Genomic DNA, 48,449 nt, shown 5'->3' with positions numbered 1-48,449 from the left:
GGCAGGGCTGCCCGCTCTTTCATGCATCACTTTCACAGCCCTCGCTAAGTACTTCATTTAGAACGATTTTCTGCCCGTATTTTTCTCCGGAAACGCTCCTAAGTCCTTGATTTAATTGAAAAAAATGTTGCAGGCGCGCTTGCGCGCCAGGCTTTTCCTGATACAGTGGGAAAAAGTGCAATTAAGTGGTGAAAAGTGTCTTCGGGCCATCGCCGGCAAGCGGTTGGAGGGATCTAGAGCGTGTTTCAAGGGGCTTCATCGCTGAGTCTGGATGCGAAGGGTCGGCTTTCCGTGCCGACCCGGCATCGTGACGCCCTCAGCGAGAGCGCCGGCAGCCAGCTGACCCTGACCAAGCATCCGCACGGCTGCCTGATGCTTTTCCCGCGTCCGGAGTGGGAGAAATTCCGCGAGCGCATCGCCGCGCTGCCGATGTCGGCACAGTGGTGGAAGCGTATTTTTCTGGGCAATGCCATGGACGTGGAAATGGACGGTGCCGGCCGGGTGCTGATCTCCCCCGAGCTGCGCCAGGCTGCGGGCCTGACCAAGGACGCCATCCTGCTGGGCATGGGCAACCACTTCGAGCTCTGGGACAAGGCCAGCTACGAGGCTCAGGAAGCCGAGGCCATGCAGGGCGAGATGCCCGACGTCTTCAAGGACTTCTCCTTCTGAGGCCGGCCGTGGCAAGCGCACTGCAACACACCACCGTCCTGCTGCGAGAGGCGGTCGACGCCCTGCTGGTCGACCCGGACGCCAGCTACATCGATGCGACCTTCGGCCGCGGGGGGCATTCCCGCGAGATCCTCGCGCGCCTGTCGCCGCGCGGGCGGCTGCAGGCCTTCGACAAGGACCCCGAGGCGATCGCCGAGGCGGACACGATCCGCGATGCGCGATTTGCCATCCGGCACCAGGGGTTCCGCCATCTGGCGGACCTGCCCCCGGCGAGTGCCGCCGGGGTGCTGATGGACCTCGGCGTGAGCTCTCCCCAGATCGACAACCCCGCACGGGGTTTTTCTTTTCGTTTCGAGGGCCCGCTCGACATGCGCATGGACACCACGCGCGGCGAGAGCGTGGCCGAATGGCTGGCCAGCGCGGAAGTCCAGCAGATCGCGGAGGTGATACGTGACTACGGCGAAGAACGGTTTGCTCTCCCCATTGCAAAGGCGATTGTTGCTCGCCGAACGGAACGGGGCCCGGTTTCAACCACCGCCGAGTTGGCCGAACTCGTGGCTGGCGCGGTCAAAACCCGCGAGCCGGGCCAGAACCCTGCAACGCGCACATTTCAGGCTCTTCGGATTTTCATCAACGCCGAGCTTGAAGAGCTGCAACAGGCGCTAGAGGCCAGCCTGGACGTGCTGCAAGCCGGGGGGCGGCTGGTGGTGATCAGCTTTCACTCGCTCGAGGACCGCATCGTCAAGCAGTTCATCGCCCGGCATTCGCGCGAGGTGTTCGACCGCCGCGCGCCCTTCGCCGAACCCAAGGCCATGAAGCTGCGCGCCCTGGGCCGCATCAAGCCCTCGGACGCCGAGGTCGCCGCCAACCCGCGCGCGCGCAGCGCCATCATGCGCGTGGCCGAAAGGACAGCGGCATGACCAGGCTCAACATCGTCCTGCTGCTCGCCGTCGTGGCCAGCGCGCTGTACCTGGTCCACATGCAGTACGAATCGCGCCACCTGTTCGTCGAGCTCGAGCGCGCGGTGAACGAGGCGCGCAAGCTCGAAACCGAGCACGACCGCCTGCAGGTGGAAAAGCGCGCCGAGGCCACGCCGCTGCGCGTGGAGCGGCTGGCCCGTAGCCAGCTGCAGATGCGCACCACCACGCCGGCCATCACCTTGTACGTCAACGACCGCGGCGTGGTCGCAGGCGCGCCGGCCCAGGGGGCGCCATGAGCCGCAGCGTGCGCTACACCTCCAGTCCCCTGCTGGCCAGCAAGACCCCGGTCTGGCGCAGCAAGTTCATCGTGGCGATGATCGCGCTGGGTTTTCTGGGGCTGACCGGCCGCGCCGCCTACGTGCAGGTGTTCGGCAACGACTTCTTCCAGCGCCAGGGCGAGGTGCGCTTTGCGCGCACGCTCGAGCTGCCGGCCAACCGCGGACGCATCCTGGACCGAAACGGCCTGATCCTGGCTTCCAGCGTGGTCGCGCCCAGCATCTGGGCGATTCCCGAGGACGTCGAGCGCGAACCGGCCAAGCTGCGCCAGCTGGCCCGCCTGCTCGAGATGCCGCTGGCCGAGCTCGAGAAGAAGCTCGAGGACGAGGACAAGACCTTCGTCTGGATCAAGCGCCTGGTCGACGAGCCCGTGGCCAAGCAGATCGCCGCGCTCGACATCAAGGGCATCTACCAGCGCAAGGAATACAAGCGCAAGTACCCCGAGGGCGAGGCCGCGGCCCATGTGGTGGGCTTCACCAACGTGGAGAACCAGGGCCAGGAGGGCGTGGAGCTCTCGTTCGAGCACGAGCTGGCCGGCCGCGCCGGCTCGCGCCGCGTGATCAAGGACCGCCTGGGCCGCGTGATCGAGGACGTGGGCGAGCAGGTGCCGCCGGTCGACGGGCGCGACCTGCAGCTGTCGATAGACAGCAAGGTGCAGTTCTTCGCCTACCAGAAGCTGCGCGACGCCGTGATCGCCAACAAGGCCCGGGCCGGCAGCGTGGTGGTGCTCGACTCGACGACCGGCGAGCTGCTGGCGCTGGCCAACTACCCCAGCTACGTGCCCGACCGGCGCCAGAACCTGAGCGGTGCCCAGCTGCGCAACATCGCGCTGACCGACGTGTTCGAGCCCGGCTCGACCATGAAGCCCTTCACCGTGGGCCTGGCGCTGGAGACCGGGCGGGTGCAGCCCGGCACGGCGATCCAGACCGCGCCGGGCCGCATCCAGATCACCGGCTCGACGATTTCCGACGCCCATCCGCATGGCGTGCTGACGGTGCAGGAGGTGATACAGAAGTCGAGCAACGTCGGCACCGTGAAGCTGGCCATGCAGATGCAGCCGCGCGAGATGTGGGAGGTGTTCTCGGCCGCCGGTTTCGGCCAGAAGCCCCAGATCCCGTTCCCGGGCGCGGTCACGGGGCGCCTGCGCCCCTACAAGACCTGGAAGCCGATCGAGCAGGCCACCATGTCCTACGGCTACGGCCTGTCGGCCTCGCTGTTCCAGATGGCGCGCTCCTACACGGTGTTCGCGCACGACGGCCAGATCATCCCCGCCACCCTGCTCAAGGCCGAGCAGCCGGCGGTGGGCGTGCAGGTGCTGTCGCCGCGCACCGCGGCCGAGATCCGCAAGATGCTGCAGATGGCGGCCGGCCCCGGCGGCACCGGCCAGAAGGCGCAGACCGTGGGCTATTCGGTCGGCGGCAAGTCGGGCACCGCGCACAAGCAGGTGGGCCGCAGCTACGCGAGCAACAAGTACCGCTCCTGGTTCACCGGCATGGCGCCGATCGAGCGGCCGCGCATCATCGTGGCGGTGATGATCGACGAGCCCAGCGCCGGCCAGTACTACGGCGGCGCCGTGGCGGCCCCGGTGTTCAGCGAGGTGGTGCAGCAGACCCTGCGCATGATGGGCGTGCAGCCCGACATGGCGGTCAAGCCCCAGGTCGTGGCCCAGGCCGTGGAGGAGTCGTTCTGATGGCCACGCTGCATCAGCCCCAGGACGCGGCCCGCTGGCTGCGCGGCCACGTCACGGGCCGGCTGCAGACCGACAGCCGCCTGGTCGGCCCGGGCGATGGCTTCATCGCCTGGCCGGGCGCGGCCACCGACGGTCGCCAGTACGTGGCCACGGCGCTGCGCCAGGGCGCCTCCGCCTGCCTGGTCGAGCAGGCCGGCGTCAAGGACTTCGGCTTCAGCGACCCGCGCATCGCCACCTACCCCGCACTCAAGGCCGCCACCGGCAGCATCGCGGCCGCCTATTACGACAACCCGTCCAGCGCGCTCGAGGTGGTGGCGGTGACCGGCACCAACGGCAAGACCTCGACCGCCTGGTGGCTGTCGCTGGCCCTGTCCGCGCTGAGCGCGCCGGCCTGGCCCTGCGGCTTGGTCGGCACCCTGGGCATAGGCCGCCCGCCCCAGGTGGTGTCGACCGGCCTGACCACGCCCGACCCGGTGCTGCTGCAGAGGCATTTCCGCGAGTTCGCCGACCAGGGGCTCAAGGCCTGCGCCATCGAGGCCTCGTCGATCGGCCTGGTCGAGCAGCGCCTGGCCGGCACGCGCATCCGCGTCGCGGTGTTCACCAACTTCACGCAGGACCATCTGGACTACCACGGCACGATGGCGGCCTACTGGCAGGCCAAGGAGCGGCTGTTCGCCTGGGAAGGGCTGCAGGCGGCGGTGATCAACCTCGACGACCCGCAGGGCGGCCCGCTGGCGGCGCGCCTGGCCGGGGGCGCGCTCGACGTCTGGACCTTCTCCTGCGAAGGGCCGGCGCGCTTGCAGGCGCAGGGTGTGGGCTACGACGCCCAGGGCCTGTTCTTCGCCGTGGTCGAGGACGAGGGCGAGGCCCAGCTGCTGCGCACGCGCCAGATCGGCCGCTACAACGTCTCCAACCTGCTCGGCGTGATAGCCGCCATGCGCGCGCTCGGCGTGCCGCTGGCCGATGCCGTGAACGCCTGCCACGGGCTGCTGCCCGTGCCGGGGCGCATGGAGGTTGTCGCGGTGCCGGGCGCGCGGGATGTGCCGCTGGCGGTGGTGGATTACGCCCACACGCCCGATGCGCTGGACAAGGCGCTGGGTGCGCTGCGGCCGCTGGCGCAGCAGCGCGGCGGGCGGCTGTGGTGCCTGTTCGGCTGCGGCGGCGACCGCGACCCGCACAAGCGGCCGCTGATGGGGGCCGCGGTCGAGCAAGGCGCCGACCAGCTGCTGGTCACCAGCGACAACCCGCGCACGGAAGACCCCCAGGTCATCATCGCCCAGGTCGTTGCCGGCCTGGCGCGCCCCGCTGCGGCGCGGGTCGAGGCCGACCGCGCGCTGGCGATCGCCGAGGCGCTGGCCCAGGCCGCGCCCGAGGACGTGGTGCTGATCGCGGGCAAGGGCCACGAAGACTATCAGGAGACGGCCGGCGTGCGCCATCCGTTCTCCGACCAGGCCCACGCGCAGGCGGCACTGCGTCGGCGAGCGCAAGGAGTGGCGCCATGAATGGCATGAACATGAGCCTGAACCAGGCCCTGGCCTGGCTGCCCGGAGCCCGTTTGGTCGGTGAGGGCAGCCGGCGCGTGCAGCGCGTGCACAGCGACACGCGCAGCCTGGCCGAGGGCGACCTGTTCGTCGCGCTCCGGGGCGAGCGCTTCGACGGTGGCCAGTTCCTGGCCGAGGCTGCGGCCAAGGGCGCCGTGGCCGCCATTTGCGAGGCCTCGGCCGAGGGCCTGCTCGCGCAGGCCGGCCTGCCCGGTCTCGTGGTGGCCGACGCCAAGCAGGCCCTGGGCCAGCTCGCGGCCGGCTGGCGCGGCCAGTTCCGCCTGCCGCTGATCGCCGTGACCGGCAGCAACGGCAAGACCACGGTCACACAGATGGTCGCTTCCATCCTGCGTGCCTGGAAGGGCGAGTCCATGCTGGCCACCCAGGGCAACCTGAACAACGACATCGGCCTGCCGCTGACCCTGCTCAAGCTGCGCGCGCGGCACGAGGTCGCCGTGGTCGAGCTCGGCATGAACCACCCGGGCGAGATCGCCTACCTCGGGCAGATCGCGCGGCCCACCGTGGCCCTGGTCAACAACGCGCAGCGCGAGCACCAGGAGTTCATGGCGACGGTGCAGGCAGTGGCCGAGGAGAACGGCAGCGTGTTCCTCGCGCTGCCGCCGGCCGGTGTGGCGGTGTACCCCGCCGGCGACGAATTCACCATGCTCTGGACGGGGCTCGCCGACGCGCGGCCCTGCATGACTTTCGGCGACGGCAGCGCCAACGCCGACATCGTTCTGGCCGGGTCTGAATGGCAACAGGGGCATTGGCAAGTGCGGGCGGAGACGCCAGCCGGTCCGATGAGGGTCCGACTCCATATCGCCGGCCGCCACAACGTGCGCAACGCGCTGGCAGCCAGCGCCTGCGCGCTGGCTGCGGGCGTGCCTTTGGCCGCGGTGGCCCGCGGGCTCGAGACCTTCGAGCCGGTGAAGGGCCGCTCGCGCGCCCTGGCGCTGCGCCTGGGTCAGCATGGCTTCACCTTGATCGACGACAGCTACAACGCCAACCCCGACTCGGTGCGCGCCGCGATCGACGTGCTGGCCGAGCTGCCCGGCCCGCGCCTGCTGGTGCTGGGCGACATGGGCGAGGTCGGCGACCAGGGGCCGCAGTTCCACGCCGAGGTCGGCGCCTACGCGCGCGAGCGCGGTGTGCAGCAGCTGTTCACGCTGGGGCCGCTGTCGGCGCACGCCGCCGCGGCCTTCGCGGCAGGCCGGCATTTCGAGGACATGGGCGAGCTTCAGGCCGCCGTGCTCCAGGCCCTGCCCGCCGCCGCCAGCCTGGTGGTCAAGGGCTCGCGCTTCATGAAGATGGAGCGCGTGGTCGAGGCCGTGGGCGCCCGGGCACAACCACAAGAAACAGGGAATTCCCATGCTGCTTAGCCTTGCCCAGTGGCTCCAGGCGATCTCGCCCGAGTTCGGGTTCTTCCGGGTCTTCCAGTACCTGACCTTCCGCGCCGTCATGGCGGCGCTCACGGCCCTGATGATCGGGCTGTTCGCCGGCCCCTACGTGATCCGGCGCCTGACCGAGCTCAAGATCGGCCAGCCGGTGCGCGGCTACGGCATGCAGAGCCATCTGTCCAAGAGCGGCACGCCGACCATGGGCGGCGTGCTGATCCTGCTCGCGATCGCGATCTCCACCCTGCTGTGGTTCGACCTGTCCAACCGCTTCGTCTGGATCGTGCTGATCGTGACCCTGGGCTTCGGCGCGATCGGCTGGGTCGACGACTGGCGCAAGGTGGTGCGCAAGGACCCCGAGGGCATGCGCTCGCGCGAGAAGTATTTCTGGCAGTCGCTGATCGGCCTGGTCGCCGCGCTCTACCTGGTGTTCAGCATCTCCGAGAGCTCCAACCTGCGCGTGCTCGAGCTGTTCTTCAACTGGGTGCGCTCGGGCTTCGACGTCAACCTGCCGCCCAAGGCCGGCCTGCTGCTGCCTTTCTTCAAGGAGGTCAGCTACCCGCTGGGCGTGTTCGGCTTCGTGCTCATGACCTACCTCGTGATCGTCGGCGCCAGCAACGCCGTGAACCTGACCGATGGGTTGGACGGGCTGGCCATCATGCCGGTGGTCATGGTGGGCTCGGCCCTGGGCGTGTTCGCCTACGTGACCGGCAGTGCCGTGTACTCCAAGTACCTGTTCTTCCCGCATATTCCCGGTGCCGGCGAGCTGCTGATCTTCTGCTCGGCCATGGCCGGCGCAGGCCTGGCCTTCCTCTGGTTCAACACCCATCCGGCCCAGGTGTTCATGGGCGACGTGGGCGCGCTGGCGCTGGGCGGCGCCTTGGGCACCATCGCGGTGATCGTGCGCCAGGAGATCGTGCTGGCCATCATGGGCGGCATCTTCGTGGTCGAGGCCCTGTCGGTGATGCTGCAGGTGAGCTACTTCAAGTACACCAAGCGCAAGTACGGCGAGGGCCGGCGGATCCTCAAGATGGCGCCGCTGCACCACCATTTCGAGAAGAGCGGCTGGAAGGAGACGCAGGTCGTGGTGCGCTTCTGGATCATCACCATGCTGCTGTGCCTGATCGGCCTGTCCACGCTCAAGCTCCGTTAAGACCATGGACCAGCTTCGCGACCAACATGTGCTGATCCTGGGCCTGGGCGCTTCCGGCCTGGCCATGGCGCGCTGGTGCGCGCGTTGCGGCGCCGCGGTGACGGTGGCCGACACGCGCGAGGCGCCGCCGCAGCTGGCGGCACTGCAGCAGGAGCTGCCGGCCGCGCGCTTCGTCAGCGGCCCCTTCGCCGCCTCGCTGGTCGAAGGCCAGGACATCCGCGCCGTGTTCCGCAGCCCGGGCCTGGCGCCCGCCACCGTGGCGACTGTGGTCGAGGCCGCACGCGCCCAGGGCCTGTGGGAGGGCGGCGAGCTGAGCCTGTTCGCCCAGGCCCTGGCCGACCTCAAGGCCGGGCAGGGCTACGCGCCGCAGCTGCTGGCCATCACCGGCACCAACGGCAAGACCACGGTCACCTCGCTGACGGGCCAGCTGGTGGCGCGCGCCGGCAAGTCGGTGCAGGTGGCGGGCAACATCGGCCCCACGCTGCTCGACACGCTCAGCGCCTGCCTGGACGGCGGCCAGTTGCCCGAGGTCTGGGTGCTCGAGCTGTCGAGCTTCCAGCTCGACAGCGCGGGCGGCTTCGAGCCCAGCGCGGCCACGGTGCTCAACGTCACGCAGGACCACCTGGACTGGCACGGCAGCCTGCAGGCCTATGTGGCGGCCAAGGCCAGGATCTTCGGCCAGCAGGGGCTGATGGTGCTCAACCGCGAGGACCCTGTCGTGATGGCCATGCGGCCTGCGCCACAGCGTGTGAAGCTGCAGCGCCCGATCGAACGGCCCTGCGTCACCTTCGGCGGCGACATGCCGCAGCGCCCCGGCGACTACGGCATCGAGCTGGTCAACGGCATGGCCTGGCTGGTGCGCGCCCTGGAGGCCGACGAAACCCGCAAGAAACGACGCCCCCACGCTCGCGAGCTCGCTGCCCCCCAGGGGGGCCTTCGCGCCTTGGGGCGGCCCGGCGGCGCTCAACCGCAGGACGAGGCGGAGGAATTGCACATCCAGCGCCTGATGCCGGCCGACGCGCTGCGCATACGCGGCCGTCATAACGCGGTCAACGCGCTGGCGGCGCTGGCGCTGGCCAGCAGCGCCGGCTGCAGCCTGGCGCCCATGCTCTACGGCCTGCGCGAGTACCGCGGCGAGCCGCACCGCGTCGAACCCGTCGGCATCGTCGAGGAAGTCGAGTACTTCGACGACAGCAAGGGCACCAACGTCGGCGCCACGGTGGCTGCGCTGCAGGGCCTGGGCGCGGACCGCCGCGTGGTGGTGATCCTGGGTGGCGACGGCAAGGGCCAGGACTTCGCGCCGCTGGCCGCACCGGTGGCGCGCTTCGCGCGCGCCGCGGTGCTGATCGGCCGCGACGCGCCGCAGATCCGCGCCGCGCTCGAATCCAGCGGCGTGCCGCTGATCGACGCCGCCTCGCTGCCCGAGGCCGTCGCGCAGGCGCGCCAGCGCGCCCACGCCGGCGACGTGGTGCTGATGTCGCCGGCCTGCGCCAGCTTCGACATGTTCCGCGACTACGAGCACCGCGCCCAGGTGTTCCGCGAGGCCGTGGCCGCCGTGGCCGCGGACGCCGGCGTGCCGCTGGAGGGGCAGGCATGAGCGCCTGGACGGCCGGCCTCGCGACCCGCCTGGGCGGCTGGTGGGGCGGCTTGTGGGGGGGCGTCAGGCGCGCCGCCAGCGACGCCCTGCCGGTGCGGGTCGGCGGCCAGGAGTTCGCGCGCACGCCCAGCACGCCGGCGCGCATGCTGGGCTTCGACCAGACCCTGCTGTGGGTCACGGTGGCGCTGCTGGCCTGGGGCCTGGTGATGGTCTACTCGGCCTCGATCGCGATGCCGGACAACCCGCGCTTCGCCCGCTACGCCCACACGCATTTCCTGCTGCGCCATGTGCTGTCCCTGGTGCTGGCCTTCGTGGCGGCGCTGATCGCCTTCCAGGTGCCCATGGCGACCTGGGAGAAGCTCGCGCCCTGGCTGTTCGTGGCTGCGCTCGTGCTGCTGGTGGCGGTGCTGATCCCGCATGTGGGCAAGGGCGTCAACGGCGCGCGCCGCTGGATCGCGCTGGGCGTCATGAACTTCCAGCCCTCGGAGCTGGCCAAGTTCGCCGTGCTGCTCTACGCCTCCGACTACATGGTGCGCAAGATGGAGGTCAAGGAGCGCTTCTTCCGCGCCGTGCTGCCCATGGGCGTGGCGGTGGGCGTGGTCGGCCTGCTGCTGCTGGCCGAGCCCGACATGGGGGCCTTCATGGTGATCGCGGTCATCGCCATGGGCATCCTGTTCCTTGGCGGCGTGAACGCGCGCATGTTCTTCATGATCGCGGCCATCCTGGTGGTGGCCTTCGGCCTGATGATCGCCTCGTCCGATTGGCGGCGCGAGCGCATCTTCGCCTACCTCGACCCCTGGAGCGAGAAGCACGCCCTGGGCAAGGGCTACCAGCTCTCGCACTCGCTGATCGCCATCGGCCGTGGCGAGGTCTTCGGCGTCGGCCTGGGCGGCAGCGTCGAGAAGCTGCACTGGCTGCCCGAGGCGCACACCGACTTCCTGCTCGCCGTGATCGGCGAGGAGTTCGGCCTGGTCGGCGTGGTCTGCCTGATCGTCCTGTTCTTCTGGCTGACGCGCCGCATCATGCACATAGGCCGCCAGGCGATCGCGCTGGACCGCGTGTTCGCCGGCCTGGTGGCGCAGGGCGTGGGCATCTGGATGGGCTTCCAGGCCTTCATCAACATGGGCGTGAACCTGGGCGCGCTGCCGACCAAGGGCCTGACCCTGCCGCTGATGAGCTATGGCGGCTCGGCCATCCTGATGAACCTGGTGGCGATCGCGGTGGTGCTGCGCATCGACGTAGAGAATCGTCAGTTGATGCGAGGAGGGCGCCTGTGAGTTCCAAGTGCGCGCTCATCATGGCCGGCGGCACCGGCGGCCACATCTTCCCGGGCCTGGCCGTGGCCGAGGCCTTGCGCGAGCAGGGCTGGCGCGTGCACTGGCTGGGCACGCCCGGCAGCATGGAGAGCCAGCTCGTGCCGCCGCGCGGTTTCGCCTTCGAGACGATCGACTTTTCCGGCGTGCGCGGCAAGGGCCTGCTGACCCTGGCGCTGCTGCCGCTGCGCCTGCTCAAGGCCTTCTGGCAGAGCCTGCAGGTGGTGCGGCGCGTCAAGCCCGACGTGGTGGTCGGCCTGGGAGGCTACGTCACCTTCCCGGGCGGCATGATGGCCGTGCTGCTGGGCAAGCCCCTGGTACTGCACGAGCAGAACTCGGTGGCCGGCCTGGCCAACCGCGTGCTGGCCGGCGTGGCGGACCGCGTGTTCACCGCCTTCCCGAACGTGCTGAAGAAGGCGCAATGGGTGGGCAACCCCCTGCGTGCCGCCTTCACGCGCCAGCCCGATCCGGCGGTGCGCTTCGCCGGCCGCAGCGGCCCGCTGCGCCTGCTGGTGGTGGGCGGCAGCCTGGGCGCCAAGGCCTTGAACGAGATCGTGCCCCAGGCCCTGGCCCTGCTGCCGGAGGAGCATCGCCCGCAGGTGCTGCACCAGAGCGGCGCCAAGCAGATCGATGCCCTGCGCGCCAACTACGCGGCGGCCGGCGTTGAGGCCGAGCTGACCCCTTTCATCGACGACACGGCGCAGGCCTTCGCCGACGCCGACCTCGTCGTCTGCCGCGCCGGCGCCAGCACCGTGACCGAGATCGCCGCGGTCGGCGCGGCGGCCCTGTTCGTGCCGTTCCCGTTCGCGGTGGACGACCACCAGACCGGCAACGCGAAGTTCCTGGTCGAGCCGGGCGGCGGCTGGCTGGTCCAGCAGGCCGACCTCAGCGCCGAGACGCTCGCCGACATGCTCAAGACAACGGATCGCGGCGCGCTGCTGCAGCGCGCCCAGAAAGCCAAGACCATGGAAAAGACACACGCCACCCGCGAAGTGGTGGCGGCCTGCGAGGAGCTGGCCACATGAAGCACGCCATCAAGCACATCCATTTCGTCGGCGTGGGCGGCTCGGGCATGAGCGGCATTGCCGAGGTGCTGCGCAACCTGGGCTACGAGATCTCGGGCTCGGACCTGGCCGACAGCGCCACGCTGCGCCGCCTGGCGGGCCTGGGCATCAAGACCCATGTGGGCCACGCCGCGGCCCATGTGGCCGGTGCCGACGCCGTCGTGACCTCCACCGCGGTGCAGGCCGACAACCCCGAGGTGCTGGCCGCGCGCGAGCGGCGCATCCCGGTCGTGCCGCGCGCCGTGATGCTGGCCGAGCTGATGCGCCTCAAGCAGGGCATCGCGATCGCCGGCACGCACGGCAAGACCACCACCACCAGCCTGGTCGCCAGCGTGCTGGCCGAGGCCGGCCTGGACCCGACCTTCGTGATCGGCGGGCGCCTCAACAGCGCCGGCGCCAACGCCAAGCTCGGCAGCGGCGACTACATCGTGGTCGAGGCCGACGAGTCGGACGCCTCGTTCCTGAACCTGCTGCCGGTGATGGCGGTGGTGACCAACATCGACGCCGACCACATGGAGACCTACGGCCACGACTTCAGCCGCCTCAAGGAGGCCTTCGTGGACTTCCTGCACCGCATGCCGTTCTACGGCACGGCCATCCTCTGCGTCGACAACCCGGCGGTGCGCGAGATCCTGCCCGAGGTGTCCTGCCCGGTCACCAGCTACGGCTTCGGCGAGGACGCCCAGGTGCGTGCGGTCGACGTGCGCGCCGCGGCCGGCCAGATGCACTTCACGGTGCAGCGGCGCAACGGCGTCACGCTGCCGGACCTGCCCATCGTGTTGAACCTGGCCGGCGAGCACAACGTGCTCAACGCCCTGTCGGCGATCGCGGTGGCGGTGGAGCTCAACGTCCCCGACGAGGCGGTGCAGCGCGCGTTGGCCGGCTTCAAGGGCGTGGGCCGGCGCTTCCAGCGCTACGGCGAGCTGCCGGCCAGGGACGGCGGCAGCTTCACCCTGATCGACGACTACGGCCACCACCCGGTCGAAATGGCGGCCACGCTGGCCGCCGCACGTGGCGCCTTCCCGGGCCGGCGCCTGGTGCTGGCCTTCCAGCCGCACCGCTACAGCCGCACCCGCGACTGCTTCGAGGATTTCGTCAAGGTGATCGGCCAGGGCGCCGACGCCGTGCTGCTGGCCGAGGTCTACGCCGCCGGTGAGGCGCCCATCGTGGCGGCCGACGGCCGCTCGCTGGCGCGCGCCCTGCGTGTGGCGGGCAGGCTGGAGCCGGTGTTCGTCGACGACATCGCCGACATGGCGCAGGCCATCGTCGACAACGCGCTGGGCGGCGACGTGGTGATGTGCATGGGCGCGGGCTCCATCGGTGCCGTGCCCGCCAAGGTGGTGGAGCGGCTTGCGCAGCCGCAGGTTCAAGGAGGGCAGGGGTCATGAGCAGGCCGGTTTCTGATCTGGGCAAGGTGGCGGTGCTGATGGGCGGCCGCTCGGCCGAGCGCGAGGTCTCGCTGATGTCGGGCCAGGGCGTGCTGCAGGCGCTGCGCGCGCGCGGCGTCGACGCCCATGCCTTCGACCCGGCCGAGCGCGAACTGGCCGAGCTGCGCAGCGAGGGCTTTGCGCGCTGCTTCATCGCCCTGCACGGCCGCTTCGGCGAGGACGGCACGGTGCAGGGGGCGCTGGAGCTGCTGGGCATTCCCTACACCGGCTCGGGCGTGATGGCCTCCAGCATCGCGATCGACAAGACCATGACCAAGCGCGTGTGGCTGGCCGAGAGCCTGCCCACGCCGGCCTACCGCCTGCTGCGCCGCGGCGCCTACGACCGCCGGCAGGTCGAGGCTCTGCCGGCCGCGCTGGGCCTGCCGCTGATCGTCAAGCCGGCGCGCGAGGGCTCGTCGATCGGCGTGGCCAAGGTCGCGGCGGCCGAGGACCTGTGGGCGGCGGTCGAGCAGGCCGCCCAGCTCGACGCCGACGTGCTGTGCGAGCAGTTCATCCAGGGCGACGAGGTCACCTGCCCGGTGCTGGGCACCGGCGAGGGCGCGCGCGCGCTGCCGGTGATCCGCATCGTCGCGCCCGAGGGCAACTACGACTACCAGCACAAGTACTTCACCGACGACACCCAGTACCTCGTGCCCTGCGGCCTGCCCGCGGGCGAGGAGGCGGCGATCCAGGCCCTGGTGCTCAAGGCCTACCGCGTGCTCGGCTGCCGCGGCTGGGGGCGCCTGGACGTGATGATAGACGCCGCGACGCGCCGGCCCTACCTGCTGGAGGTCAACACCTCGCCCGGCATGACCGGCCATTCGCTGGTGCCTATGTCGGCGCGCGCGGCCGGCATCAGCTACGAGGACCTGTGCGTGCTGCTGCTGCAAGGCGCTGCGCTGGACTATCCGGAGGCTTGAGACATTCATGGCTGCCACCCCGTTGCCCACCCCTTTCGACGTCAAGCTGATGAACCTGACCGCCACGGTCCTGTTCGCCGGCGCGCTCGTCACGGGGCTGGCGTCGGGCCTGTGGTGGCTGCTGCGTCATCCGGGTTTCTCGATCGCCGGCATCACGGTGCAGGGTGACGTGGCCCACAACAGCGCGGTCACGCTGCGCGCCAACGTGGCGCCGAGGCTCAGCGGCAACTTCTTCACCCTGGACCTGGCGGCGGCGCGCCGGGCCTTCGAGGCCGCGCCCTGGGTGCGCCAGGCCCTGGTGCAGCGCGAGTTTCCCAACCGCCTGCGCGTGGCGCTGCAGGAGCATCAGCCGGTGGCCTACTGGGGGCGCGAGAGCGATTCGCGCCTGGTCAACAGCTTCGGCGAGGTGTTCGAGGCCAATGTGGGCGACGTGGAGTCCGAGGCGCTGCCGCGGCTGCGCGGTCCCGAGGGCCAGTCGGCCCAGGTGCTGGGCATGTACCAGCAGCTGGCGCCGATCTTCGAGCCGATCGACGCCACGCTGGAGCAACTTGAGCTGTCGTCGCGCGGGGGCTGGCGCGCCCAGCTGGACGGCGGCGCGGTGCTCGAGCTCGGGCGCGGCACGCCCGAGGAGGTGGCGCCGCGCGTGCAGCGTTTCGTGCGCACGCTGACGCAGGTCGTGGCGCGCTATGGGCGGCGGCCGAGCTCGGTGGAGTCGGCCGACCTGCGCCACGGCGACGGCTATGCGCTGCGCCTGCGCGGCGTGACCACGTTGGTGCCGGATGCGGCCAAGAAGCCCTAGGGCGAGACAAGGGCAGAGATAAGCAAGGACCTGGAACTGGTGGAGTTATGGCAAAAGAGTACAAGGATCTGGTGGTTGGCCTCGACATCGGCACCGCAAAGGTGATGGTGGTGGTGGGCGAGGTCATGCCCGGCGGCGAGCTCAAGCTCGCGGGCCTGGGCATCGCGCCGAGCAACGGCCTCAAGCGCGGCGTGGTGGTCAACATCGACGCCACGGTGCAGAGCATCCAGCAGGCGCTCAAGGAGGCCGAGCTGATGGCGGACTGCAAGATCACGCGTGTCTACACCGGCATCACCGGCAGCCATATCCGCGGCATCAATTCCAGCGGCATGGTGGCGGTGAAGGACAAGGAGGTCACGCCGGCCGACGTGGCACGCGTGGTCGAGACCGCCAAGGCCATCAACATCTCGACCGACCAGCGCCTGCTGCTGGTCGAGCCGCAGGAGTTCGTGATCGACGGCCAGGACGTGAGGGAGCCGATCGGCATGAGCGGCATCCGCCTGGAGGCCAAGGTGCACATCGTGACCGGCGCGCAGAGCGCGGCCGAGAACATCGTCAAGTGCGTGCGCCGCTGCGGCCTGGACGTGGACCAGCTGATGCTCAACCCCCTGGCCTCCAGCCTGGCGGTGCTGACCGAGGACGAGCGCGAGCTCGGCGTGGCCTGCGTGGACATAGGCGCGGGCACCACCGACGTGGCCATCTTCACCGGCGGCGCGATCCGCCACACCGCCGTGATCCCGATCGCCGGCGACCTGATCACCAGCGACATCGCGATGGCGCTGCGCACCCCGACCAAGGACGCCGAGGATATCAAGGTCGAGTCGGGCTACGCCAAGCAGCTGCTGGCCGACCCCGAGCAGCAGGTCGAGGTGCCGGGCCTGGGCGATCGCGGGCCGCGCATGCTGTCCAAGCAGGCGCTGGCCGGCGTGATCGAACCGCGCGTCGAGGAGATCTTCTCGCTGGTGCAGCAGGTGGTGCGCGAGTCGGGCTACGAGGAGGTGCTGTCCTCGGGCATCGTGCTCACCGGCGGCAGCTCGGTCATGCCGGGCATGGTCGAGCTCGGCGAGGACATCTTCCTCAAGCCGGTGCGCCGCGGCGTGCCCAAGTATTCGAGCGCCCTGGCCGACATGGTGGCCCAGCCGCGCGCGGCCACCGTCATGGGCCTGATGGAGGAGGCGCGCCTGGCGCGCCTGCGCGGCTTCAAGGTGGCGCAGAAGAACGGCTCGATGAAGACCGCCTTCGGCCGCTTCAAGGACTTCATCGTGGGGAACTTCTGAAGTGAAACGCCCCCACGCTCATCACTTCGTGTATTCGCTGCCCCCCGAGGGGGCCCAGGCCTCCTTTGGGGCGGCCCGGCAGGAGGCCTGACATGTGGCGCAAGCTCTACCTGGCGCGCGGCAGTCCGCCCACCTCGCGAAAACGACGATGGCGAGGCACCGGCCCGCCGTCCTGAGACAGCCCTCAATAACAAGCATTCACGACATTCAGGCAACTGCAGATTTAGGAGAGAAACATGAGCATCGAAATGATTGAAGTCGAAGAGTTCAATCTGGGCACCCAGATCAAGGTGATCGGCGTGGGCGGCGGCGGCGGCAACGCGGTCGAGCACATGATCGGCCGCCATGTCCAGGGCGTCGAGTTCATCTGCGCCAACACCGATGCGCAGGCGCTCAGCCGCAGCGCCGCCCACCGCACGATCCAGCTCGGCGTGAGCGGCCTGGGCGCGGGCAGCAAGCCCGAGAAGGGCCGCGAGGCCGCCGAGGCGGCGCTGGACGACATCCGCGCCGCGATCGGCGGGGCCCACATGCTGTTCATCACCGCCGGCATGGGCGGCGGCACCGGCACCGGCGCCGCGCCCGTGATCGCGCGCGTGGCCAAGGAGATGGGCATCCTCACGGTGGGCGTGGTGACCAAGCCCTTCGATTGGGAGGGCGGCCGGCGCATGACCAACGCCGACAACGGCCTGTCCGAGCTCGAGGCCAACGTCGACTCGCTGATCGTGGTGCTCAACGAGAAGCTGCTCGAGGTGCTGGGAGACGACATCACCCAGGACGAGGCCTTCGCCCATGCCAACGACGTGCTCAAGAACGCCGTGGGCGGCATCGCCGAGATCATCAACGTGCCCGGCCATGTGAACGTGGACTTCGAGGACGTGCGCACCGTGATGGGCGAACCCGGCAAGGCCATGATGGGCACGGCCCTGGCCAACGGACCGGACCGCGCGCGCATCGCGGCCGAACAGGCCGTGGCCTGCCCGCTGCTCGAAGGCATAGACCTGTCGGGCGCCAAGGGCGTGTTGGTGCTGATCACGGCGGCCAAGGGCTCGCTCAAGCTCAGCGAGTCCAAGACCGCGATGACCACCATCCGCAACTTCGCCTCGGCCGACGCCCACGTGATCTACGGCACGGCCTACGACGACGCCCTGGGCGACGAGATCCGCGTCACCGTGGTCGCGACCGGCCTGTCGCGCCAGGGCCAGCGCCGCACGGCGCCGCCGCTGCAGGTGCTGCGCACCGGCACCGACAACGTGCCGTTCAACCTGCCTGGCGTGGGCGCCACCCTGGGTGGCTCCGGCGTCGGCATGGCCAGCGGCGGCCAGCCCGACTACGGCAACATGAGCGTGCCCAGCGTGTGGCGCACCAACCGCACCCAGGCCGCGGCCAAGGTGGACGCGCTGGCCTCGGGCGGCATGGACGACTTCGAGATCCCGGCATTTCTCCGCAAGCAGGCTGATTGATGGGCGTCAAGCTGCTGCGCGGACCGATCTGAGGCCTGTGGTGCTCGCCGTACCGAAGTACGGCTGCGCGCCTCGGCCTCACCTCGGCCTGCTCGCGACGCTTGCCATCCCATCAATCCCCTTGTCCGGGCGGCCGAATGGCCAAAAAATTAAAATGGCGTCCATGCTTGCGCAACGTACCCTCAAGACGCTGACCCGCGCGGTCGGCGTCGGGCTGCACAGCGGCCAGCGGGTGGAACTGACCCTGAGGCCGGCCCAGCCCGACACCGGCATCGTGTTCCGGCGCGTGGACCTGCCCCTGCCGGTCGACATTCCGATCTCCGCGCTGGCGGTGACGGACACGCGCCTGGCCTCGACGATTTCCAACGGCGGCGCCAAGGTGCACACGGTGGAGCACCTGATGTCGGCCTGCGCGGGCTTAGGCCTGGACAACCTCTACGTGGACATCACGGCCGAGGAGGTGCCCATCCTGGACGGCTCGGCCTCGTCCTTCGTGTTCCTGCTGCAAAGCGCCGGTATCGAGCTGCAGGATGCACCCAAGCGCTTCATCCGCGTGCTGCGGCCGGTCGAGGTGCGCGAGGGCCAGGGCGACAACGTCAAGTGGGCGCGCCTGGAGCCCTACCACGGCTACAAGCTGAGCTTCGAGATCGACTTCGACCACCCGGCCGTGGACTCCACCGGCCAGCGCGTCGAGTTCGACCTGGGCCAGGGCAACTACATGCGCGACATCGCGCGTGCCCGCACCTTCGGCTTCACGCGCGATGTGGAGATGATGCGCGCCAACGGCCTGGCCCTGGGCGGCGGCCTGGACAACGCCATCGTGATGGACGACTACAAGGTGCTCAACGCCGAGGGCCTGCGCTACGACGACGAGTTCGTCAAGCACAAGATCCTGGACGCCATGGGCGACCTCTACCTGATCGGCAAGCCCCTGCTGGCGGCCTACAGCGCCTTCCGCTCGGGACACGCGCTGAACAACAAGCTGCTGCGCGAGCTGCTGTCGCACAGCGACGCCTTCGAGATCGTGACGTTCGAGGACGAGAAAAAGGCCCCGGCGGGCTTCGCCTTGCCCGCGCGCGCCTGGTAGGCATGCTGCTGTTCCGCTGGGCCGTCCTGATGCTGCTGCTCGCAGCGGCCGTGTCCTTCGCCTTCTACGCGGGTACGGGCCAGGCCAGGTACCGGCGCATGGGCCTGGTCATCCTCAAGTGGACCCTGATCGCGGCGTTCGGCTTCTTTGCCGTTTTGATCCTCGAGAACCTGGCCTGAACTCAGGCCGTCAGTGGCTGCGGCCGCCGCGGTACATGCCGCTGGTCTTGCGCTGCAGCACGCCGGCTGCGGCCAGCTTGTTCATCGAGGGGCTGGCGTGCGCGTGCGTGATGGCCAGGCCCAGGGCGTCGGCTGCATCCTGGCGCGGCACGCCGGGCAGGCGCAGCAGGCGCTTGACCATCTCCTGCACCTGGGCCTTGGCGGCGCGGCCGTGGCCGGTGACGGCCTGCTTCATCTGCAGCGCCGTGTACTCGGCCACCGGCAGGTCGCAGGACACCAAGGCCGTGACGCAGGCGCCGCGCGCCTGGCCCAGCAGCAGCGTGGCCTGGGGGTTGACGTTGACGAACACGATCTCGACCGAGGCCGCGTCGGGCTGGTAGCGCGCAGCGATCTCGCGGATGCCGTCGTACAGCACCTTCAGGCGCGCCGGCAGGTTGCCCATCTCCTCGCGCGTGGTCTGGATCACGCCGCTGGCCACATAGTGCAGCGCGCTGCCGTCGACGTCGAGCACGCCGAAGCCGGTGGTCTGCAGGCCGGGGTCTATGCCTAGGATGCGCATGGGGGATGGAGCTTGCGCTCAGGGTAGCACGGCGTCGCCCATGCGGGCCGCGATGACCGAGGCGCGGTGGCCCAGGTAGGCCGACTGGGGCACGCGCTCGAAGTAGCGCGGACGCGGCAGCATCACCGCCAGGCGCGCGGCCTCCCAGGCCGTGAGGCGGGCGGCCGGCTTGCGGTAGTAATGCTGGGCCGCGGCCTCGGCGCCGAACACGCCTTCGCCCCACTCGACGCTGTTGAGGTAGATCTCCAGGATGCGCTGCTTGGTCAGCAGGGTCTCCAGCGCCAGGGTGAGCATGAATTCCTGGCCCTTGCGCAGCAGGGTGCGCTCGCCCGAGAGCAGCAGGTTCTTGGCCAGCTGCTGGGTGATGGTCGAGCCGCCGACGATCTTGAGCGGGCGCGCCGATCGCGCCTGCGCTGCGCGGCGCGCGGCCAGCGCCTCGGCCTTGGCGTTCTTTTCCCAGGCCTTTTCCAGGGCTTCCCATTCCACGCCGTCGTGGTGTATGAAGTCACCGTCCTCGGAGGCGATCACGGCGCGCTTGAGCTGGTCCGACATCTGCGCATAGGGCACCCACTGCTGGCGCCAGCGCAGGCGGCCCTTCTCGCTGAGCAGCCGCCAGGCTTCGGAGCGCTGGAAGGCGGTGGACTGCGGGTCGACCACGGCCATCAGCGCGATGCGGGCCACGAAGAACAACTGCAGGCTCAGGGCCAGGAGCACCCCCAGGGCCAGCCAGCGCCACAGCGCTTTCATGCCTCTTGCGCTCCCAGGCTCAGGCTGCTGCCAGCTTCTCGCGCAGCTCGGCCAGCACGGCGGCGCTGGGCGGGCGCACGCCGCGCCAGATGCGGAAGGCCTCGGCGGCCTGCTCGACCAGCATGCCCAGGCCGTCGCGCGGCACGGCACCATGGGCTGCGGCCCAGTCCATGAAGCCCTGGGCGGCCGGGCCGTACATCAGGTCGCAGGCCAGGGCGCCGGGGCGCAGCACGCTGGCCGGCACCGGCACGCCGGCGCCCTTGAGGCTGCTCGAGGAGGCGTTGATGACCAGGTCGAAGCCGGCCTCGGTCACGGCCGCGTCCTGCAGGCCGCAGGCCAGCAGTTCCACGCCCTGCTGTGCGGCCAGCGCGGCATGGCGCGCCGCCACCTCCTGGGCGCGCGAGGCCGTGCGGTTGGCCAGCACCACGCGGCGCGGGCGCTGCTCCAGCAGCGGGCCCAGCACGCCGGCGCCGGCGCCGCCCGCGCCGATCAGCAGCACGTCGCGGCCGGCCAGCGCGACACCGGCATTGCGCGTGATGTCGTTGATCAGGCCCACGCCGTCGGTGTTGTCGGCCAGGATCTGGTCGCCGTCCAGGCGCAGCGTGTTGCAGGCCCCGGCCAGCGCCACGCGCGGGCTGGCCTCGGTGGCCAGGGCCGCGGCCTGCAGCTTGAACGGCACGGTGACGTTGCAGCCCTTGCCGCCCTGGTCGCGAAAGGCCTGCAGGGCCGCGGCGAAGCCGTCCAGCGGGACCAGGCGCTTGTCGTAATGCACCGGCTCGCCGCTGAGCTCGGCAAAACGGTTCTGGATCCAGGGCGACTTGCTGTGCTCGACCGGGTTGCCCATCAGGCAGTAGTTGTCCATCTGTCTCTCTTTTCGATGCTTGCTCAATGCGCAGTCAAACGGGTTTCCAGGGTCTCGTCGCGCGTGAAGCGGAAACGCGACACGACCACGATCTGGTCGGCGCGGCGCCGCATGGCCTCGTTGAAGCGGCCGAAGGGGCCGGCGCCGCGCGCGATCGCCGCTGCGCGGCGGTCCAGCGTGAGGTTGCCCGAGGTTTCGGCGACCTCCGCGTCCAGCACCCGGCCGTCGTGGTTGACGGTGACCACCATGGTCAGCTCGCCGTAGAGCTTGCGCCCCGCCGCCTGGGGAAACTGCTCGGTGCCGCGCTCCTCGATGCGGCGGCGCAGGCCGTCGTAGTAGACCGCGTAGACCTCCTCGCGCGTGGCCGGGCTGATGTAGCGCTTCTTGGGCCGGGCGTTCTCCTCGTTGACGCGCCGCTCGATCTCGGCCAGCAGCTTGTGGAGCTGGCGCCGCTTTTCCTCGCGTGCCTGGGCCTCGCGCGAGGGGCTGGGCTGCTGCGGGTCGGGCGGGGGCAGGGCGGCCAGCTGCCTGCGCACCTGGGCCATCAGCAGGGTCTGCTGGGCCTGCAGCGCCTCGATGCGGCGCTGGGCCTCCTCGGCCGCGTCGCCCATCTCGGTCAGGGCCGAGGGCGGCAGCGGCGTGGTCGCGCGGCCGCGCTCGGCCTCGCCGCCGCCGGCCAGTGAGGACTGGGCGATGGCCGTGGCCTTGACGGGCTTTTCGCTGGCCTTGGCGTTGACCAGGATGACTTCCAGCGGAGTGTCCTGGAACACGCGCTTGAAACCCTCGGGGTCGACGAAGCGCACCGTGAGCAGCGCCGCATGGACGGCCAGGGACAAGCCCAGCGCCCATTGCAGGGTGGTCAGCTGGCGAAAAAACCTCAGGTTCACGGTTGGGGATTATTGGGGCTGGCGGCGTCGGCTTCGCTGAGGTCGACGGCGATCGCGATCGGGCCGGCGGCCGGCTCCTCCTCGTCCTCCTCGGCCTCGGCCGCAGGCGGGGCCGCGCTGTCCAGGCGCTCGATCACGGTGCCGCTGAGGTCCAGCGCGATCTCGTCGATCTCGCCCAGCCGCACGCGCAGCCGGGCGCCGCGCGCCAGGCCTTGGGCGCCGAGCACCGGCAGCACCAGGGGCAGGTGCTCGGCGCGCACCAGCCAGCTGCCGCCCGGGCCTTCCTTGAAGGTGGTGGCCTCCAGCTCGCCTATGCCTTGCTGGCGCAGGTACTGCAGCGTCCAGAAGCGCTCCATGCCGGCCTGGTAGCCGTTGTAGGCGCTGTAGGCCGCTTCGAAGCCGCTGATGATGGAGAACAGCTCGGCGTCCTTGGGCTTGAACGGCGCGGCCAGGGCCGCGGCCCGGCCGTGGCGCGCGCAGGCGATGATCTGCCACTGGTTGACCAGGTCGGTGTAGCGGCGCAGCGGCGAGGTGCTCCAGGCGTAGCTCTTGACGCCTATGCCTGCATGCGGCAGCGCCTTGGTGCCCATGCGCACCTTGACCCCCGGCGCCAGGCTGGCCTGGCTGCGGTAGATGCCGGGCACGCCGAGCTCGGCCAGCCACTGGCCCCAGCGGCTGTTGGCCAGGATCATGGCCTCGGCCACGATCAAGTCCAGCGGTTCGCCGCGCTTGCGCGTGCTGATCAGCACCTGCTCGCTGCCGCTCGGCACTTGGCCGTCGTTGCCGACCAGGCGAAAGCTGTAGTCGGGCCGGTTGAAGGTCTCGGGCTTGCCGCGCACGATCTCGCGCTGCGCCTTCAGGTGCTTGGCCAGGCGGTAGAGGAAGGCGAGCTCATGCCGGGCTATGGGCAGGGGCGGGTGGCCGTCGGCATGCTCGAACTCGGGGTCTTCCAGCCATTCGGTGGTGATGATCTGGTCGAGCTGGTCGTGGCGCAGGTTGGCGGCGATCGGCACGCGCTCGAGCCGGGTCTCGGAGCCCTTGATCTCCAGCGTGGCCTCGTCCAGCGTCACGTAGAGCGAGACCGCCGGGCAGGCGCGTCCCTCGGACAGGGTGTAGGCCTGCACCACCTCGTCGGGCAGCATGGTGATCTTGTAGCCTGGCATGTAGACCGTGGACAGGCGGGCGCGCCCGAGCTGGTCGATGGCACTGCCCGGCTGCACGGCCAGGCCCGGCGCGGCGATGTGGATGCCGACCACCACGGTGCCCGTGTCCAGGCCCTGGACCGAGAGCGCGTCGTCGATCTCGGTGGTGTGCGAATCGTCGATCGAGTAGGCCTGCACGGGCGCCAGCGGCAGCTCGTCGCGGATCTCGGGCGCCTCCAGCGCCGGAAAGCCCGTGCCCTTGGGGAAGTTCTCGAACAGGAAGCGCTGCCAGTGGAACTGGTAGGGCGAGTCGATCGCGCCGGCGCGCTGCAGCAGGGCCAGGGGTGCGGTCTGGGTGGCGCGGCTGGCCTCGACCACGGCCTTGTACTCGGGCGCGTTCTTGTCCGGCCTGAACAGGATCTTGAACAGCTGCTCGCGGACGGCCGCCGGGCAGCGTCCCGCGCCGAGCTCGGCGGCCCAGTCGGCGATCTGCTGCTGGATCAGCTGCTTCTTCTCGATCGCGGCCAGCGCCTGCTGCACGATCTCGGCCGGCGCCTTCCTGAATCGGCCCTTGCCGGCGCGGCGGAAGTAGTGCGGTGCCTCGTACAGGCGCAGCAGGGCGCCGGCCTGCTGGGCCAGCGTGGCATCGGCGCTGAAATAATCGCGCGCCAGGTCGGCGAAGCCGAATTCCTCGTCCGGCGCGAATTCCCAGGCCAGCTCGAGCTCGATGCCGGGGGCGATCGCCTGGGCCTGGGTCAACAGCTCGGCGGGCGCCGGCTTGTCGAACTTGAGCAGGATGTTGGCGGCCTTGACCTTGACCCGCTTGCCCGACTCGAGCTCGACCTGGGCCGAGGCCTCGGCCTCCGACAGCACACGGCCGGCCAGGAATTTTCCGGCTTCTTCAAACAATGCAAACATGGGCCCGATTGTCCCATGGGCCACCCCTGCGCCGGGGATCAGGCCAGGTCGAGGAAGGCGAAAACCTGGTCGATATGGTCGTCGAAGTCGGACAGCGCATGGTCGCCGCCCTCGAGCAGCTTGATCTGCGCGCCGGCGTAGCGGGCCGTCATCTCGCGCCAGTCCAGCACCTCGTCGCCCTTGGCGATCACGGCGAAGAAGCGCTCGGGGTGGTGCAGGGGGCCAGCCTCCAGGGCGCGCAGTTCGGCGACGAAGGCCGGCTCGAAGAAGAATCGCTCCCCGGGGTCGTGCCAGCTGGTCTGCTCGCCGATATGGCGCGCCAGGTCGCGCGCCGGGTCCACGGCCGGGTTCAGCAGCACGGCCGGGCAGCCGGTCTGCTGCGCCACCCAGGTGGCATAGAAGCCGCCGAGCGAGGAGCCGACCACGGCCATGCGCTCGCGCGGCCAGCCCGCGATGCCTTGCCTGATCGCCGCCATGGCGGCACGCGGAGAGGGGGGTAGCTGCGGACACCACCAGGTCACGGCCGGGTGCTGCTCCTGCACCCGCGCCGCGACCTTTTGCGCCTTCATGGACTGGGGCGAGGAGCGGAAGCCGTGCAGGTAGAGCAGGTGGGTGGTGGGCATGGGGCGATCATAGGGGCTGCAAGACCGGGCGCCGAAACGAGAACTGACCGGCGCCGGTACATGTGCTGTCAGCCCTCGGCCGTCGCCCGCCGGCCACGTGCGCCAGCCCGCTACAGCGAGAAGTCCTTGGTGTGAGCGCTCGAGTTGATGGTGACGCTGCTGAACGCTCCGCTGCAGTTGCCAGGAATACAGGCGCGGATGTTGTAGATGCCGTAGGGCAGACTGATCGAATAACTGCCATCCGACTGCGTACGGGTGGCCACGAATTGATTCGTCGGGAAGGCGTTGCCGCCGCTTCTCAGTTGAACAGCGTAATTCCCCTTCGGCGCACCCCCAACCCTGACCGTTCCGGAAAGCACGCCGCCAACGGGCAGCGCCACAGTTCCCAAATCGGTCGACGTGCCGCCTACGACAATACTGAGATCGCTGGCCAGCGAAAACTGCGTTTGCCCGTTGTAGAGCGAGGAGCCAACCGCTGTGCCGTTGTCGATCTTGAATTCGACCCGAACCGGACTGATGGTGCTGTAAAGAGTCACCGACCCGTCGGCATTGCTGACCTCGAAACCCTGGTAGCCTGCGCTGCCGTCGTACACGGCGACCTTGGCTTGGCTCACGGCAAGACCGCCGGGACCTGTCAGTTTGGCCGTGACCGTCCCGACGGCGGCGCTGAAGTCCTTGACCACAATTCCCGAGGAAATGTCCGCGGTCTGTGTTTGACCTCTGGTGCGCACGATGTAGTTGGCCTTGGGCGCGAGCCATAGGCGATATTGGCCTTGCAGGTCCGTGCGCAGCCCGTTTACAAAGGCTCCGGTGGTGCTGTCTGGCACGGTGCCGTCGTAGAAGCGCACGCTGATGCCGGTGACGTTTCCTGTGGTGGGATCGCTCACTTTTCCTGAAATCTGGTAGCCGGCCGGCAGCGCGAAGTTGGTGGTGAGTTCGGTTCCCAGGCTCGCGGTCAGGGGCGAGGCTTCGCTGGCCGTGCCGGCCGTGGTGTCGCCTGCGACGTAATACTGCGTGGCGAACGGCTGTTGGGTCGTGTTCACCGCCGCGAGGGTATAGGTGCCGGGGCGCACGTTGAGCCTGAACGCCCCGTCCGGACCGGTCATCGTTCCCGTAACGGGCTGGTCGCTGGTGACATCGCGGGTGTGAACCTTGATGCCGCCCAAGGCGCTGCCTGCGCCCGTCACCTTGCCGCTGATGCGCACGCCGGGTTCCAGCACGAAGTCCGTGGAGACGGCGCTGCCCGCGACGGCGACCTTTTCAGCGCTGAACTGGTTGGCCGCGCCGCCATCCTGGGTCCACCACTCGCTCGCGGCGGTGCTGGTGCCCGTATGGTTGAAGGCGCCCAGGATGTAGTCGCCGGCCGGAACGTTCAGCGTGTACTGGCCCGTCGTGTCGGTATAGGCGATCGCCCGAGTGACCCAGTTGCCGAAGTCGCGCGCCACGATCTTGATGCCCGCCAGTGCTTGGCCGTTGGCATCTTTTACCGAGCCGCTGATCACCCCGCTACTGACGACGCTGCTGACGATGTTGCTGGTTTCCTCGTCGGCCTGCGCCTTGGCCCTCAGCTGAGTGGTCGCCTCTGTGGCCGACGCATAGCTTGTGCCGTCGTTGGCGAGGGCTTGGATCGTGTCCTCGACTGCGGTGACTTCGGCAGTGGTGACACTGGCAAGACCGCTCGCGCTTGCGCTGGCCAGCACCAGGGTGGTTGTGGCGTTGGTTACCGGGTCCACGTTGACAGTGGTGCCGGTGACGATGGCGTCGAGTTGGCCGCCCGATGCCGTGGCGCGTACCACATATTTGCTCGATGGCGTGAATCCTTCCGGGGCTGTGAGGCTGTAGGCCCCGGTTGCATCGGTTGTTGCCGACGCCAGGGGGCTGCCGACCTGGTTGCCGGCGGCGTCAGTTTCGATCAGATTCACGGCGACGCCGGCGCCCACGCCGGAGAACATGCCCGAGGTTTGCGCAAAGGCCGACGATATGAAGAGCCGGGCGAGCCGGCTCAGCAGGTCGGTCGGCTGATTGAAGGCGACTTGCCCTCCTGGGGCGGAGACGGTGCCGGCGATGGTGACGCCGGAGGCCGTGCTCGAATCCCCGCCGCACCCTGACAGGGTGAGCGTCGCAGCACCGGCCATTGCCAATGCAAGTTTTGCTGTTGTCATCTTCATGCGTTCTCTCCTGATATGGCTGCAAGCTGTCCGCGGGCGATGCCCGGGTCTCGCCCGGTCAGGATTTGGCCGTTATTTGTGACAAGCTGCATCCCATAAAGGGGGGGCGCTTCGGTGATGCCTTCGGCAGCGACACCTACCTGCGCTATTCGTCCGTGCTGTTCGGCCTCACGCTCGGCGGCATCGTGGTGACGCGTTTTCGCCGCGCCAGTGCCCAGGCCCGCGCGGCCGAGCGCGCGCGCATCCTGCGCGACATGCACGACGGCGTGGGCTCGCACATCAGCGCGGCGATCCGCCAGCTGCAGTCGGGCAAGGCCAGCCTGGTCGAGCTGTTGCAGACCCTGCGCGACTCGCTGGACCAGCTCAAGCTTTCGATCGACGCGCAGACCATGCGCCACCTGCAGTTCATGGTCTTCGAAGCACTGTCCAATGTGCTGCAGCATGCCCAAGCCGGCGTGGTGCGCATCGAGTCCGACATGGCGCAGGGCAGCGTGAGCCTGCGCATCATCGACAACGGCCGGGGCTTCGACGTGCAGGCGCCTCCGCGCAAGGGGCTGCTCTCCCTGCTCGATCGCGCCGGCGCGATCGGCGCACGCTTGACGCTGCACAGCGCGCCCGGACGCACGGTGCGTCGACATCCGCATTCCCCGGGAGGTTTCCGCCCGCGCGGGATAATCGAGGCCATGGTGGCCATCATTGAAAAACCCTCGCTCTGGCGGCGAGCCTCCCTGGTCCTGCGCGGCTTCGACGGCCCGCTGGCCTTCGCCGTGTTCCTGCTGGCCTGCGCGGGCCTGCTGATCATGTATTCCTCGGGTTACGACCACGGCACACGCTTTTTCGACCATGGCCGCAACATGCTGATCGCCGGCGCCATCATGTTCGTGGTGGCGCAGATCCCGCCGCAGCGGCTGATGCTGCTGGCGGTGCCGCTGTACACCCTGGGTGTGGCCCTGCTGATCGCCGTGGCCTTGTTCGGCATCACCAAGAAGGGCGCGCGGCGCTGGGTCAACGTGGGGGTGGTCATACAGCCCAGCGAAATCCTCAAGATCGCCATGCCGCTGATGCTGGCCTGGTGGTTCCAGAAGCGCGAGGGGCAGCTGCGCCCGCTCGACTTCCTGGTCGCCGGCGCCCTGCTGGCCCTGCCGGTCGGCCTGATCATGAAGCAGCCCGACCTCGGCACCTCGCTGCTGGTGCTGGCGGCCGGCCTGGCCGTGATCTTTTTCGCCGGCCTGAGCTGGAAGCTGATCCTGCCGCCGGTGCTGCTGGGGCTGGTGGGCATGGCGCTGCTGGTGGTCTTCGAGCCCGGTCTGTGCGCCGAGGGCGTGCGCTGGCCCGTGCTGCACGACTACCAGCAGCAGCGGGTGTGCACCCTGCTGGACCCCACGCGCGACCCGCTGGGCAAGGGCTTTCACATCATCCAGGGCATGATCGCCATCGGTTCGGGCGGAGTGTTCGGCAAGGGCTTCATGCAGGGCACGCAGACGCACCTGGAGTTCATTCCCGAGCGCACCACCGACTTCATCTTCGCCGCGTTTTCCGAGGAGTTCGGCCTGGTCGGCAACCTGGCGCTGATCGCGGCCTTCGTCTTCCTGGTGCTGCGCGGCCTGACCATTGCCCTGGAGGCGCCCACGCTGTTCGCCCGCCTGCTGGCCGGCAGCGTGACCATGATTTTCTTCACCTACGCCTTCGTCAACATGGGCATGGTCAGCGGCATCCTGCCCGTGGTGGGCGTGCCGCTGCCCTTCATCAGCTACGGCGGCACGGCCATGGTCACCCTGGGCCTGGGCCTGGGCATCCTGATGTCGATCGCCAAGTCCAAGCGCCTGGTGCAGACCTGAACGAGCCTTTTGTAACAAGCCGGCGTTGCACGAAACCGGGCGCCGGGTTAAAAAACGCGGGCCAACCGTGCTTTGGCAACCAGAGGAGCGTTTCATGGCAGGCAAGTTCGAGCTCAAGAAGTCCAAGAACGAGAAGTTCTTTTTCACACTGCATGCAGACAACGGCCAGACCATTCTGACCAGCGAGATGTACGAATCCAAGCCCAGCGCGGTCAATGGCATCGAATCGGTGAAGAAGAATGCCGCTGCGGACCTGCGCTACGGACGCTTGGTCGGCAAGGACGGATCGCCCTATTTCACGCTCAAGGCCGGCAACGGCCAGGTGATCGGCCAGAGCCAGATGTATTCGGGCGAGAAGGCGCGCGACGAGGGTATCGCGTCCTGCAAGACCCACGGCCCGGGCGCCGCCGTCGACGACCAGGCGGCCTGAGCCTGCGCCGCGCGGCGCCAAGAGGGGCGATGCTGCCCTTTTTTTCGTGGCGGGCCGCGCGCTTCCCTGCCTACAATGCAGCCATGATCTCCCGCGAACCCACCCTCGAACGACTGGCCACGGCCCGCTCCCTGCTGCTCGAACCGTTCGGCCTCGACGAGAGCCACCTGACGCGCGCGCTGGCGGCCATCACCGCCTACCGCGTGGACGATGCGGACCTGTATTTCCAGTACACGCGCTCCGAGGGCTGGAGCCTGGAGGAGGGCATCGTCAAGACTGGCAGCTTCAGCATCGACCAGGGCGTGGGGGTGCGTGCGGTGTCGGGCGAGAAGACCGCCTTCGCCTATTCGGACGACATCTCCGAGTCCTCGCTGATGGACGCGGCGCTGACCGTGCGCAGCATTTCGACGGCCGCTCAGCAGCGGCGCGAGAAGATTCCCGCGCGCAAGGTCGCGCCCAGCCGCTCGCTCTACGCCGGCCTCGACCCCATCGCCACGCTGGACAGCACGGCCAAGGTGCGCCTGCTCGAGAAGGTCGAGCAGCAGGCGCGCGCGCGCGACCCGCGCATCGTGCAGGTGATGGCCGGCCTGGCCAGCGAGTACGACGTGGTGCTGGTGGCGCGCGCCGACGGCACGCTGGCGGCGGACGTGCGCCCGCTGGTGCGCCTGTCGGTGACCGTGATCGCCGAGCAGACGGTCGGCGGCAAGCCGCGCCGCGAGGTGGGCTCGGGCGGCGGCGGCGGCCGTTTCGGCCTCGACCACTTCGACGAGGCGCTGATCCAGCAGTACGTGGGCGACGCGGTCAAGGCCGCGCTGACCAATCTCGAGGCGCGCCCGGCGCCGGCCGGCGAGATGACCGTGGTGCTGGGCCCCGGCTGGCCCGGCATCCTGCTGCACGAGGCGATCGGCCATGGCCTGGAGGGCGACTTCAACCGCAAGGGCTCGAGTGCCTTCAGCGGCCGCATCGGCCAGCGCGTGGCGGCCAAGGGCGTCACGGTGCTGGATGACGGCACCCTGGCCGACCGGCGCGGATCGCTCAACATCGACGACGAGGGCCATGTGTCGCAGCGCAACGTGCTGATCGAGGACGGCATCCTCAAGGGCTATATCCAGGACGCAATGAACGCGCGCCTGATGGGTGTGGCCCCCACCGGCAATGGCCGGCGCGAGAGCTATGCCCATATTCCGATGCCGCGCATGACCAACACCTACATGCTGGGCGGCGACAAGGCGCCCGAGGAGATCGTCGCCAGCATCAAGAAGGGCCTGTACGCCACCAACTTCGGCGGCGGCCAGGTCGACATCACCAGCGGCAAGTTCGTGTTCTCGGCCAGCGAGGCCTTCTGGGTCGAGAACGGCAAGATCCTTTACCCCGTCAAGGGCGCAACCCTGGTCGGCAGCGGCCCCGAGTCGCTCAAGAAGGTCGGCATGATAGGCAACGACATGCGCCTGGATTCGGGCGTCGGCACCTGCGGCAAGGAGGGCCAGAGCGTGCCGGTGGGCGTGGGCCAGCCCACGCTGCGCATCGATGGCCTGACCGTGGGCGGAACCGCCTGAGTTCGAAAATCCCGGGCAGGGCTTGACGGCCGCGCCAGCTGTGCTACATTCGCGACTTATGCAAACGCGCATCGCTTTTTACTTTTACTTTTGGTTCTCTGTCCCCGGCGGACGAGAGGCGAGCGTGTAAGCACCCGAACCCCTCACAAAGAACCGCCGGAGCCCCAAGCCCGGCGGTTTTTTTATGCCCTGAATTTTTCGAACCCTTCACCTTCCGAGGAGCCAGAACGATGAACGCCAAAGCAGCCTCCGCCAGCGATGCCTGGTATGCGCACCCCGTCGACAAGACCAGCCAGACCGACGACCAACGCATCAAGGACATCACCGTGCTGCCGCCTCCCGAACACCTGATCCGTTTCTTCCCGATCGGCGGCACGCCGGTCGAATCGCTGATCGCCCACACGCGCAAGAACATCCACAACATCATCGCCGGCAAGGACGACCGCCTGCTGGTCGTGATCGGCCCCTGCTCGATCCACGACCCGGCCGCTGCGCTCGACTACGCGCGCCGCCTCAAGCCCCTGCGCGACAAGTACGCCGACTCCCTGGAGGTCGTGATGCGCGTGTACTTCGAAAAGCCTCGCACCACGGTGGGCTGGAAAGGGCTGATCAACGACCCCTACCTCGACGAGAGCTTCCGCATCGACGAGGGCCTGCGCATCGCGCGCCAGCTGCTGATCGAGATCAACCGCCTGGGCCTGCCGGCGGGCAGCGAGTTCCTGGACGTGATCTCGCCGCAGTACATCGGCGACCTGATCAGCTGGGGCGCGATCGGTGCGCGCACCACGGAAAGCCAGGTGCATCGCGAGCTGGCGTCGGGCCTGTCGGCGCCGATCGGCTTCAAGAACGGTACCGACGGCAACATCAAGATCGCCACCGACGCGATCCAGGCCGCCGCGCGCGGCCACCATTTCCTGTCCGTGCACAAGAACGGCCAGGTCGCCATCGTGCAGACCCAGGGCAACAAGGATTGCCACGTCATCCTGCGCGGCGGCAAGGCGCCCAATTACGACGCGGCCAGCGTGGCCGCGGCCTGCAAGGAGCTCGAAGCGGCCAAGCTGCCGGCCACCCTGATGGTGGACTGCAGCCATGCCAACAGCTCCAAGCAGCACGAACGGCAAGTCGATGTGGCGCGGGACATTGCCGCACAACTCTCAGGGGGGTCGCGCCACATTTTCGGTGTCATGGTGGAAAGCCACATCGTCGCGGGGGCGCAGAAGTTCACCCCCGGCAAGGACGACGTGGCCAAGCTCGAATACGGCAAGAGCATCACCGACGCCTGCATAGGCTGGGACGACTCGTTGCGGGTGCTCGACGTCCTGTCGGAGGCTGTCAAGGCGCGGCGCGCCCGCTGAAGCTGCGAGTGGGCGCGGCCTGCACGGGTTGGCGGCGATGGCCAGGCAGTCGGTGCGCCTGTTCAGACCGCCACCTGTCCTTGCGACAGGAGGATGCGTACCAAGTCTGCCAGCCGGTTGACGTGTGCCTTGGCATAGATCTCCTTGACGTGCGAGCGCACGGTCTCCTCCGAGATGTTGAGAAGGCGCGCCGTAGTTTTGTAGCTGTTGCCACCCGCGAGCGTGCGCGCGACCCGGGCTTGGCCTTCGGTGAAGCCATAGAGCTGGCGCAGGCGAGTGCTGCCGGGCAGGCGCACGGCTGCCGGGTCGGTGATGAAAACCACGAAACGGACCGATTCGCCTTCGGCGATCCAGGCGGCGGAGGAGGGCAGCGGTGAACATTGCAGCGCGTAGCGCTGGCCCGGCTTGCCCCGGCTGACCGAAAAACCGTCGGAAAAATGGGTTGGCTCGTGCTGGTCGAGGGCGTGGACCGTGGTCAGCCACTGCGTCAGACTCGGCGCCCCGGCCGTGTGGCCCTGCGCGTCGAGTTGCTGCTGTCCATTCACGGTCAATCCGTCGCCGCGCGTGATCACCGCGCGGGCGGCTTCGTTGAGGTGCAGGACTTCCCGGCGCTCGTTGAGCAGGGCCACGCCAAAGCTCAACCGGCTCAGCGCCGAGAGGATCGAAGCGGTCTGTAGCCGCGCGGTATCGAGCCGGTGCATCACGCCCAGCGCGCGCGACAGGTGCGGAACCAGCAGCCGCAGCCAGGCTTGGTCATCGCGGCTGAAGGGCGGCGCCTCGAAGGGGCGGAAGATCGACAGGGCCGTGGCTGGCAAGCCGGGCGTTCCGGCGAAGACGAAGCCGGTGCACAAATGGCCGATTCCCATGCCGCAGAGGAATTCGCGGAAGAAGACGGACTGCTCCAGCACCGCGCGCGGCACGAGATCCTCGCCGACGTACACCGAGCCTTCCGGGACGGGCCCGCGCTCCAGCAAGGCGGCGGCCCAGATGTCGTGTTCGATGTAGCGCGTGGCCCAGCGCTGCAGGTCGGCTTCGCTGATGTTCCACGGGAATACCAGGCCGCCGTCCTGCGGACCCAGGTAGGGGGTGAACAGCAGGCCCTTGTTGGCTCCCATCGACGCGGCGACGGCGGCCACGGCCTCGGACCAGCGCGCTGGCTGAACTGCCGCCTCGTAGACCAGATGCATCAGGCGCGAGAAATTCTCGGCGCTGCGTGCGGTTGGTGCCGCGGAACTGCTTGTCTGGAAGCCCACGATGCGGTCTCCGCTATCCGTTTGACAGCGCCTGCAATAACCTGGCGTGCACGCCGCCGAAGCCGCCATTGCTCATGCACAGCAGATGGTCGCCCGGCCGTGCGACGGCCACGACCTGGGCCACGAGCTCGTCTATGCTGTCCGCGACACTGGCCCGCTCGCCCATGGCGGCGAGCGCGGCGCGCGCGTCCCAGCCCAGGCCGCCGGCGTGGCAGAAGGCCAGGTCGGCGCCCTCCAGGCTCCAGGGCAGCTGGGCCTTCATGGTGCCGAGCTTCATGGTGTTGCTGCGCGGCTCGAACACCGCGAGGATGCGCGCCTCGGGGCCGACCTGGCGCCGCAGGCCATCTATCGTGGTGCGTATCGCCGTGGGGTGGTGGGCAAAATCGTCGTAGACCGCGACGCCGCCCGCCGTGCCGCGCAGCTCCATGCGCCGCTTCACGTTCTCGAAGCGGCCCAGGGCCTGGGCGGCGAGCGCGGGCGCCACGCCCACATGCTCGGCCGCCGCGATCGCCGCCAGCGCGTTGAGCTGGTTGTGCACGCCGCCCAGTCGCCAGTCCACCGTGGCGACCGGCCGGCCCTGTTGGAGCACCGAGAAATGGCCGGGCTCGCCCTCGGAACTGAAGTCGCTAACCGTGGCGCCGAAGCTGCGCAGCTCGCTCCAGCAGCCCTGGGCCAGCACGCGCGTCAGGCTTTCCTCCAGGCCGTTCACCACGACCCGTCCCTGGGATGGCACGGTCCGCACCAGGTGGTGGAATTGCCGTTCGATCGCCGCCAGATCGTCGAAGATGTCTGCGTGATCGAATTCCAGGTTGTTCAGGATCGCGGTGCGCGGACGGTAGTGCACGAACTTGCTGCGCTTGTCGAAAAACGCCGTGTCGTACTCGTCGGCCTCGATCACGAAGAGGGGGCGGGCGCCGTGTTTCGCCGCCGGGCCGCCCCAAGGCGAAACAGCCCCCTCGGGGGGCAGCGCAGCACACGAAGTGGCAAGCGTGGGGGCACCTAATCTCGCCGAGACGCCAAAGTTCACCGGCACGCCGCCGACCAGAAAGCCCGGCTGCAGGCCGGCGGCCTCCAGGATCCAGGCCAGCATGGAAGTCGTGGTGGTCTTGCCGTGCGTGCCCGCCACTGCCAGCACATGGCGGCCCTGCAGCACATGCTCGGCCAGCCACTGGGGGCCGCTGGTGTAGGCTGCGCCGGCGTCCAGGATGGCTTCCATGAGCGGGAACTTCGGGCTGCCGTCAGCCAGGCGGGCCCGGCCGACCACGTTGCCGACCACGAAGATGTCGGGCGCGAGGGCCAGCTGGTCGGCGCCGTAGCCCTCGATCAGGTCGATTCCCAGGGCGCGCAGCTGATCGCTCATGGGCGGGTACACGCCCGCGTCGCAGCCCGTGACCCGGTGGCCGGCCTCGCGCGCCAGCGCCGCGACGCCGCCCATGAAGGTGCCGCAAATACCCAGGATATGAATGTGCATTGCGGCAATTGTAGGTGTGGCCGGCAGGCGCTCGCGCGCGTGCAGAATCTGCTCCCATGGACAGTCTGACGCAGGAAATCGCAGGGGCCGCGGCCCGTCTGGTGGTGGAGGAGGGCCTGGAGTACGGCCCGGCCAAGCGGCGCGCGCTCAAGCTGCTGGGCCTGCCGCCGCGCACCGCCTTGCCGCCCAACGATGCGCTCGAGGACGCGGTGCGTGAACACATCGCCCTGTTCTGCGCCGACACCCAGCCGGGCGAGCTGGCGGCGCTGCGCCGCCTGGCCCTGGTCTGGATGGAGCGGCTGGCCGAATTCCGCCCGCACCTGGGTGGGGCGGTGTGGAACGGCACCGCGACGCGGCTCTCCGACCTCTACATCCAGCTGTTCTGCGACGACCCCAAATCGGCGGAGATCGCGCTGATTGACCGCAACGTCCCGTACGAAGCCCGCACGGTCCAGGGGCTGCGCGGCGAGGCCGTGGAGGCGCTGAGCCTGCACAGCCCCTGCCCGGAGCTCGGCGAAACCGTGGGTGTCCATCTGATGGTGTATGACCATGACGACCTGCGCGGCGCGCTGCGGGCAGACAGCCGCGGCCGCTCCCCGCGCGGCGATCTGGCGGCCGTCAGGGCCCTGGTTGCGGCATGATGCGGGCATGAAAGACACGGATCACGCATCTTCTGCGCCGCGGCCGGGGCGTCGCAGCTTGTTTGCCGGCGTGGCTGCGGCCGCCGCGCTGGCCGGCGCAGGCCTGGCCTGGTGGCGGCTGCGGCCGCAGGCGATGGAGACTGAGGCCGAGGCGGCGCTGTGGCAGCGGCGCTTCGCGCGTCCCGAAGGCGGCGAGCTGGTTCTGCAGTCGCTGCGCGGCCGGCCCCTGCTGATCAACTTCTGGGCCACCTGGTGTCCGCCCTGCGTCGAGGAGCTGCCGCTGCTGGACCGTTTCTACCGTGAACACGCGGCCCGCGGCTGGCAGGTGGTGGGCCTGGCGGTCGACCAGCTGGCGCCGGTGCAGGGTTTCTTGCGCAAGCTGCCGCTGAGTTTTCCCATCGGCCTGGCCGGCTTCGAGGGCGCCGAGCTGGCGCGCTCGCTGGGCAACACCACGGGCGGCCTGCCGTTCACCGTGGTGCTGGGCGCCCAGGGCCAGGTGCTTCAGCGTAAAATCGGCCAGGTCAGCCCGCAGGATCTGCAGCAATGGGCGACGCACAGCTAGGCGCGGCGCGCCATGCCAGGCTTTGAGTAGCCGGCAAATCGAAGAAGAAAATTAAAAAAGCGTGAAATTGGCGTAATTTGATGTAAATTCCCGCCTTTCCGCTTGCCCTCGTTGGAGCCCTCATGGATTTGCGCAAACTCAAGACGTTGATCGACCTCGTGTCCGAGTCCAACGTGTCAGAACTCGAAATCACCGAAGCCGAAGGCAAGGTCCGTATCGTCAAGAGCGGTGGCGTCGCGGTTGCCGCGCCGGTCGTCATGGCGGCTCCCGTGGCGGCCGTGGCCGCCGCCTCTGCCGCGCCGGCACTGGCTGCCGCGCCGGCTGCGCCCAGCGGCCATGTGGTCAAGTCGCCCATGGTCGGCACCTTCTACCGCTCCGCCAGCCCGGGTGCCAAGCCCTTCGTCGAGCTGGGCAGCCAGGTCAAGGAAGGCGACACCATCTGCATCATCGAGGCCATGAAGATCCTCAACGAGATCGAGGCCGACAAGAGCGGCACCGTCACCCAGATCCTCGGCGAGAACGGCCAGGCGGTCGAGTACGGTCAACCCTTGTTCATCATCGAATGACGCGGCCAGGACGCTTCACGCATGTTCAAGAAAATCCTGGTCGCCAACCGCGGCGTTCATGCCGCAGGCATGGCGGAGCAAATCGCGCGGGCACGCGCAGCGTGCGGGCGATGAGCCGCGGGAGACCCAATGTTTAAGAAGATTCTGGTCGCCAACCGCGGCGTTCATGCCGCAGGCATGGCGGAGCAAATCGCGCGGGCACGCGCAGCGTGCGGGCGATGAGCCGCGGGAGACCCAATGTTTAAAAAGATTCTGGTCGCCAACCGCGGCGAAATCGCCCTGCGTATCCAGCGCGCCTGCCGCGAGCTGGGCATCAAGGCGGTGATGGTCTATTCCGAAGCCGACCGCGAGGCCAAGTACGTCAAACTGGCCGAGGAAGCGGTCTGCATAGGCCCGGCAGCCTCGCCGCTGAGCTACCTCAACATGCCGGCCATCATCTCGGCGGCCGAGGTGACCGATGCCGAGGCCATCCACCCCGGCTACGGCTTCCTGTCCGAAAACGCCGACTTTGCCGAGCGCGTCGAGCAAAGCGGCTTCCAGTTCATCGGCCCCACGCCCGAGTCGATCCGCATCATGGGCGACAAGGTGTCGGCCAAGCAGGCCATGATCCGCGCCGGCGTGCCCTGCGTGCCCGGCTCGGACGGCGAACTGCCCGATGACCCGGTGCAGATCCGCCGCATCGCCAAATCGGTCGGCTACCCGGTCATCATCAAGGCGGCCGGCGGCGGCGGCGGGCGCGGCATGCGCGTGGTGCACACCGAGGCCGCGCTGATCAACGCGGTGCAGATGACCAAGGCCGAAGCCGGCGCGGCTTTCGGCAACCCGGCCGTGTACATGGAGAAGTTCCTCCAGAACCCGCGCCACATCGAGATCCAGGTGCTGGCCGACAAGCACCGCAACGCGGTCTACCTGGGCGAGCGCGACTGCTCCATGCAGCGCCGCCACCAGAAGGTGATCGAGGAAGCGCCGGCGCCCGGCATCCCGCGCAAGCTGATCGAGAAGGTCGGCGAGCGCTGCGTCGCGGCCTGCAAGAAGATCGGCTACCGCGGCGCCGGCACCTTCGAGTTCCTGTACGAGAACGGCGAGTTCTACTTCATCGAGATGAACACCCGCGTGCAGGTGGAGCACCCGGTGACCGAATGGATCACCGGCGTGGACATCGTGAAGACGCAGATCATGGTGGCGGCCGGCGAGAAGCTCCCGTTCACCCAGCGCCAGATCGAGATCCGCGGCCACGCCATCGAGTGCCGCGTCAATGCCGAGGACCCGTACAAGTTCACGCCCTCGCCCGGGCGCATCACGCTCTGGCATGCCCCCGGCGGCCCCGGCGTGCGCGTGGACTCGCATGTCTACAACAACTATTTCGTGCCGCCCAACTACGATTCCATGATCGGCAAGATCATCGTGCACGGCGACACGCGCGAGCAGGCGCTGGCGCGCATGCAGACGGCGCTGGCCGAGACCGTGGTCGAGGGCATCAACACCAACATCCCGCTGCACCGCGAGCTGATGGTCGACGCCAAGTTCATGGCCGGCGGCACCAACATCCACTACCTGGAAGAGTGGCTGGACCACCACCGGCGCTAATCGATGCACGAACTCAGCCTGCTGTGTCCCGAGGACCGGGTCGAGACCCTCAGCGAGGCGCTGGAGGCGCTGGAGGCGCTGAGCGTGTCGGTGGAGGACGCCGACGCCCAGACCGAGGCCGAGCAGGCCCTGTTCGGCGAGCCCGGCATGCCGCCGCCCAAGGACGGCTGGCAGCGCTCGCGCATGGTGGCGCTGTTCGCGCAGGAGGCGGCGGCGCGCGAGGCCGCGACCCTGCTGGCCGCGCAGGACTTCTTCTCGGGTTGCCAGCTGCTGGGCGTCACCCAGGTGCCCGACCAGGACTGGGTGCGCCTCACCCAGTCGCAGTTCGCGCCGGTCGAGATCACGCCCGAGTTCTGGATCGTGCCGACCTGGCACGAGCCGCCGGCACAGGCGCGGCAGCTCATCCGGCTCGACCCCGGCCTGGCCTTCGGCACCGGCACCCACCCGACCACGCGCATGTGCCTGCGCTGGATCGCCGCGCACCCGCCCCGGGGCCAGCGCGTGCTCGACTATGGCTGCGGCTCGGGCATCCTGGCCATTGGCGCAGCGAAATACGGCGCTGCCGAGGTCGACGCGGTGGACATCGACGAGGCGGCCGTGGCTTCGACCCAGCTCAACGCCGAGGCCAATGGCGTGAGCCTGAGCGCCGGCCTGCCCGAGCGTGCCCAGGGCCGCTACCAGACCGTGCTGGCCAACATCCTGGCCACGCCGCTCAAGGTGCTGGCGCCGCTGCTGTGCGCCCATGTGGCGCCGGGTGGTGCGCTGGTGCTGGCCGGCATACTGGAGCGCCAGGCCGACGAGCTCAAGGCGGCCTACGCGCCCTACGCCCGGCTGGAGGTCGCCGACAGCGAGGACGGCTGGATCCTGATGACCGCCACGCTCTGAACGCGCAGGGCGCGGAGCCCGGAGTCATGGGTGACAGGCCCTAGAATGCGGGGCACATGAGCCTCATCACACGCTGCCCCGCCTGCGCGACGATGTTCAAGGTCGTGCCCGACCAGCTGCGCATGTCCGAGGGCTGGGTGCGCTGCGGCCGCTGCGCCGAGGTGTTCGACGCCTCGCTGTCGCTACAGCCCGTGGACGCCGTCGCGGCGCCAGCTTCCTCCGCGCCCGCTTCCCCGGCGCCTGCTGCGTCTGCTCCCTCCGCGTCGGCCATGCCACTGCCCGGGCCCGCGCCAGCCTCGGCGCCCGAATCCCCCGTGGTCGTGCCGGTCGTCTTGTCCGCCGCATCGGAGGCCGGCAACGCCGTCCCCCGCGTGGCTGTGGCGCCCGTGACGCGCGAGGAATGGCCCCCGGTCGACCTGCCGCCCGAGGCCACGCTGGCGGAAGAGGCCGTGTTTGCCCAGGAAGCCCTGATCGGCGCCATGGCCCAGGCCGCGCGTCGCGAGGCCTGGGCCGAGGAGACGGTCGAGGCCAGCTCGTCCTTGCTGCGCCGGGCCGACCTGGACAGCGAGGCTCTCGAAGACAGCGAGCGCATGACCCTGCCACCCTGGGCGCCGGAATGGGCGCCCACCACGGTGGAGCCTGCGCCGCCCGAGCTCGCCTTCGTGCGCGCGGCGCGGCGCCAGCCCTTCTGGCGCCGCCGCGCGCCGCGCGCCTTGTGGGCGTCGCTGGTCGGCGCCCTGGTGCTGGCCCTCGGCCTGCAGTGGGCGCTGCAGCAGCGCGACCGGCTGGCCGCCGCCCAGCCTCGCCTCAAGCCCTGGCTGGCGGCGCTGTGCGCGCCCTTGGGCTGCCGCATCGGACCGCCGCGCCAGATCGATGCGGTCGCGATCGAAGGCTCCAGTTTCAGCCGGCTCGGTGCCGACGCCTTCCGCCTGAGCCTGAGCTTGCGCAACGGCGCCGTCACGGAAGTGGCCATGCCCTCGCTCGAGCTCACGCTGACCGACCTGCAGGACCAGCCCGTGCTGCGGCGCGTGCTGCATCCGGCCGACCTGGGCGCCCCTGTGGCGCTGGCGGCCTCGGGCGAGTGGAGCGCCAGCACCGCCCTGGCGGTCGACGCGCAGGCCGGTGCGCCGCGCGTGGCCGGCTACCGCCTGATCGCCTTCTACCCCTGAACCTCGTCCCCTTCCCAACCTTCACTGCGACAGCACGGAATTTCCATGGCAACCCTGATCTGCGGCTCCCTGGCCTTCGACACCATCATGAGTTTTGAGGGGCGCTTTGCCGAGCAGATCCTGCCCGACCAGCTGCACATCCTCAACGTCTCCTTCCTCGTGCCCGGCCTGCGGCGCGACTTCGGCGGCTGCGCCGGCAACATCGCCTACAGCCTCAAGGCACTGGGCGGCGAGCCCCTGCCCATGGCCGCCGTGGGCAGCGACGGCACCGACTACCTGCAGCGCCTGGAGGCGCTGGGCATCAGCACCGAGTTCGTGCGCGCGGTGGGCGAGACCTACACCGCACAGGCCATGATCATGACCGACCGCGACAACAACCAGATCACGGCCTTCCACCCCGGCGCCATGATGCAGGCGCATCTGACGCCGGTGCCGGCACGCAGCGACATCCGGCTCGGCATCATCGCGCCGGACGGGCGCGACGCCATGCTGCAGCACGCCGAGCAGTTCCAAGCGGCCGGCATTCCCTTCGTCTTCGATCCGGGCCAGGGACTGCCCATGTTCGACGGCTCCGAGTTGGCGCGCTTCGTCGAGCAGGCGAGCTGGGTCACGGTCAACGACTACGAGGGCAAGATGCTCAGCGACCGAACGGGCTGGACGCCGGCCGAGATCTCGCGCCGCGTCCAGGGCCTGGTGATCACGCTGGGCCACGAGGGCTGCGAGGTCTGGGTCCAAGGCGAGGTCACCCGCATCGCTGCGGTGCAGGCCGAGGCCGTGGTCGATCCCACGGGCTGCGGCGATGCCTGGCGCGGCGCCCTGCTGTACGGGCTGGAGCGCGGCTGGCCGCTGGCGCGCTGCGCCGAGCTCGGCAACCGCATCGGCGCGCTCAAGATCGCGCAGCGCGGCCCGCAGAACTACCAGGTCGATCTGGGCGCGCTGGGGCTCTGAGGCACGGGGGGCTGGCGCGCCGGTCCCCATGAAAAAAGCCCGATGCCTTGTGGGGCATCGGGCCGACGGGCGAGGCGCCTTCGCTCAGGGCTTGCTGGCCGTGGGGAAGGGCCAGGCGGCCTGCGGGTTCAGCGTGGTCTGCGCCGCGGGGGCCGCAGCGGCGGCAGGGGCAGCAGGCGCTTTCGCGGCTTTCTTCGCGGCCGGCTTCTTGGCTGCTTTCTTGGCGGCAGGCGCTTTCGCGGCTTTCTTGGCCGGCGCGGCCTTCTTGGCTACGGCTTTTTTCGCAGCCGCTTTCTTGGCGGGCGCGGCCTTCTTGGCTACGGCTTTTTTCGCGACGGCTTTCTTGGCCGGTGCAGCCTTCTTGGCGGGCGCAGCTTTCTTGGCGGGTGCGGCCTTCTTGGCCGGTGCCGCCTTCTTGGCTACGACTTTTTTCGCGACGGCTTTTTTGGCCGGTGCGGCCTTTTTCGCCGGAGCGGCCTTCTTGGCCGGAGCGGCCTTCTTCGCTACCGCCTTTTTCGCCGGAGCGGCTTTCTTGGCGGGTGCGGCCTTCTTCGCCGGAGCGGCCTTCTTGGCGGCCGGTTTCTTTGCAGTTGCCATGGTTTTCTCCTTGATCAAGTGGAAGAAAGCACTTCGCGCGTGTTGGATCGCGCCAAGCGACTCATGGCGTTGGGCTTGCGCCCAGCGCCATGAATACGGGGGCACAGGCTCTGGCGCCGCTCTGCGGCGGCGTCCGGGGTCTGTGCGGATCTTGTGGTCATTGCTTTAACGGTCAATCCCAGGAAAGCGCGCCGCCCGACTGGTACTCGATGACGCGGGTCTCGAAGAAGTTGCGTTCCTTCTTCAGGTCGATCATCTCGCTCATCCAGGGGAACGGGTTTTCCTCGTTCGGGAACAGCGCTTCCAGGCCGATCTGCGTGGCGCGGCGGTTCGCGATGTAGCGCAGGTAGCCCTTGAACATGGAGGCATTGAGGCCCAGCACGCCGCGCGGCATGGTGTCCTCGGCATAGCGGTATTCGAGCTCGACGGCCTTCTGGAACAAGGCCCGGATCGAGGCCTTGAACTCGGCGGTCCACAGCTGCGGGTTCTCGAGCTTGAGCTGGTTGATCAGGTCGATGCCGAAGTTGCAGTGCATGGACTCGTCGCGCAGGATGTACTGGTACTGCTCGGCCGCGCCGGTCATCTTGTTCTGGCGGCCCAGGGCCAGGATCTGGGTGAAGCCGACGTAGAAGAACAGGCCTTCCATCAGGCAGGCGAACACGATCAGCGACTTGAGCAGGGTCTGGTCGGTCTCCAGCGTGCCGGTCTTGAAGTCGGGGTTCATGATCGCCTCGATGAACGGGATCAGGAACTCGTCCTTGTCGCGGATCGACTGCACCTCATGGTAGGCGTTGAAGATCTCCGACTCGTCCAGGCCCAGCGACTCGACGATGTACTGGTAGGCGTGCGTGTGGATCGCTTCTTCAAACGCTTGGCGAAGCAGGAACTGGCGGCACTCGGGCGCCGTGATGTGGCGGTAGGTGCCGAGCACGATGTTGTTGGCGGCCAGCGAGTCGGCGGTGACGAAGAAGCCGAGGTTGCGCTTGATGATGCGGCGCTCGTCCTCGGTGAGACCGTTCGGGTCCTTCCACAGCGCGATGTCGCGGTTCATGTTCACCTCCTGCGGCATCCAGTGGTTGGCGCAGGTGGCGAGGTATTTTTCCCAGGCCCACTTGTACTTGAACGGCACGAGCTGGTTGACGTCGGTCTGGCCGTTGATGATGCGCTTGTCCGCGGCGTTGACGCGGCGCTGGCTGGTCGTGCCCGCGGTGGCGGTAGCGGTGGGGGCGGGAGAGAGGGAAGGAAACTCCGTCGGGCGGCTCGTTGCGAAACCGCCGGTGGGGTGAGGCTGCAGCGCAGTCTTGACTTCTTGGTCCCAGGTCAACATAGAAATTTCCAGTGCTCAAATTATGAGAGCAACGATATGAATTGCAAAGTGCTCGTTCACATCGTTGCCTCGTGGTGGCTTGCTTGTGTTGCTCAATTGCATCGCGCGGCACGCGAGCTGCGCGTCGCGCGATGCGCGGCCCGGCTCACTGGCAGGCTTCGCAGCCCGGGTCGTCGATGGCGCAGAACTTGATGTCGGTCGCCGGCGTCGCATCGAGCTGGGCCTGCGAGGGACTGGAAAGCTGCGCATGCGCAGCGGCGGCGGCGGCCTCGAGCGCGCTCATGCCGGAGGGCGCCGCGCTGCCCGAGGACACGGCGTTCAGGCGGCCCGACTGCACGGTGGACTTCTCGGCGTGCGTGGCGCTGATGGTGCGCAGGTAGTAGGTGGTCTTGAGGCCGCGCAGCCAGGCCAGCTTGTAGGTGTCGTCGAGCTTCTTGCCCGAGGCGCCGGCCATGTAGATGTTCAGGCTCTGCGCCTGGTCGATCCACTTCTGGCGGCGCGCGGCGGCTTCCACCAGGAACGTGGGCTCGACCTCGAAGGCCGTGGCGTACAGCGCCTTGATGTCCTGCGGCACGCGGTCGATGGAGCGCAGCGATCCGTCGAAGTGCTTGAGGTCCATGACCATGACGTCGTCCCACAGGCCCAGGCGCTTGAGGTCCTTGACCAGGTAGCCGTTGATCACGGTGAACTCGCCCGACAGGTTGGACTTGACCGAGAGGTTGCCGAAGCAGGGCTCGATCGAGGCGTCGACGCCGATGATGTTGGAGATCGTCGCCGTGGGGGCGATGGCCACGCAGTTGGAGTTGCGCATGCCGTCCTGGGCGATCTTGCGGCGCAGCGCCTCCCAGTCCAGCGTGGCCGAGCGGTCCACCTGGACATAGGGCGAAGCACCGGGTCCCTCCCCAGTGCTGTAGCCGCCGCGCGCCTTGGCCAGCAGTTCCAGCGTGTCCAGCGGCAGCACGCCCTGGTCCCACAGCGAGCCCTCGTAGCTCGAGTACCTTCCGCGCTCGGCCGACAGTTCGGTCGAAGCCCAGTAGGCGTGGTAGCACACGGCCTCCATGGACTGGTCGGCGAACTCCACGGCCTGCTGCGAGGCGTAGGGGATGCGCAAGGCGTAGAGCGCGTCCTGGAAACCCATCACGCCCAGGCCCACCGGGCGGTGACGCAGGTTGGAGTCGCGCGCCTTCTTGACCGCGTAGTAGTTGATGTCGATCACGTTGTCTAGCATGCGCATCGCGGTCGCGATCGTCTTGCGCAGCTTGTCGTGGTCGATCTTGCCGTCCTTGATGTGCTGCGGCAGGTTGACCGAGCCGAGGTTGCAGACCGCGGTTTCGGTGTCGCTGGTGTTGAGCGTGATCTCGGTGCAGAGGTTGGACGAGTGCACCACGCCGGCATGCTGCTGGGGCGAGCGCACGTTGCAGGCGTCCTTGAAGGTGATCCAGGGGTGGCCGGTCTCGAACAGCATGGACAGCATCTTGCGCCACAGGTCGACCGCGGGCAGGCTCTTGCTGGGCTTGATCTCGCCGCGCCTGGCGCGCTCCTCGTAGGCGACGTAGGCTTTCTCGAACTCGGCGCCGAACTTGTCGTGCAGGTCCGGGCAGTCGGAGGGCGAGAACAGGGTCCAGTCGCCCTTTTCCATGACGCGGCGCATGAACAGGTCGGGGATCCAGTTCGCGGTGTTCATGTCGTGCGTGCGGCGGCGGTCGTCGCCGGTGTTCTTGCGCAGCTCCAGGAACTCCTCGATGTCCAGGTGCCAGGTCTCCAGGTAGGTGCAGACCGCGCCCTTGCGCTTGCCGCCCTGGTTGACGGCCACGGCCGTGTCGTTGACCACCTTGAGGAAGGGCACCACGCCCTGCGACTCGCCGTTCGTGCCCTTGATGTGGCTGCCCAGGGCGCGCACGCGCGTCCAGTCGTTGCCCAGGCCGCCGGCGAACTTGGACAGCAGGGCGTTTTCCTTGATCGACTCGTAGATGCCGTCCAGGTCGTCGGGCACCGTGGTCAGGTAGCAGGAGGACAGCTGCGAGCGCAGCGTGCCGCTGTTGAACAGGGTCGGCGTGCTCGACATGAAGTCGAACGAGGACAGCACCTCGTAGAACTCTATGGCGCGCGCCTCGCGGTCGGTCTCGTTCAGCGCCAGGCCCATGGCCACGCGCATGAAGAAGGCCTGCGGCAGCTCGATGCGGGTCTTGCGCACGTGCAGGAAGTAGCGGTCGTACAGGGTCTGCAGGCCCAGGTAGTCGAACTGCAGGTCGCGCTCGGCCTTGAGCGCGGCGCCCAGGCGCGTCAGGTCGAACTCGAGCAGCCTGGGGTCCAGCAGCTCGTGGTCCACGCCCTTCTGGATGAACCGCGGGAAGTAGCTCGCGTAGCGCTCGCCGAGCTGCGCCGGCGAGACCTCCTCGCCCAGGATTTCCTTGGCGATGGTGTGCAGCAGCAGGCGCGCGGTGGCGTAGGTGTAGTCGGGGTCCTTCTCGATCAGCGTGCGGGCGGCCAGGATGGAGGCCTTGTAGACTTCGTCCACGGGCACGCCGTCATACAGGTTGCGCATGGTCTCGGCCACGATGGGCTCGGGCTTGACGTCCTGCCCCAGGCCGGTGCAGGCCGACTCGATTAGGCCCTTGAGCTGGTTCAGGTCCAGCGCCACGCGCTGGCCGCCGTCGATCACATGCAGCGTGGGCGCCGGCGCCTGGGCCGCCGCGGCGGCCTGGCTGGCGCGCTCCTGGGTGCGGCGCTCGCGGTACAGCACGTAGGCGCGCGCGATCTCGTGGTGGCCGCTGCGCATCAGGCCCAGCTCGACCTGGTCCTGCACGTCCTCGATGTGGAAGGTGCCGCCACCCGGGCGCGAGCGCACCAGGGCGCGCACCACGTTCTGGGTCAGGCTGTCGACCACCTCGCGCACGCTGGCCGAGGCCGCGCCCTGGGTGCCGTGCACGGCCAGGAAGGCCTTCATCATGGCGACGGCGATCTTGTTCGGCTCGAACGGCACGACGGCGCCGTTGCGGCGGATGATCTGGTATTGGGCCAGCGCGCCGGCGCTCTGGCCGGCGGTGTCGGTGGCGCCCGTGGCGGACACGTGGGCGGGTTGGACAGGGCTTGGGGTGTTCAGGGCAGGTTGCATGGTTTCCTTCCTCTTTGGCGATTTCCGGTGGTGGCCAAGTTTAGTCGCAAAACGCTAGATATGGTGTTCCAGTATTGCGTTGGACCCTATAGGTAGTGGTCCTGGGTTCTGGGGCGGTCACAGGCTCTGCACAGGCTTATCCACAGCCTGTGCACGGTGTTCGCTCTGCCTGTGGCCAAGTTTCGCTAGCAGCAAGTCCAATGCCGGCGCGCCTGTCAACTCCCGCCTGATCCGCCTGAGCCGCGTCGGTCCGGCTTATCCACCGCAGCCTTGTCGGACCTGCCCTGGGGACAGGAGGGGCGTGAAAAAATCGACGCGGCCGCTCGGCTACCGACCGCTTCGCGGCGCACGCTGCGCTGCACCATGGCACCGCATGGCGTGCTCGGAGATGGACGGCGCCGCGTCGATCGTCAGGGCGCCGGGGGCGGAAGCCAGCCCGTAGGCCAGCCCAGTGTGCGCTGCAGCAAAGGCCAGTCGAAACCGGGACCGGGGTCCTGCTTGCGGCCCGGCGCGATGTGCTCGTGGCCGGCGACATGGCGCACCGGGTAGCGCTGGGCGAGGGCCGCGCACAGCCCGCCCAGGCTTTCGTACTGCGCGGGCTCGAAGGCTTCGCCCTCCAGCCCCTCGAGCTCGATGCCCACCGAGTCGTCGTTGCAGTTGCCGCGGCCGCGGTAATGCGAGGCGCCTGCATGCCAGGCGCGGTCGTCGCAGCTGACGAACTGCCACAGCTCGCCGTCGCGCCGGACATAGAAATGCGCCGACACCTGCAGGCCGCGGATCTGCTGGAAGTAGGGGTGGGCGTCCCAGTCCAGCCGGTTGGTGAACAGTCGCTGGACCTGGTCGCCGCCGTACTCGCCAGGCGGCAGGCTGATCGAGTGCAGCACGATCAGATCGACCGCGGCGCCCGCGGGGCGCGGGCCATGGTTGGGCGAGTCCAGGCGGCGGGCGAAGCGGTACCAGCCGTCCTGCCACAACGGGTCACGGGGGCCGGGGTCAGTCCGTGTCATCGGCGCCGGCCTCGCTGTTCGGCCCGGTGATCTGCAGGCGGGCCATGCGGTAGCGTATCTGGCGCAGGTTCAGGCCCAGGCGCGCTGCCGCGGCCGTGCGGTTGAAGCCGGTCTCCTGCAGGGTGCGCAACAGGATCTCGCGCTCGCACTGGTCCAGCCAGGCGGCCAGGTTGTCGGGCAGCGGGGACTGGGACTGGGCCTCGCCGGCGCCGGCTTCGGGCGCCGGTGCGGCCTGCGATGCGATGTGCAGCATGTCGGCCTCGCCCAGCGCCACGGCGCGGTGCAGCAGGTTCTCGAGTTCGCGCACGTTGCCCGGCAGCGGATGCGCCTCGAGCTGCTGCAGCAGCTCGGGCGACAGGCTGGGAAGGGGGGGATGGCCGCTGTCCGCGGCGATGCGCTGCAGCAGGGCATCGCACAAGGCGGGCAGGTCTTGGCGGCGCTCGCGCAGCGCGGGCACCAGGATGTCGATCACGTTGAGCCGGTAATAAAGATCCTGGCGAAAGCGCCCGGCCTGGACCTCGGCCGCCAGGTCCTTGTGCGTGGCGCTGACGATGCGCACGTCGACCAGCTCCTCCTGGGTCGCGCCCAGCGGTCGCACATGGCGTTCCTGGATCACGCGCAGCAGCTTGGCCTGCATGGCCAGCGGCAGGTCGCCGATCTCGTCCAGGAACAGGGTGCCGCCGGCTGCCGCCTGGAAGAAGCCGTCGCGGTCCTGGGTGGCGCCGGTGTAGGCCCCCTTGCGCACGCCGAAGAACTCGGCCTCCAGCAGGGTCTCGGGTATGGCGCCGCAGTTCACAGCGACGAAGGGGCGCTCGGCCCGGTGGCTGCTGGCATGCAGGGCGCGCGCGACCAGTTCCTTGCCGGTGCCCGACTCGCCATGTACCAGCACCGGCGCCATGCTGCGCGCGGCCTTGACCACGCGCTGGCGCACCGCGGCCATGGCCGCCGAAGGGCCGACCAGCCGGGCCAGGGCGGCCTGGCCGGCGGCCGAGACCTGGGCGTCGCCGGCCGGGGGCAGGTCCGGGCGGTCGGCCTTGGCGGCGCTGCGCCGGTCCGCGATGGCCGAGGCGACCACGCCGCGCAGCTGCTTGAGGTCCACCGGCTTGGTCAGGTAGTCGAAGGCGCCGGCCTTCAGCGCCTCGACCGCGTTCTCGGCCGAGCCGTAGGCCGTGATCATGACGCAGCGTTCCGGGCGCTGCTGCGTCTTCATGCCCTGCAGCAGCGACAGCCCCAGGCCGTCCGGCAGGCGCATGTCGGTGATCACGGCGTCGAAACGCTGGCTGCCCAACTGCTGCCAGGCCTCGGCCAGCGTGCCCGCCGCCTCGACACGGTGGCCTTCGCGCAGCAGCGTGAGCTCGTACAGGGTGCGCAGGTCGGGCTCGTCGTCGACGACGAGCACCAGTGCGGGCG

General features: G+C 69.0%; 42 protein-coding genes and 1 pseudogene. 29 read left to right on the top strand and 14 right to left on the bottom strand.

Going from position 1 to position 48,449, the window contains the following annotated elements; all coding sequences use genetic code 11:
• Positions 1-240: 240 nt before the first annotated feature.
• The 17 genes from mraZ to FFS10_RS23020 all read left to right on the top strand — a co-directional run bounded on the left by mraZ (position 241) and on the right by FFS10_RS23020 (position 18,826).
• The gene (mraZ, locus tag FFS10_RS15880) at positions 241-669 is read left to right on the top strand and encodes a division/cell wall cluster transcriptional repressor MraZ (RefSeq protein WP_137895450.1); all 429 of its coding nucleotides are present in this window, start codon (positions 241-243) and stop codon (positions 667-669) included.
• 8 nt (positions 670-677) lie between these two features.
• Positions 678-1,589: a 16S rRNA (cytosine(1402)-N(4))-methyltransferase RsmH gene (gene rsmH, locus FFS10_RS15875; protein WP_137895449.1), complete on the top strand. Its 912-nt coding sequence runs from the start codon at positions 678-680 to the stop codon at positions 1,587-1,589.
• A complete protein-coding gene (gene ftsL / locus FFS10_RS15870; RefSeq protein WP_137895448.1) occupies positions 1,586-1,885 on the top strand; it encodes a cell division protein FtsL in 300 nt (99 codons plus the stop codon). Before rsmH ends, ftsL begins: the two co-directional genes overlap by 4 nt.
• The gene (locus tag FFS10_RS15865) at positions 1,882-3,615 is read left to right on the top strand and encodes a peptidoglycan D,D-transpeptidase FtsI family protein (RefSeq protein ID WP_137895447.1); all 1,734 of its coding nucleotides are present in this window, start codon (positions 1,882-1,884) and stop codon (positions 3,613-3,615) included. Before ftsL ends, FFS10_RS15865 begins: the two co-directional genes overlap by 4 nt.
• A complete protein-coding gene (locus FFS10_RS15860) occupies positions 3,615-5,117 on the top strand; it encodes a UDP-N-acetylmuramoyl-L-alanyl-D-glutamate--2,6-diaminopimelate ligase (RefSeq protein WP_137895446.1) in 1,503 nt (500 codons plus the stop codon). Before FFS10_RS15865 ends, FFS10_RS15860 begins: the two co-directional genes overlap by 1 nt.
• 5 nt (positions 5,118-5,122) lie before the next feature.
• A complete protein-coding gene (locus tag FFS10_RS15855; RefSeq protein WP_137895453.1) occupies positions 5,123-6,535 on the top strand; it encodes a UDP-N-acetylmuramoyl-tripeptide--D-alanyl-D-alanine ligase in 1,413 nt (470 codons plus the stop codon).
• Positions 6,525-7,703 carry a phospho-N-acetylmuramoyl-pentapeptide-transferase gene (gene mraY / locus FFS10_RS15850; RefSeq protein ID WP_137895445.1) on the top strand — a complete coding sequence of 393 codons (1,179 nt, stop codon included), beginning with the start codon at positions 6,525-6,527 and terminating at the stop codon, positions 7,701-7,703. Before FFS10_RS15855 ends, mraY begins: the two co-directional genes overlap by 11 nt.
• Positions 7,704-7,707: 4 nt before the next feature.
• Positions 7,708-9,300, top strand: coding sequence for a Mur ligase family protein (locus FFS10_RS15845; RefSeq protein WP_137895444.1), 1,593 nt, complete (start codon positions 7,708-7,710; stop codon positions 9,298-9,300).
• Positions 9,297-10,577 (top strand): putative lipid II flippase FtsW, encoded by a 1,281-nt coding sequence (gene ftsW / locus FFS10_RS15840; RefSeq protein ID WP_137895443.1) that lies wholly within the window; start codon positions 9,297-9,299, stop codon positions 10,575-10,577. Before FFS10_RS15845 ends, ftsW begins: the two co-directional genes overlap by 4 nt.
• Positions 10,574-11,638: an undecaprenyldiphospho-muramoylpentapeptide beta-N-acetylglucosaminyltransferase gene (murG, locus tag FFS10_RS15835; RefSeq protein WP_137895442.1), complete on the top strand. Its 1,065-nt coding sequence runs from the start codon at positions 10,574-10,576 to the stop codon at positions 11,636-11,638. Before ftsW ends, murG begins: the two co-directional genes overlap by 4 nt.
• Positions 11,635-13,065: a UDP-N-acetylmuramate--L-alanine ligase gene (gene murC, locus FFS10_RS15830; RefSeq protein WP_137895441.1), complete on the top strand. Its 1,431-nt coding sequence runs from the start codon at positions 11,635-11,637 to the stop codon at positions 13,063-13,065. Before murG ends, murC begins: the two co-directional genes overlap by 4 nt.
• On the top strand, positions 13,062-14,024 hold the full coding sequence (locus tag FFS10_RS15825; RefSeq protein ID WP_137895440.1) for a D-alanine--D-alanine ligase: 963 nt from the start codon (positions 13,062-13,064) through the stop codon (positions 14,022-14,024). The genes murC and FFS10_RS15825 overlap by 4 nt, the downstream gene beginning before the upstream one ends.
• A 7-nt stretch (positions 14,025-14,031) precedes the next feature.
• Positions 14,032-14,823, top strand: a complete 792-nt coding sequence (locus tag FFS10_RS15820; RefSeq protein ID WP_137895439.1) for a cell division protein FtsQ/DivIB — start codon at positions 14,032-14,034, stop codon at positions 14,821-14,823.
• Positions 14,824-14,870: 47 nt separating this feature from the next.
• The gene (ftsA, locus tag FFS10_RS15815) at positions 14,871-16,100 is read left to right on the top strand and encodes a cell division protein FtsA (protein ID WP_137895438.1); all 1,230 of its coding nucleotides are present in this window, start codon (positions 14,871-14,873) and stop codon (positions 16,098-16,100) included.
• Positions 16,101-16,336: 236 nt separating this feature from the next.
• A complete protein-coding gene (gene ftsZ / locus FFS10_RS15810; protein WP_137895437.1) occupies positions 16,337-17,560 on the top strand; it encodes a cell division protein FtsZ in 1,224 nt (407 codons plus the stop codon).
• Between the two features lie 163 nt (positions 17,561-17,723).
• Positions 17,724-18,647, top strand: coding sequence for a UDP-3-O-acyl-N-acetylglucosamine deacetylase (gene lpxC, locus FFS10_RS15805; protein ID WP_137895436.1), 924 nt, complete (start codon positions 17,724-17,726; stop codon positions 18,645-18,647).
• Positions 18,648-18,649: 2 nt separating this feature from the next.
• Positions 18,650-18,826 (top strand): hypothetical protein, encoded by a 177-nt coding sequence (locus FFS10_RS23020; RefSeq protein ID WP_171016096.1) that lies wholly within the window; start codon positions 18,650-18,652, stop codon positions 18,824-18,826.
• 10 nt (positions 18,827-18,836) lie between these two features.
• Here FFS10_RS23020 and ruvC read toward each other — a convergent pair whose 3' ends face one another.
• From ruvC to FFS10_RS15770, 7 genes are all read right to left on the bottom strand, one after another.
• Positions 18,837-19,385, bottom strand: a complete 549-nt coding sequence (gene ruvC, locus FFS10_RS15800; protein ID WP_137895435.1) for a crossover junction endodeoxyribonuclease RuvC — start codon at positions 19,383-19,385, stop codon at positions 18,837-18,839.
• 18 nt (positions 19,386-19,403) lie between these two features.
• Positions 19,404-20,132: a monofunctional biosynthetic peptidoglycan transglycosylase gene (gene mtgA / locus FFS10_RS15795; protein ID WP_137895434.1), complete on the bottom strand. Its 729-nt coding sequence runs from the start codon at positions 20,130-20,132 to the stop codon at positions 19,404-19,406.
• Positions 20,133-20,151: 19 nt separating this feature from the next.
• Positions 20,152-20,994, bottom strand: a complete 843-nt coding sequence (aroE, locus tag FFS10_RS15790) for a shikimate dehydrogenase (RefSeq protein ID WP_137895433.1) — start codon at positions 20,992-20,994, stop codon at positions 20,152-20,154.
• 23 nt (positions 20,995-21,017) lie between these two features.
• Positions 21,018-21,881 (bottom strand): energy transducer TonB, encoded by an 864-nt coding sequence (locus tag FFS10_RS15785; protein ID WP_137895432.1) that lies wholly within the window; start codon positions 21,879-21,881, stop codon positions 21,018-21,020.
• Positions 21,878-23,941, bottom strand: a complete 2,064-nt coding sequence (locus FFS10_RS15780; protein ID WP_137895431.1) for a ribonuclease catalytic domain-containing protein — start codon at positions 23,939-23,941, stop codon at positions 21,878-21,880. Before FFS10_RS15780 ends, FFS10_RS15785 begins: the two co-directional genes overlap by 4 nt.
• Positions 23,942-23,979: 38 nt before the next feature.
• A complete protein-coding gene (locus FFS10_RS15775) occupies positions 23,980-24,564 on the bottom strand; it encodes a YqiA/YcfP family alpha/beta fold hydrolase (protein ID WP_137895430.1) in 585 nt (194 codons plus the stop codon).
• A gap of 110 nt (positions 24,565-24,674) precedes the next feature.
• The gene (locus tag FFS10_RS15770; protein ID WP_137895429.1) at positions 24,675-26,732 is read right to left on the bottom strand and encodes a carboxypeptidase regulatory-like domain-containing protein; all 2,058 of its coding nucleotides are present in this window, start codon (positions 26,730-26,732) and stop codon (positions 24,675-24,677) included.
• Between the two features lie 155 nt (positions 26,733-26,887).
• Between FFS10_RS15770 and FFS10_RS23545 the strand changes: the two are divergent.
• From FFS10_RS23545 to FFS10_RS15750, 5 genes and pseudogenes are all read left to right on the top strand, one after another.
• Positions 26,888-27,274, top strand: a pseudogene (locus FFS10_RS23545) (histidine kinase); the annotation flags it as partial.
• 141 nt (positions 27,275-27,415) lie between these two features.
• On the top strand, positions 27,416-28,570 hold the full coding sequence (gene rodA / locus FFS10_RS15765; RefSeq protein WP_171016099.1) for a rod shape-determining protein RodA: 1,155 nt from the start codon (positions 27,416-27,418) through the stop codon (positions 28,568-28,570).
• Positions 28,571-28,664: 94 nt separating this feature from the next.
• Complete coding sequence (locus FFS10_RS15760) at positions 28,665-29,000, top strand: YegP family protein (protein WP_137895427.1); 336 nt, start codon at positions 28,665-28,667, stop codon at positions 28,998-29,000.
• A gap of 83 nt (positions 29,001-29,083) precedes the next feature.
• Positions 29,084-30,556 (top strand): metalloprotease TldD, encoded by a 1,473-nt coding sequence (gene tldD, locus FFS10_RS15755; RefSeq protein ID WP_137895426.1) that lies wholly within the window; start codon positions 29,084-29,086, stop codon positions 30,554-30,556.
• A 230-nt stretch (positions 30,557-30,786) separates the two neighbouring features.
• Positions 30,787-31,911, top strand: a complete 1,125-nt coding sequence (locus FFS10_RS15750; RefSeq protein WP_137895425.1) for a 3-deoxy-7-phosphoheptulonate synthase — start codon at positions 30,787-30,789, stop codon at positions 31,909-31,911.
• A gap of 62 nt (positions 31,912-31,973) precedes the next feature.
• On the opposite strand, the gene FFS10_RS15745 is transcribed toward FFS10_RS15750, so the two are convergent.
• Positions 31,974-33,164, bottom strand: coding sequence for a helix-turn-helix transcriptional regulator (locus FFS10_RS15745; RefSeq protein ID WP_171016097.1), 1,191 nt, complete (start codon positions 33,162-33,164; stop codon positions 31,974-31,976).
• Between the two features lie 13 nt (positions 33,165-33,177).
• Positions 33,178-34,635 carry a UDP-N-acetylmuramate:L-alanyl-gamma-D-glutamyl-meso-diaminopimelate ligase gene (mpl, locus tag FFS10_RS15740; RefSeq protein ID WP_137895423.1) on the bottom strand — a complete coding sequence of 486 codons (1,458 nt, stop codon included), beginning with the start codon at positions 34,633-34,635 and terminating at the stop codon, positions 33,178-33,180.
• Positions 34,636-34,691: 56 nt separating this feature from the next.
• Here mpl and FFS10_RS15735 point away from each other — a divergent pair, with 56 nt between their 5' ends.
• From FFS10_RS15735 to FFS10_RS15705, 7 genes are all read left to right on the top strand, one after another.
• Positions 34,692-35,276 (top strand): hypothetical protein, encoded by a 585-nt coding sequence (locus FFS10_RS15735; protein WP_137895422.1) that lies wholly within the window; start codon positions 34,692-34,694, stop codon positions 35,274-35,276.
• A gap of 7 nt (positions 35,277-35,283) precedes the next feature.
• Positions 35,284-35,838: a TlpA family protein disulfide reductase gene (locus FFS10_RS15730; RefSeq protein WP_137895421.1), complete on the top strand. Its 555-nt coding sequence runs from the start codon at positions 35,284-35,286 to the stop codon at positions 35,836-35,838.
• 122 nt (positions 35,839-35,960) lie between these two features.
• A complete protein-coding gene (gene accB / locus FFS10_RS15725; protein WP_137895420.1) occupies positions 35,961-36,404 on the top strand; it encodes an acetyl-CoA carboxylase biotin carboxyl carrier protein in 444 nt (147 codons plus the stop codon).
• A gap of 237 nt (positions 36,405-36,641) precedes the next feature.
• The gene (accC, locus tag FFS10_RS15720; protein ID WP_137895419.1) at positions 36,642-37,991 is read left to right on the top strand and encodes an acetyl-CoA carboxylase biotin carboxylase subunit; all 1,350 of its coding nucleotides are present in this window, start codon (positions 36,642-36,644) and stop codon (positions 37,989-37,991) included.
• A 3-nt stretch (positions 37,992-37,994) separates the two neighbouring features.
• Positions 37,995-38,876 (top strand): 50S ribosomal protein L11 methyltransferase, encoded by an 882-nt coding sequence (gene prmA / locus FFS10_RS15715; protein WP_137895418.1) that lies wholly within the window; start codon positions 37,995-37,997, stop codon positions 38,874-38,876.
• Between the two features lie 56 nt (positions 38,877-38,932).
• Positions 38,933-40,045 carry a DUF3426 domain-containing protein gene (locus FFS10_RS15710; RefSeq protein ID WP_137895417.1) on the top strand — a complete coding sequence of 371 codons (1,113 nt, stop codon included), beginning with the start codon at positions 38,933-38,935 and terminating at the stop codon, positions 40,043-40,045.
• 45 nt (positions 40,046-40,090) lie between these two features.
• Entirely contained in the window at positions 40,091-40,993 is a 903-nt protein-coding gene (locus FFS10_RS15705; protein WP_137895416.1) for a carbohydrate kinase family protein, read from the top strand.
• A gap of 84 nt (positions 40,994-41,077) precedes the next feature.
• On the opposite strand, the gene FFS10_RS15700 is transcribed toward FFS10_RS15705, so the two are convergent.
• The 5 genes from FFS10_RS15700 to FFS10_RS15680 all read right to left on the bottom strand — a co-directional run.
• The gene (locus FFS10_RS15700) at positions 41,078-41,590 is read right to left on the bottom strand and encodes a histone H1-like DNA-binding protein (protein WP_137895452.1); all 513 of its coding nucleotides are present in this window, start codon (positions 41,588-41,590) and stop codon (positions 41,078-41,080) included.
• Between the two features lie 172 nt (positions 41,591-41,762).
• The gene (locus FFS10_RS15695) at positions 41,763-42,917 is read right to left on the bottom strand and encodes a ribonucleotide-diphosphate reductase subunit beta (RefSeq protein WP_137895415.1); all 1,155 of its coding nucleotides are present in this window, start codon (positions 42,915-42,917) and stop codon (positions 41,763-41,765) included.
• Between the two features lie 145 nt (positions 42,918-43,062).
• On the bottom strand, positions 43,063-46,032 hold the full coding sequence (locus tag FFS10_RS15690; protein WP_137895414.1) for a ribonucleoside-diphosphate reductase subunit alpha: 2,970 nt from the start codon (positions 46,030-46,032) through the stop codon (positions 43,063-43,065).
• A 410-nt stretch (positions 46,033-46,442) separates the two neighbouring features.
• The gene (gene ampD, locus FFS10_RS15685) at positions 46,443-47,039 is read right to left on the bottom strand and encodes a 1,6-anhydro-N-acetylmuramyl-L-alanine amidase AmpD (RefSeq protein WP_137895413.1); all 597 of its coding nucleotides are present in this window, start codon (positions 47,037-47,039) and stop codon (positions 46,443-46,445) included.
• A partial coding sequence (locus tag FFS10_RS15680; protein ID WP_349654591.1) for a sigma-54-dependent transcriptional regulator occupies positions 47,026-48,449 on the bottom strand: 1,424 nt, incomplete at its 5' end. The genes FFS10_RS15680 and ampD, both read right to left, overlap by 14 nt.

Origin of the sequence: Ramlibacter sp. 2FC (assembly GCF_005503345.1) — a bacterium.
In the GTDB taxonomy this organism is placed as follows: domain Bacteria; phylum Pseudomonadota; class Gammaproteobacteria; order Burkholderiales; family Burkholderiaceae_C; genus SCMQ01.
The sequence above is the reverse complement of the archived record's forward strand: the minus strand, read 5'-3'. Positions and strand labels throughout refer to the sequence as shown.

Bases quoted from the DNA above. Each gene is read 5' to 3' on its own strand.
- ftsL (WP_137895448.1), top strand. From the start codon at position 1,586: ATGACCAGGCTCAACATCGTCCTGCTGCTCGCCGTCGTGGCCAGCGCG.
- FFS10_RS15865 (WP_137895447.1), top strand. From the start codon at position 1,882: ATGAGCCGCAGCGTGCGCTACACCTCCAGTCCCCTGCTGGCCAGCAAG.
- FFS10_RS15860 (WP_137895446.1), top strand. From the start codon at position 3,615: ATGGCCACGCTGCATCAGCCCCAGGACGCGGCCCGCTGGCTGCGCGGC.
- FFS10_RS15855 (WP_137895453.1), top strand. From the start codon at position 5,123: ATGAACATGAGCCTGAACCAGGCCCTGGCCTGGCTGCCCGGAGCCCGT.
- mraY (WP_137895445.1), top strand. From the start codon at position 6,525: ATGCTGCTTAGCCTTGCCCAGTGGCTCCAGGCGATCTCGCCCGAGTTC.
- FFS10_RS15845 (WP_137895444.1), top strand. From the start codon at position 7,708: ATGGACCAGCTTCGCGACCAACATGTGCTGATCCTGGGCCTGGGCGCT.
- ftsW (WP_137895443.1), top strand. From the start codon at position 9,297: ATGAGCGCCTGGACGGCCGGCCTCGCGACCCGCCTGGGCGGCTGGTGG.
- murC (WP_137895441.1), top strand. From the start codon at position 11,635: ATGAAGCACGCCATCAAGCACATCCATTTCGTCGGCGTGGGCGGCTCG.
- FFS10_RS15825 (WP_137895440.1), top strand. From the start codon at position 13,062: ATGAGCAGGCCGGTTTCTGATCTGGGCAAGGTGGCGGTGCTGATGGGC.
- FFS10_RS15820 (WP_137895439.1), top strand. From the start codon at position 14,032: ATGGCTGCCACCCCGTTGCCCACCCCTTTCGACGTCAAGCTGATGAAC.
- ftsA (WP_137895438.1), top strand. From the start codon at position 14,871: ATGGCAAAAGAGTACAAGGATCTGGTGGTTGGCCTCGACATCGGCACC.
- ftsZ (WP_137895437.1), top strand. From the start codon at position 16,337: ATGAGCATCGAAATGATTGAAGTCGAAGAGTTCAATCTGGGCACCCAG.
- lpxC (WP_137895436.1), top strand. From the start codon at position 17,724: ATGCTTGCGCAACGTACCCTCAAGACGCTGACCCGCGCGGTCGGCGTC.
- FFS10_RS23020 (WP_171016096.1), top strand. From the start codon at position 18,650: ATGCTGCTGTTCCGCTGGGCCGTCCTGATGCTGCTGCTCGCAGCGGCC.
- ruvC (WP_137895435.1), bottom strand. From the start codon at position 19,385: ATGCGCATCCTAGGCATAGACCCCGGCCTGCAGACCACCGGCTTCGGC.
- mtgA (WP_137895434.1), bottom strand. From the start codon at position 20,132: ATGAAAGCGCTGTGGCGCTGGCTGGCCCTGGGGGTGCTCCTGGCCCTG.
- aroE (WP_137895433.1), bottom strand. From the start codon at position 20,994: ATGGACAACTACTGCCTGATGGGCAACCCGGTCGAGCACAGCAAGTCG.
- FFS10_RS15780 (WP_137895431.1), bottom strand. From the start codon at position 23,941: ATGTTTGCATTGTTTGAAGAAGCCGGAAAATTCCTGGCCGGCCGTGTG.
- FFS10_RS15775 (WP_137895430.1), bottom strand. From the start codon at position 24,564: ATGCCCACCACCCACCTGCTCTACCTGCACGGCTTCCGCTCCTCGCCC.
- FFS10_RS15770 (WP_137895429.1), bottom strand. From the start codon at position 26,732: ATGAAGATGACAACAGCAAAACTTGCATTGGCAATGGCCGGTGCTGCG.
- rodA (WP_171016099.1), top strand. From the start codon at position 27,416: ATGGTGGCCATCATTGAAAAACCCTCGCTCTGGCGGCGAGCCTCCCTG.
- FFS10_RS15760 (WP_137895427.1), top strand. From the start codon at position 28,665: ATGGCAGGCAAGTTCGAGCTCAAGAAGTCCAAGAACGAGAAGTTCTTT.
- tldD (WP_137895426.1), top strand. From the start codon at position 29,084: ATGATCTCCCGCGAACCCACCCTCGAACGACTGGCCACGGCCCGCTCC.
- FFS10_RS15750 (WP_137895425.1), top strand. From the start codon at position 30,787: ATGAACGCCAAAGCAGCCTCCGCCAGCGATGCCTGGTATGCGCACCCC.
- mpl (WP_137895423.1), bottom strand. From the start codon at position 34,635: ATGCACATTCATATCCTGGGTATTTGCGGCACCTTCATGGGCGGCGTC.
- FFS10_RS15735 (WP_137895422.1), top strand. From the start codon at position 34,692: ATGGACAGTCTGACGCAGGAAATCGCAGGGGCCGCGGCCCGTCTGGTG.
- FFS10_RS15730 (WP_137895421.1), top strand. From the start codon at position 35,284: ATGAAAGACACGGATCACGCATCTTCTGCGCCGCGGCCGGGGCGTCGC.
- accB (WP_137895420.1), top strand. From the start codon at position 35,961: ATGGATTTGCGCAAACTCAAGACGTTGATCGACCTCGTGTCCGAGTCC.
- accC (WP_137895419.1), top strand. From the start codon at position 36,642: ATGTTTAAAAAGATTCTGGTCGCCAACCGCGGCGAAATCGCCCTGCGT.
- prmA (WP_137895418.1), top strand. From the start codon at position 37,995: ATGCACGAACTCAGCCTGCTGTGTCCCGAGGACCGGGTCGAGACCCTC.
- FFS10_RS15710 (WP_137895417.1), top strand. From the start codon at position 38,933: ATGAGCCTCATCACACGCTGCCCCGCCTGCGCGACGATGTTCAAGGTC.
- FFS10_RS15705 (WP_137895416.1), top strand. From the start codon at position 40,091: ATGGCAACCCTGATCTGCGGCTCCCTGGCCTTCGACACCATCATGAGT.
- FFS10_RS15700 (WP_137895452.1), bottom strand. From the start codon at position 41,590: ATGGCAACTGCAAAGAAACCGGCCGCCAAGAAGGCCGCTCCGGCGAAG.
- FFS10_RS15695 (WP_137895415.1), bottom strand. From the start codon at position 42,917: ATGTTGACCTGGGACCAAGAAGTCAAGACTGCGCTGCAGCCTCACCCC.
- FFS10_RS15690 (WP_137895414.1), bottom strand. From the start codon at position 46,032: ATGCAACCTGCCCTGAACACCCCAAGCCCTGTCCAACCCGCCCACGTG.
- ampD (WP_137895413.1), bottom strand. From the start codon at position 47,039: ATGACACGGACTGACCCCGGCCCCCGTGACCCGTTGTGGCAGGACGGC.